At 75.4% G+C, this 56,705-nt stretch carries 57 protein-coding genes and 1 tRNA gene (1 of these 58 only partly in view); 28 read left to right on the top strand and 30 right to left on the bottom strand.

Annotation, left to right across the window (positions count from 1 at the left end; translation table 11 throughout):
* From G1H19_RS14740 to G1H19_RS14720, 5 genes are all read right to left on the bottom strand, one after another.
* Positions 1-1,056: the 5' portion of a peptidoglycan D,D-transpeptidase FtsI family protein gene (locus tag G1H19_RS14740; RefSeq protein WP_162393377.1), read on the bottom strand. It extends 393 nt beyond the left edge of the window; only the first 1,056 of its 1,449 coding nucleotides appear in the window; it begins with the start codon at positions 1,054-1,056; the stop codon falls past the left edge of the window.
* Positions 1,053-2,495 (bottom strand): FtsW/RodA/SpoVE family cell cycle protein, encoded by a 1,443-nt coding sequence (locus G1H19_RS14735; RefSeq protein ID WP_152731551.1) that lies wholly within the window; start codon positions 2,493-2,495, stop codon positions 1,053-1,055. Before G1H19_RS14735 ends, G1H19_RS14740 begins: the two co-directional genes overlap by 4 nt.
* Complete coding sequence (locus tag G1H19_RS14730) at positions 2,495-3,889, bottom strand: PP2C family protein-serine/threonine phosphatase (RefSeq protein WP_152731550.1); 1,395 nt, start codon at positions 3,887-3,889, stop codon at positions 2,495-2,497. Before G1H19_RS14730 ends, G1H19_RS14735 begins: the two co-directional genes overlap by 1 nt.
* A gap of 79 nt (positions 3,890-3,968) precedes the next feature.
* Complete coding sequence (locus tag G1H19_RS14725) at positions 3,969-4,433, bottom strand: FHA domain-containing protein FhaB/FipA (protein ID WP_162393376.1); 465 nt, start codon at positions 4,431-4,433, stop codon at positions 3,969-3,971.
* Positions 4,434-4,470: 37 nt separating this feature from the next.
* The gene (locus G1H19_RS14720; RefSeq protein WP_162393375.1) at positions 4,471-5,295 is read right to left on the bottom strand and encodes an FhaA domain-containing protein; all 825 of its coding nucleotides are present in this window, start codon (positions 5,293-5,295) and stop codon (positions 4,471-4,473) included.
* A gap of 188 nt (positions 5,296-5,483) precedes the next feature.
* Between G1H19_RS14720 and G1H19_RS14715 the strand changes: the two genes are divergently transcribed.
* Both G1H19_RS14715 and G1H19_RS14710 read left to right on the top strand, forming a co-directional pair.
* Positions 5,484-5,566: transfer RNA gene (locus G1H19_RS14715), tRNA-Leu, on the top strand.
* Positions 5,567-5,752: 186 nt separating this feature from the next.
* Positions 5,753-6,235 carry an ATP-binding protein gene (locus G1H19_RS14710; protein WP_235928261.1) on the top strand — a complete coding sequence of 161 codons (483 nt, stop codon included), beginning with the start codon at positions 5,753-5,755 and terminating at the stop codon, positions 6,233-6,235.
* 28 nt (positions 6,236-6,263) lie between these two features.
* On the opposite strand, the gene G1H19_RS14705 is transcribed toward G1H19_RS14710, so the two are convergent.
* Positions 6,264-7,025, bottom strand: a complete 762-nt coding sequence (locus tag G1H19_RS14705; protein ID WP_152731549.1) for a hypothetical protein — start codon at positions 7,023-7,025, stop codon at positions 6,264-6,266.
* Positions 7,026-7,116: 91 nt separating this feature from the next.
* Positions 7,117-7,551, bottom strand: coding sequence for a DUF1707 SHOCT-like domain-containing protein (locus G1H19_RS14700; RefSeq protein WP_152731548.1), 435 nt, complete (start codon positions 7,549-7,551; stop codon positions 7,117-7,119).
* 180 nt (positions 7,552-7,731) lie between these two features.
* Here G1H19_RS14700 and G1H19_RS14695 point away from each other — a divergent pair, with 180 nt between their 5' ends.
* From G1H19_RS14695 to G1H19_RS14670, 6 genes are all read left to right on the top strand, one after another.
* Positions 7,732-8,688 (top strand): aldose 1-epimerase family protein, encoded by a 957-nt coding sequence (locus G1H19_RS14695; RefSeq protein WP_162393374.1) that lies wholly within the window; start codon positions 7,732-7,734, stop codon positions 8,686-8,688.
* A gap of 63 nt (positions 8,689-8,751) precedes the next feature.
* On the top strand, positions 8,752-9,489 hold the full coding sequence (locus G1H19_RS14690; protein WP_162393373.1) for an MOSC domain-containing protein: 738 nt from the start codon (positions 8,752-8,754) through the stop codon (positions 9,487-9,489).
* Positions 9,490-9,512: 23 nt separating this feature from the next.
* Positions 9,513-9,728 (top strand): RNA-binding S4 domain-containing protein, encoded by a 216-nt coding sequence (locus G1H19_RS14685; RefSeq protein ID WP_162393372.1) that lies wholly within the window; start codon positions 9,513-9,515, stop codon positions 9,726-9,728.
* 105 nt (positions 9,729-9,833) lie between these two features.
* Positions 9,834-11,249 (top strand): RNB domain-containing ribonuclease, encoded by a 1,416-nt coding sequence (locus G1H19_RS14680; RefSeq protein ID WP_202925993.1) that lies wholly within the window; start codon positions 9,834-9,836, stop codon positions 11,247-11,249.
* A 124-nt stretch (positions 11,250-11,373) separates the two neighbouring features.
* Positions 11,374-12,561, top strand: coding sequence for a pyridoxal phosphate-dependent aminotransferase (locus tag G1H19_RS14675; RefSeq protein WP_162393371.1), 1,188 nt, complete (start codon positions 11,374-11,376; stop codon positions 12,559-12,561).
* Positions 12,562-12,698: 137 nt separating this feature from the next.
* Positions 12,699-13,484 carry a nitrilase-related carbon-nitrogen hydrolase gene (locus tag G1H19_RS14670; protein ID WP_152731544.1) on the top strand — a complete coding sequence of 262 codons (786 nt, stop codon included), beginning with the start codon at positions 12,699-12,701 and terminating at the stop codon, positions 13,482-13,484.
* A gap of 176 nt (positions 13,485-13,660) precedes the next feature.
* On the opposite strand, the gene G1H19_RS14665 is transcribed toward G1H19_RS14670, so the two are convergent.
* The 9 genes from G1H19_RS14665 to G1H19_RS14625 form a co-directional block, all read right to left on the bottom strand.
* A complete protein-coding gene (locus tag G1H19_RS14665; RefSeq protein ID WP_152731543.1) occupies positions 13,661-14,146 on the bottom strand; it encodes a hypothetical protein in 486 nt (161 codons plus the stop codon).
* Positions 14,143-14,505, bottom strand: coding sequence for a response regulator (locus tag G1H19_RS14660; protein ID WP_162393370.1), 363 nt, complete (start codon positions 14,503-14,505; stop codon positions 14,143-14,145). Before G1H19_RS14660 ends, G1H19_RS14665 begins: the two co-directional genes overlap by 4 nt.
* Positions 14,502-14,993, bottom strand: coding sequence for a chemotaxis protein CheX (locus G1H19_RS14655; protein ID WP_152731542.1), 492 nt, complete (start codon positions 14,991-14,993; stop codon positions 14,502-14,504). The genes G1H19_RS14660 and G1H19_RS14655 overlap by 4 nt, the downstream gene beginning before the upstream one ends.
* Positions 14,990-15,373, bottom strand: a complete 384-nt coding sequence (locus tag G1H19_RS14650; protein ID WP_162393369.1) for a response regulator — start codon at positions 15,371-15,373, stop codon at positions 14,990-14,992. The genes G1H19_RS14655 and G1H19_RS14650 overlap by 4 nt, the downstream gene beginning before the upstream one ends.
* A 2-nt stretch (positions 15,374-15,375) precedes the next feature.
* A complete protein-coding gene (locus G1H19_RS14645; RefSeq protein ID WP_152731541.1) occupies positions 15,376-16,200 on the bottom strand; it encodes a CheR family methyltransferase in 825 nt (274 codons plus the stop codon).
* On the bottom strand, positions 16,197-17,306 hold the full coding sequence (locus G1H19_RS14640; RefSeq protein ID WP_162393368.1) for a protein-glutamate methylesterase/protein-glutamine glutaminase: 1,110 nt from the start codon (positions 17,304-17,306) through the stop codon (positions 16,197-16,199). Before G1H19_RS14640 ends, G1H19_RS14645 begins: the two co-directional genes overlap by 4 nt.
* A gap of 238 nt (positions 17,307-17,544) precedes the next feature.
* Entirely contained in the window at positions 17,545-18,462 is a 918-nt protein-coding gene (locus G1H19_RS14635; protein WP_162393367.1) for a hypothetical protein, read from the bottom strand.
* 254 nt (positions 18,463-18,716) lie between these two features.
* A complete protein-coding gene (locus G1H19_RS14630; RefSeq protein WP_152731539.1) occupies positions 18,717-19,178 on the bottom strand; it encodes a chemotaxis protein CheW in 462 nt (153 codons plus the stop codon).
* 1 nt (position 19,179) lies between these two features.
* On the bottom strand, positions 19,180-21,546 hold the full coding sequence (locus G1H19_RS14625; RefSeq protein WP_162393366.1) for a chemotaxis protein CheA: 2,367 nt from the start codon (positions 21,544-21,546) through the stop codon (positions 19,180-19,182).
* 397 nt (positions 21,547-21,943) lie between these two features.
* On the opposite strand from G1H19_RS14625, the gene G1H19_RS24605 reads away from it, so the two are divergent.
* Positions 21,944-23,737, top strand: a complete 1,794-nt coding sequence (locus tag G1H19_RS24605) for a CYTH and CHAD domain-containing protein (protein WP_152731538.1) — start codon at positions 21,944-21,946, stop codon at positions 23,735-23,737.
* 233 nt (positions 23,738-23,970) lie between these two features.
* On the opposite strand, the gene soxR is transcribed toward G1H19_RS24605, so the two are convergent.
* Entirely contained in the window at positions 23,971-24,528 is a 558-nt protein-coding gene (soxR, locus tag G1H19_RS14615) for a redox-sensitive transcriptional activator SoxR (RefSeq protein ID WP_162393365.1), read from the bottom strand.
* Between the two features lie 52 nt (positions 24,529-24,580).
* Between soxR and G1H19_RS14610 the strand changes: the two genes are divergently transcribed.
* The 4 genes from G1H19_RS14610 (at position 24,581) to G1H19_RS14595 (ending at position 28,957) form a co-directional block, all read left to right on the top strand.
* A complete protein-coding gene (locus G1H19_RS14610) occupies positions 24,581-25,663 on the top strand; it encodes a questin oxidase family protein (RefSeq protein ID WP_202925992.1) in 1,083 nt (360 codons plus the stop codon).
* Between the two features lie 629 nt (positions 25,664-26,292).
* Positions 26,293-27,564, top strand: a complete 1,272-nt coding sequence (locus G1H19_RS14605; RefSeq protein ID WP_235928258.1) for a metallophosphoesterase — start codon at positions 26,293-26,295, stop codon at positions 27,562-27,564.
* Positions 27,565-27,712: 148 nt separating this feature from the next.
* Positions 27,713-28,156 carry a bleomycin resistance protein gene (locus G1H19_RS14600; RefSeq protein WP_202925991.1) on the top strand — a complete coding sequence of 148 codons (444 nt, stop codon included), beginning with the start codon at positions 27,713-27,715 and terminating at the stop codon, positions 28,154-28,156.
* A gap of 60 nt (positions 28,157-28,216) precedes the next feature.
* Entirely contained in the window at positions 28,217-28,957 is a 741-nt protein-coding gene (locus G1H19_RS14595; protein ID WP_235928257.1) for a GntR family transcriptional regulator, read from the top strand.
* 48 nt (positions 28,958-29,005) lie between these two features.
* Here G1H19_RS14595 and G1H19_RS14590 read toward each other — a convergent pair whose 3' ends face one another.
* Entirely contained in the window at positions 29,006-30,253 is a 1,248-nt protein-coding gene (locus G1H19_RS14590; RefSeq protein WP_152731536.1) for a phosphotransferase, read from the bottom strand.
* Between the two features lie 33 nt (positions 30,254-30,286).
* Here G1H19_RS14590 and G1H19_RS14585 point away from each other — a divergent pair, with 33 nt between their 5' ends.
* From G1H19_RS14585 to G1H19_RS14565, 5 genes are all read left to right on the top strand, one after another.
* Positions 30,287-30,778, top strand: coding sequence for a MarR family winged helix-turn-helix transcriptional regulator (locus G1H19_RS14585; RefSeq protein WP_202925990.1), 492 nt, complete (start codon positions 30,287-30,289; stop codon positions 30,776-30,778).
* A gap of 10 nt (positions 30,779-30,788) precedes the next feature.
* Positions 30,789-31,127 carry an EthD family reductase gene (locus G1H19_RS14580; protein ID WP_162393364.1) on the top strand — a complete coding sequence of 113 codons (339 nt, stop codon included), beginning with the start codon at positions 30,789-30,791 and terminating at the stop codon, positions 31,125-31,127.
* Between the two features lie 21 nt (positions 31,128-31,148).
* Positions 31,149-31,613: an SRPBCC family protein gene (locus tag G1H19_RS14575; protein WP_152731534.1), complete on the top strand. Its 465-nt coding sequence runs from the start codon at positions 31,149-31,151 to the stop codon at positions 31,611-31,613.
* A 183-nt stretch (positions 31,614-31,796) separates the two neighbouring features.
* Entirely contained in the window at positions 31,797-32,222 is a 426-nt protein-coding gene (locus tag G1H19_RS24050; RefSeq protein ID WP_235928255.1) for an ATP-binding protein, read from the top strand.
* Positions 32,223-32,264: 42 nt separating this feature from the next.
* A complete protein-coding gene (locus G1H19_RS14565) occupies positions 32,265-33,071 on the top strand; it encodes an SDR family NAD(P)-dependent oxidoreductase (RefSeq protein ID WP_152731532.1) in 807 nt (268 codons plus the stop codon).
* 79 nt (positions 33,072-33,150) lie between these two features.
* Here the strand turns inward: G1H19_RS14565 and G1H19_RS14560 are convergent, their stop codons facing one another.
* A complete protein-coding gene (locus G1H19_RS14560) occupies positions 33,151-33,789 on the bottom strand; it encodes an MBL fold metallo-hydrolase (protein WP_152731531.1) in 639 nt (212 codons plus the stop codon).
* A gap of 203 nt (positions 33,790-33,992) precedes the next feature.
* On the opposite strand from G1H19_RS14560, the gene G1H19_RS14555 reads away from it, so the two are divergent.
* On the top strand, positions 33,993-34,211 hold the full coding sequence (locus tag G1H19_RS14555) for a hypothetical protein (protein ID WP_162393363.1): 219 nt from the start codon (positions 33,993-33,995) through the stop codon (positions 34,209-34,211).
* A 54-nt stretch (positions 34,212-34,265) separates the two neighbouring features.
* On the opposite strand, the gene G1H19_RS14550 is transcribed toward G1H19_RS14555, so the two are convergent.
* From G1H19_RS14550 to G1H19_RS14535, 4 genes are all read right to left on the bottom strand, one after another.
* Positions 34,266-34,532: a hypothetical protein gene (locus G1H19_RS14550; protein ID WP_152731530.1), complete on the bottom strand. Its 267-nt coding sequence runs from the start codon at positions 34,530-34,532 to the stop codon at positions 34,266-34,268.
* Positions 34,533-34,667: 135 nt separating this feature from the next.
* The gene (locus G1H19_RS14545; protein WP_162393362.1) at positions 34,668-35,447 is read right to left on the bottom strand and encodes an enoyl-CoA hydratase/isomerase family protein; all 780 of its coding nucleotides are present in this window, start codon (positions 35,445-35,447) and stop codon (positions 34,668-34,670) included.
* Positions 35,448-35,464: 17 nt separating this feature from the next.
* Complete coding sequence (locus G1H19_RS14540; RefSeq protein WP_152731528.1) at positions 35,465-36,316, bottom strand: 3-hydroxyacyl-CoA dehydrogenase family protein; 852 nt, start codon at positions 36,314-36,316, stop codon at positions 35,465-35,467.
* Between the two features lie 181 nt (positions 36,317-36,497).
* Complete coding sequence (locus tag G1H19_RS14535; protein ID WP_162393361.1) at positions 36,498-37,451, bottom strand: cyclase family protein; 954 nt, start codon at positions 37,449-37,451, stop codon at positions 36,498-36,500.
* A gap of 320 nt (positions 37,452-37,771) precedes the next feature.
* On the opposite strand from G1H19_RS14535, the gene efeU reads away from it, so the two are divergent.
* From efeU to G1H19_RS14510, 5 genes are all read left to right on the top strand, one after another.
* Positions 37,772-38,671, top strand: a complete 900-nt coding sequence (gene efeU / locus G1H19_RS14530) for an iron uptake transporter permease EfeU (RefSeq protein ID WP_152731526.1) — start codon at positions 37,772-37,774, stop codon at positions 38,669-38,671.
* A complete protein-coding gene (gene efeO, locus G1H19_RS14525) occupies positions 38,652-39,800 on the top strand; it encodes an iron uptake system protein EfeO (protein WP_152731525.1) in 1,149 nt (382 codons plus the stop codon). The genes efeU and efeO overlap by 20 nt, the downstream gene beginning before the upstream one ends.
* Positions 39,797-41,104 (top strand): iron uptake transporter deferrochelatase/peroxidase subunit, encoded by a 1,308-nt coding sequence (gene efeB, locus G1H19_RS14520; protein ID WP_152731524.1) that lies wholly within the window; start codon positions 39,797-39,799, stop codon positions 41,102-41,104. Before efeO ends, efeB begins: the two co-directional genes overlap by 4 nt.
* A 122-nt stretch (positions 41,105-41,226) precedes the next feature.
* Entirely contained in the window at positions 41,227-43,113 is a 1,887-nt protein-coding gene (locus G1H19_RS23340) for a serine/threonine-protein kinase (RefSeq protein ID WP_193616543.1), read from the top strand.
* A gap of 44 nt (positions 43,114-43,157) precedes the next feature.
* Positions 43,158-45,113, top strand: a complete 1,956-nt coding sequence (locus G1H19_RS14510; RefSeq protein WP_152731523.1) for a SpoIIE family protein phosphatase — start codon at positions 43,158-43,160, stop codon at positions 45,111-45,113.
* On the opposite strand, the gene G1H19_RS14505 is transcribed toward G1H19_RS14510, so the two are convergent.
* Both G1H19_RS14505 and G1H19_RS14500 read right to left on the bottom strand, forming a co-directional pair.
* Positions 45,055-45,399: a hypothetical protein gene (locus G1H19_RS14505; protein WP_152731522.1), complete on the bottom strand. Its 345-nt coding sequence runs from the start codon at positions 45,397-45,399 to the stop codon at positions 45,055-45,057. The genes G1H19_RS14510 and G1H19_RS14505 overlap by 59 nt on opposite strands.
* On the bottom strand, positions 45,372-46,028 hold the full coding sequence (locus G1H19_RS14500; protein WP_152731521.1) for a hypothetical protein: 657 nt from the start codon (positions 46,026-46,028) through the stop codon (positions 45,372-45,374). Before G1H19_RS14500 ends, G1H19_RS14505 begins: the two co-directional genes overlap by 28 nt.
* 709 nt (positions 46,029-46,737) lie before the next feature.
* On the opposite strand from G1H19_RS14500, the gene G1H19_RS14495 reads away from it, so the two are divergent.
* On the top strand, positions 46,738-48,024 hold the full coding sequence (locus G1H19_RS14495; RefSeq protein ID WP_162393360.1) for a competence/damage-inducible protein A: 1,287 nt from the start codon (positions 46,738-46,740) through the stop codon (positions 48,022-48,024).
* A 9-nt stretch (positions 48,025-48,033) separates the two neighbouring features.
* Here the strand turns inward: G1H19_RS14495 and G1H19_RS14490 are convergent, their stop codons facing one another.
* A complete protein-coding gene (locus G1H19_RS14490) occupies positions 48,034-48,549 on the bottom strand; it encodes an ATP-binding protein (protein ID WP_235910168.1) in 516 nt (171 codons plus the stop codon).
* A gap of 158 nt (positions 48,550-48,707) precedes the next feature.
* Here G1H19_RS14490 and G1H19_RS14485 point away from each other — a divergent pair, with 158 nt between their 5' ends.
* The 3 genes from G1H19_RS14485 (at position 48,708) to G1H19_RS14475 (ending at position 51,916) form a co-directional block, all read left to right on the top strand.
* Positions 48,708-49,157 (top strand): SRPBCC family protein, encoded by a 450-nt coding sequence (locus tag G1H19_RS14485; protein ID WP_152731520.1) that lies wholly within the window; start codon positions 48,708-48,710, stop codon positions 49,155-49,157.
* 276 nt (positions 49,158-49,433) lie between these two features.
* Positions 49,434-51,164 carry a sensor domain-containing protein gene (locus G1H19_RS14480; RefSeq protein WP_152731519.1) on the top strand — a complete coding sequence of 577 codons (1,731 nt, stop codon included), beginning with the start codon at positions 49,434-49,436 and terminating at the stop codon, positions 51,162-51,164.
* Positions 51,165-51,232: 68 nt separating this feature from the next.
* Positions 51,233-51,916 (top strand): NYN domain-containing protein, encoded by a 684-nt coding sequence (locus G1H19_RS14475; protein WP_235928254.1) that lies wholly within the window; start codon positions 51,233-51,235, stop codon positions 51,914-51,916.
* Positions 51,917-52,086: 170 nt separating this feature from the next.
* On the opposite strand, the gene G1H19_RS14470 is transcribed toward G1H19_RS14475, so the two are convergent.
* From G1H19_RS14470 to G1H19_RS14455, 4 genes are all read right to left on the bottom strand, one after another.
* Complete coding sequence (locus G1H19_RS14470; RefSeq protein ID WP_152731518.1) at positions 52,087-52,689, bottom strand: hypothetical protein; 603 nt, start codon at positions 52,687-52,689, stop codon at positions 52,087-52,089.
* A 97-nt stretch (positions 52,690-52,786) separates the two neighbouring features.
* Entirely contained in the window at positions 52,787-53,509 is a 723-nt protein-coding gene (locus tag G1H19_RS14465) for a GAF and ANTAR domain-containing protein (protein WP_152731517.1), read from the bottom strand.
* A gap of 116 nt (positions 53,510-53,625) precedes the next feature.
* Positions 53,626-54,054 (bottom strand): STAS domain-containing protein, encoded by a 429-nt coding sequence (locus G1H19_RS14460; protein WP_152731516.1) that lies wholly within the window; start codon positions 54,052-54,054, stop codon positions 53,626-53,628.
* 57 nt (positions 54,055-54,111) lie between these two features.
* Complete coding sequence (locus G1H19_RS14455; protein WP_162393358.1) at positions 54,112-55,056, bottom strand: nucleoside hydrolase; 945 nt, start codon at positions 55,054-55,056, stop codon at positions 54,112-54,114.
* Between the last annotated feature and the right edge of the window lie 1,649 nt (positions 55,057-56,705).

Genomic DNA, 56,705 nt, shown 5'->3' with positions numbered 1-56,705 from the left:
GGCCACGGTGGCGGCGATGAGGGCGGCCTGCACCGGCGTCATCCGCACGTTGCGCTGCCCGATGGACGCCTGGCCGAGCGCGGCGTCGCTCTCGATCTCGCCCATCGTGCTGCCGGTGACCTCCAGGGGCAGCTCGGTCGTCTCGTCGGTCATCCCGAACGCCTCGGCCATGTCCCGCACCTTCTCCTCGCCCAGGTCGATGCCGAGCTGGGCGAAGGCCGTGTTGCAGGAGATGGTCAGCGCGTCGATCAGGCTCTGGTCGGCGCCGCCGTTGCAGCTGCTGTTGCCGAAGTTCCTCAGCGGGGTCTCGGTGCCCGGCAGGGTCAGCACGTCGGGGGCGGGCACGGTGGTCTGCGGGGTGTAGCCGTCCTCCAGCGCCGCGGCCGAGACGATGACCTTGAAGATCGAGCCGGGCGGGTAGATCTCGCTGGTCGCCTGGTTCAGCCGCGGGTCCGGGTCCTGGGCGCCGAGCTCGTCGGCGTAGGCCCGGATCGCGTCCGGGTCGTGGCTGGAGAGCAGGGTCGGGTCGTAGCTGGGCGTGCTGCCCAGTGCCAGCACCTTGCCGGTGGACGGCTCCAGGGCGACGACCGCGCCGGTCACGCCGTCCAGGCCCTCCATGCCGGCCTGCTGCGCGGCCGGGTCCAGCGTCAGGACGACGTTGCCGCCGGTGAGGTCGCGGCCGGTGAACAGGTCGGCCAGGCGCCGGCCGAACAGCCGCGGGTCGGAGCCGGTGAGCACGTCGTTCTCGGTGCGCTCCAGCCCGGAGGAGGAGTAGAGCAGCGAGTAGTACCCGGTGACGGCGGCGTACAGCTCGCCCTGCGGGTACTGGCGCAGGTAGGTGAGCGCGTCGTCGGTGCGGGTGGAGACGGCGATCTCGTTGCCGGCCACCACGATGGAGCCGCGCTGCCGGTCGTACTCCTCGGACAGCACGCGGGTGTTGCCCGGGTCGGCGCGCAGGTCGGCGGAGCGCCAGACCTGGATGTAGTTGACGTTGACGATCAGCAGCGTGAACAGCACCAGCACGCTGATGGCCACCCGGCGCAGCGGGGCGTTCACCGCTGCACGATCTCGGTGGGTGCGTCGCCCAGGCGCGGCGGCGCGGGCGCGGGCGGGGCGGCGGGGCGGCGGGCGGCGTCGCTGATCCGGACCAGCACCGCCACGAGGGCGAAGTTGGCCACCAGCGACGAGCCGCCGTAGGCGACGAACGGCGTGGTGAGCCCGGTCAGCGGGAGCAGCCCGGTCACCCCGCCCAGGACGACGAACAGCTGCCAGGCGACGCCGAAGGCGAGCCCCGCGGCCAGCAGCTTGCCGAACCCGTCGCGCACGATCAGCGAGGTGCGCAGCCCGCGCTCGACCAGCAGCAGGTACACCACGATGATCGCGACCAGCCCGAACAGGCCCAGCTCCTCACCGAGGGCGGCGGCGATGAAGTCGGTCTTGGCCACGGGCACCTGGTCCGGCCGCCCACCACCCAGGCCGGCGCCGAACAGCCCGCCGGTGCCCAGGCCGAACAGCGACTGGACCAGCTGGTAGCCGGCGCCGTTGCGGTAGGCGAACGGGTCCAGCCACACGTCGACCCGGGCCTGCACGTGGCCGAACAGGCGGTAGGCCGCGGTGGCGCCGACGGCGAACAGGCCCAGGCCGATCACCAGCCAGCTGACCCGCTCGGTGGCCACGTAGAGCATCACCACGAAGATGCCGAACAGCAGCAGCGAGCTGCCCAGGTCACGCTCGAACACCAGCACCAGGATCGACAGCGCCCAGGCGACCAGCACCGGACCCAGGTCGCGCCCGCGGGGCAGCTCCAGGCCGAGCACGCGCCGGCTGGCCAGCGCCAGCACGTCGCGCTTGTCGACCAGGTAGGCGGCGAAGAAGACGATCATGCAGATCTTGGCGAACTCACCGGGCTGGATGGAGAAGCCGGCCACCCGGATCCAGATCTTGGCGCCGTTGACCTCGGAGATGGAGTCCGGCAGCAGCGCGGGCAGCGCCAGCAGCGCGATGCCGACCAGGGCCAGGGTGTACGCGTAGCGGGACAGCACCCGGTGGTCGCGCACGACCAGCAGCACACCGATGAACAGGGCCAGCCCGACCGTGGCCCACAGCAGCTGGACGGGGGCGTCCTCCCGGCTGGCGGCGCTGCCGATCTGGTCACCGGCGATGTCCAGGCGGTGGATCATGGCCAGGCCGATCCCGGACAGCAGGGCCACGCACGGCAGGATCAGCGGATCGGCGTACGGCGCGATCCTCCGCACCACCAGGTGCGCGACCAGCCAGATCGCGGCGAACCAGGCGCTGAAGGTCGCCAGCTCCGGGCTGAGCGCGTCGGTGACGGTGATGTCGACGATGCACTGCCCGGCGATCGTGATGACGACGGCGAAGCCCAGCAGGGCCAGCTCGGTGTTGCGCCGCTTCGGCGGGGCGTCCACGCCGGGGGCAGCAGCGGCCCGGGGGTCGGTGCCGGGCCCGCGGGCCGGGGGCTGGGCCGGGGACATCAGTCCGCCTCCCGGCAGTCCACTCCGGGCTCCTGGGTACGGGTCGACGTCGTGGTGGTGGGCGCGGCGGCCGTGGTGGTCACCGCGCCGGGGTCGGTCGGCGTCGCGTCGGTACCGGGCGTCGGTGCCGACGTCGTGGTCGTGGGCGTCGTGGGCGCGGTGGTCGCGGTGCTCGGGTCGGCGGGGCAGACCCGCAGGCGCTGCCCGAGCAGGTTGGCCAGGATGCGCTCGGCGTCGTCCCGGTCGGTGGCGGTGATGCCGTTGGTGACCCGGGTGCGCGCCGCCTGGGTGAGGTCGGTGGTCGGCAGGCCGGTGGTGGACTCCAGCCGGAAGAAGTCGAACCCGAGGAACGAGGCCTCCAGACCCTGGAAGACCCCCACCTCCTCGCCCTCGGCCTGCTCGGTCACGCCGACGAACCAGTGGTCCATCACGAACAGGTAGGTGCCCACCGCGGCCGCGCCGAGGGCGATCACCGTGGCCAGCGCGACCAGGGCGGTGCGCAGCGGCCGGCGGCGGCGCGGCGCCGGGGCGTTGGTCATCACCGTCGGCGTGCTCGACGGGCGCGGGTCGGCCAGCGCCGCGCGCCCGGCCGCCGAGCGGGGGTCGACCTCGCGCTGGCCGCGGTTGTCCCCGGCGGCGCCGTCGACGACGGGGTCGACCGGTGAGCTGCCGCGCCCGCCGTCCTCGACGACGTCGGCGACGATGCAGGTGATGTTGTCCGGGCCGCCGCTGCGCAGCGCCAGCTCGATCAGCCGGTCGGCGGTGGCCTGCGGGTCGGGGTCGCGCAGCGCGTCGGCGAGGGTCTCGGTGCTGACCACGCCGGACAGCCCGTCGGAGCAGATCAGGTACCGGTCGCCCAGGCGCGCCTCGCGCATCGACAGGTCCGGCTCGACGTCCTGGCCGTTGAGGGCGCGCAGCAGCAGCGAGCGCTGCGGGTGGCTGTTGGCCTCCTCCTCGGTGATCCGGCCGTCGTCGATCAGCGTCTGCACGAACGTGTCGTCGTGGGTGATCTGGTTCAGCTCGCCGTCGCGCACCAGGTAGGCGCGGGAGTCGCCGACGTGGCACAGCGCCAGCCGGCCGCCGGCGAACAGCACCGCGGTGAGGGTGGTGCCCATGCCCTCCAGCTGCGGGGACTCCCGGATCACCTCGCGCAGGTGCTCGCTGCCGTCGAACACCGCCTCGCGCAGCGCCTGCAGCAGGTCACCGGAGGGGGAGTCGTCGTCCAGGTGCTCCAGGGCGGCGATGACCACCTTGCTGGCGACGTCGCCGGCGGCGTGGCCGCCCATGCCGTCGGCGACGGCGAGCAGCCGGGGGCCGGCGTAGACGGAGTCCTGGTTGCTGCCGCGGATCAGGCCGCGGTCGGAGCGGGCGGCGTACCGGAGGACGAGGCTCATGCGGGCGCCTCGCTGACGGGTGTCTGGGCGGCAGCGGTCCGGGGTGCGGGGACGGCTGCGCGCCGGGGGGTGGGGCCGCTCACGAGCGGAGTTCCAGGACGGTCTGGCCGATCCGGATGGGCTGGCCGGGTGCCACGAGCAGGGGACCCTGCACCCGCTGCTGGTCGAGGTACGTGCCGTTCGTCGATCCGAGGTCCTCCACGTACCACTGGCCTCCGCGGTTGGTCAGCCGGGCGTGCCGGGAACTGGCGAAGTCGTCGGTGAGCACGAGCGTGGAGTCGTCCGCCCGCCCGATCAGGATCGCCTGCTCGCCCAGGTTGATCCGGGTGCCGGTCAGCGGCCCGGCCGTGACGAGCAGGGTACGCAGCCCGCGCTGGCCCTTGCGCTTGGCCGCCGGGGCCGCGCGCGGCGGGACGGCCGCCACCCGGCCGGTGCGGCCGCCGAACAGGTCGGCCCGCACCACCCGGAAGGCGGCGAAGATGAACAGCCACAGCAGGAGCAGGAACCCGAAGCGGAAGACCTGCAGCACGATCTCGGCGGTCACGCGACGTCCGTGGCGAGCGGTGACCGGTGGCCCGGGGTCATGCCCCGTCCTGCCGGTAGACCAGCACCGAGTGGCCGATCCGGATGACGTCGCCGTCGGCCAGCGGCTGCCGGGCGACCCGGCGGCCGTTCACCAGGGTGCCGTTGGTGGAGCCCAGGTCGACCACCGTGGCGGTGCCGCCCTCCAGCTCGATGTCCACGTGCTTGCGGCTGACGCCGGTGTCCGGCAGCCGGATGTCGGCCTCGGTGCCGCGCCCGATCACGTTGCGGCCGGTGGTGAGCTCGTGCCGGGTGCCCGGGCCGTCGACGACCAGCACGTGGGTGACGCCGGGGTGCTGACCGGCGCGGCCGACCACCGGCGGGCGCAGCGCACCGCTCTCCGAGCGCCCGCGCAGCGGGGGCAGCGGCGGGAGTGCGGGTCGGCCGGCCCCCGGACCGCGGACCCCGGACACCGGGGCGGCGTCCGGCCGGGCCGGTGCGGGCGGCCGGGCCGGGTCGGCGACGTGCGAGGAGACCTCGAACACGCCGGTGGGCAGCTCCTCGGCCAGCTCGAGCTGCACCCGGACGTCGTCGAAGGTCTGGAAGCCCTCGGCCTCGATGTGCTCGGTGACCATGTCGGCGAGCTCGGCGGCCAGCTGGTCCGACCACTCGGACAGGTGGTCGTAGTCGACCGTGCCCAGCCGGACGACGTACACGTTGGGCGCCAGGACGCGGCCCTCACCCACCACCGAGCGCTGCTCGGTGGCCTCCCGCTGGAGGGCCTTGGCGATCTCGGCCGGGTGCACCTTGCCCTTGAAGACGCGGGCGAACGCCAGGCCGACCATGCCCTCGAGACGCCGCTCGAAGCGCTGCAGCACACCCACAGTCGCTCCTCCACGCTCGGTCGGCCTCGCAGTGCTCCACCGCCGATCGTAACCGGGAGGGCGCTCCGCGACCGGTCGGCGAGCATCCGACGCCCCGGGCGATCTCCGGTGGGCGCGACCCACCGGACCTCTGCGGCGGGCCCCCGCGCGGGGTGCCGACCGGTGGCTGCTATCGTTGCCGCTCGCCAGGGCAAGTGGCGGAATGGCAGACGCGCACGGTTCAGGTCCGTGTGTCCGAGAGGACGTGGGGGTTCAACTCCCCCCTTGCCCACCGTGAGGCCAGAGCGCCGGACCCCTCGGGGTCCGGCGCTCTGGTCGTCCCTGGGCATGCCCGTCTCCATCGACCAGCGGTCCCGGCACCGACGCGCCGGCCCGGAGACGCGCGTACCGGTACCCTCCACCCTCCACCACCGGCCGGTGCCTGGACCGGTGCACGTTCACCGACGAGGACAGGTCCGTGGGATCACCACTGCACGCACCGCAACCCGCTTGGCCGGCGCGCGCGATGCCGGACGTGCAGGGCCCGGTGTGGCGCTGGGACGTCACCTCGGTGCGGGAGCTCGCCGCCCTCCGGGCCGGGGTCCGGGACTGCCTGGACGTCGACCGGCGGGGCCCCGCGGCGCACTCGCCGTCGGGGGAGCGGCTGCTGCTGGCCGTAGAGGAGCTGACCTCCAACGCGCTGCGGCACGGCGAGCTGCCGGTGCGCACCGCGGTCACCGCGGGCGACGAGGGCTGGCTGCTGTCGGTCACCGATGCCGCCGGCGACCGGCCGCCGGCCGAGGCGGTGGACCGGGACCCGGCGCTGGGCGGGCTGGGGCTCAAGCTCACCGCGACGCTGGCCGGCACCTACGGCTGGGTGACCGACGGCGACCGCAAGCACGTGTGGGCCTACCTGCCGTTCACCCCCGGCGACCTGCCGCCGGACGCCGCGGACGACTGAGCGCCCGCGCGCGGCGGCCAGGCCCCGGTCAGCCGACGGGGGAGCCCTGCCGGTCGGCGGGGGAGTCCGCTGCCGCCTGGCCGGCCGGTGCGCCGTCGTCCAGCGGGCCGCCGTCGTCGGCGGGGACGCCGTCCTCCGGCCACGGGGCCGGCTTGGCCGCCAGGGCCTGCGCGTGCTGGGCCGCCGGGGCGGTGGGCAGGGCCGCCTGCAGCTGCTGCAGCTCGGCGAACAGCAGGGTGTGCACCCGGCGCAGCCGGCGCGCGGCGGCGCGGGCGGCGGCCCGGTTCTGCGTGTCGGCGTAGACCACGCCGGCCACGTACTCGTGCTGGGCCGCGACGGCGTCGTGGTAGGCGACCCCGGCGCTCATCCGCGCCAGCAGGTCGTGGTGCGCGCGGTACATGAAGCCGGCCGGCTCGCGCCCCCCGACCCACTCGCGGTGGGTCTGCAGCTCGTGCACCCGGAACTGGCGCTCGGCCCGCGCGGCGAACGTGGGGCTGCGCAGCTCCCAGGTCACCGGGGCGTCGTCGATGGTGAACGACAGCAGCGCCAGGCCCTGCCGCGCCACCTGCTGCATCCGGGCCAGCGGCAGGGAGACCACCTGCTGGTCGCCACCGCGCGGGGTGCCCACCACGTAGTACAGCGATCGGTCGGTGAGCACGGCGGTGCGCTGCACGTCCTCACCGGGCGGCTCGGAGCCCAGCGGTGCGCAGTCGGTGTGGGTCACCACCGACTCGCCGTCGGCCAGATGGGCGGACAGCTGCACTCGTACTCGGCGCGCGAACCAGGTCACCTCGACCACATCGGGACGCCGGGAGCCCGGCTTGACCACCCCGCCGGGACGCCGGGGCGGTGTCCCCCGATCGGGTGAACGGCGAGAGGCCTCAGCCGGCGGTGCGCGCGCGGTGCCGCAGCCGGCCGCCGTGCCCGCCGGTGAGGGTGCGGGCCAGCAGCGCCGCGCCCCACGGGCCGATCACCCAGCCGGGCCAGAACGGCTGCAGGTCCCGGGTGCCCAGCGACGACATCGCCCAGACGGCCAGCACGATCAGGGCCACGGTCAGCCAGCCGCGCCAGGCGTTCGTCAGCTGCCCGGCGCCACAGCCCGCGACCGCGGCGGGACCCGGCGCCGGGGCGGGCCGGTCGGCCGGTAGGTCGGCGGTGAGCCCGGCCAGCTCGCCCAGGGTGCGGGCGGCGTAGGCCCGGGTCAGCCGCTCGTCGTACTCGGCGACGGTGAGCCGGCCGGCGGCCTGGGAGCGGCCCAGCTCACCGGCCACCCGGGCGCGGTCGGTGTCGGCTGCGCGGAGGTCTGGCTGGGTCATCGGGACTCCCTCGGTCGGTGTGCGACCAGTCTGTCCAGCACCCCGGCCGGGCGGTACTGACGGACGTCACGAGGTGGCCGGTACACCCGTCCCCGCTGCGCGGGCGGACCCCTGCCCGCTGTGGTGAGCTGGTCCGGCCCCCGGCGCTGCCGGGTCGGGCGCACACCCAGGAGGCCTCCCGTGACGTCGTCCCCGTCCGCCAGCCCGTCGTCCCCGGCGTGGCCTGCCGCCGAGCCCACCGAGGTGCAGCTGCGCGCCGGGGACGCCCGGCTGGTGGTGTCCCTGCGCGGCGGGGGGCTGCGCGAGCTCGTCGTCGGCGACTGGGCGGTGCTGGACGGCTACCCGGCGGGGGCCGTGCCGAAGGGCCGGCGCGGCGGCCTGCTGCTGCCCTGGCCCAACCGGCTGCGCGACGGGCGGTGGTCCTGGCAGGGCACCGACCTGCAGCTGGACGTCGCCTCGCCCTCCTCGCCGAACGCGATGCACGGGCTGCTGTCCTGGCAGCCGTTCGCGGTGCTCGCCGCGACCGAGGACGCGGTGACCGTCGGCACCACGGTCGAGCCCCGGCCGGGCTACCCGTTCCGTCTCGCCGTCGCCGTCGACCATGCCCTGAGCGCCACCGGGCTGCGGGTGACGGTGCGGGTGCGCAACCTCGGCGACCAGGACGCGCCCGTCGGCGTGGGCATGCACCCCTACCTGCACGTCGGCGCCGGCCAGGCCACCGACGGCGCGGACGGCGACCTCGGCGAGGCCACGCTGCACGTGCCGGCCCGCACCGCGCTGGACCTCGACGGCGGGCTGCCCGCCGGCGGCCGCAGCCCCTTCGACGGGGACGTCGGGCGGCTCGGCGACCGGGTGCTGGACGACGCGCTCACCGACCTGACGCGGGACGACGACGGCTGGGCGCGGCTGCGGCTGGCCGGCCCCGGGGGCGAGCTGACCCTGGCGGTGGACCAGGCGTGGCCGTGGCTGCAGGTCTTCTCCGCCGACACCCTCCCGGAGGGCCAGCGGCGGCGCAGCCTCGCCGTCGAGCCGATGACCTGCCCGCCCAACGCGCTGGCCGACGGCACCGACCTGGTCGTGCTCGCACCCGGCGACGCGTGGTCGGGCAGCTGGGCGCTGGGGTGGCAGCCCGCCTGAGCCTGCTGTGACGGGTGGGTCACCCGGTTGGACTCACCCGGCCCGGTGGCGCACCGTGGGGCCGTGCGCATCGCGGAGATCTGGCGGTTCCCGGTCAAGTCGCTGCAGGGCGAGCAGGTCGAGGCCGGCGAGCTCGGCGCCCACGGCCTGCACGGTGACCGCGGCTGGGCGCTGTTCGACCTGGACACCGGCTACGGGCTCACCGCCCGCCGGGTGCCCGAGCTGCTGTTCGCCTCGGCCCGGCTCACCCCCGTCGGCGGCGTGGAGATCGAGCTGCCCGACGGCACCGTCACCCGCGACGACGCGGTGCTCTCGGACTGGACCGGCCGCCGGGTGGCGCTGCGCTCCACCGGCCAGCCGACCCGCCGCCGGTTCGAGAACCCGGACGACGCCGAGGACGAGGGTGGCCGCTGGCACGCCTGGGACGGCGCCGGTGGTGCGTTCCACGACAGCGACGACGTGCGGGTGTCGCTGATCAGCACGGCCAGCCTGGGCAGCTGGGACCGCCGTCGGTTCCGCGCCAACGTGGTGCTCGACGGCGCCGGCGAGGACGGGCTGGTCGGCTCCCGGGTCACCCTGGGCGGTGCCGTGCTGGACGTCGTCCGGCAGGTGTCGCGCTGCGTCATGACCACCCGCCCGCAGCCCGGCGGCATCACCCGGGACACCAGCGTGCTGCGCGCGGTGCACCGGGAGCACGGCGGCACGCTGGCCGTGGGCGCGCTGGTGGCCCGGCCCGGCCCGATCGCGGTGGGCGACGCGGTGCTCAGCCCGGCCGGCGCGGAGCTGCACGCCGGTGGCTGAGCGCCGCCGGGGAGACTGGGCGGGTGCGCACCGTCGAGATCCGCCCCGGTGAGGAGTCCATCCGGCTCGGGCAGCTGCTGAAGCTGGTCGACGCCGTCCCGTCCGGAGCGCAGGTGAAGGACGTGCTCACCAGCGGCGACGTGCGGGTCAACGGGGAGCCGGAGGAGCGCCGCGGGCGCCAGCTGCGCCGTGGCGACGTCGTGTCGGTGGCTGGGCTGCCGGACGTCCGCATCGCCTGAGGACGGGCCCTCCTGCCCCCACCCGCGGCCTCGCGACGGGCCCCCGCGGTTCCACGTGGAACCGGCCCGTCTGCGAGGGTGGGCGCCGGACAGGGGAGGTGGCAGGTGGCCGTACGCCGGGTGCTGCGCACGACCGCGGGGGTGGTCGGACCGGACTTCGACGCCGTCCGCGCCGAGTTCGACGTCCCGCTGCGGTTCGGTGACGACGTCGTCGCCGAGGCGGTGCGGGTGGCGGCCGACCCGCCGCTGCCCGAGCACGACCGGACCGACCTCGAGCTGGTCACCCTGGACCCGCTGGGCAGCCGCGACCTGGACCAGGCCGTGCACCTGCAGCGGCGGGCGGGCGGCTACCGGGTCTCCTACGCGATCGCCGACGTGGGCGGCTTCGTCGTCCTCGGCGGGGCGCTGGACGCCGAGGCCCGCCGGCGCGGGCAGACGCTGTACTGCCCCGACGGGCGCACCCCGCTGCACCCGGCGGAGCTGTCGGAGGGCGCGGCCAGCCTGCTGCCCGGCCAGCTCGCCCCGGCCGCGCTGTGGACGATCGACCTGGACGGCGACGGCGAGGTGACCGCGGTCGACCTGCGCCGGGCGCAGGTGCGCAGCCGGGCCCAGCTGGACTACGCCGCGGTGCAGGCCCAGGTCGACGCGGGCGCGCTGGACGGGCCGCTGGCGCTGCTGCCCGAGATCGGCGCCCTGCTGCACGCCCGGGCGCTGGCCCGCGGCGCGATCGAGCTGGGCACGCCGTCCCAGGAGGTGGAGGCCGGGCCGGACGGCTGGCGGGTGGTGTTCCGCGGGCAGGCCGACGTCGAGGACTGGAACGCCCAGGTCTCGCTGCTCACCGGTGGCTGCGCCGCGCGGCTGATGCTGGACGGCGGGGTGGGCGTGCTGCGCACCCTGCCGCCGCCGGCCCCCGCCGACGTGGCCGCCCTGCGCCGGCTCGCCCCCGCCCTGGACGTGGACTGGCCCGAGGGCGCGGCCCCCGGTGCGGTGATCGCCGGGCTGGACCCGGCCCTGCCCCGGCACGCCGCGTTCCTGGACGAGGCCGCGAGCCTGCTGCGCGGTGCGGCGTACACCGCCTTCGACGGCACGCCGCCGGCCGAGCCCGGCCACGGCGGCGTCGGCGGGCCCTACGCGCACGTGACCGCGCCGCTGCGCCGGCTGGTCGACCGGTTCGGCACCGAGGTGTGCCTGGCCCTGGCCGCGGGTGCCGAGCCCGAGCCGGAGCTGCGCGCCACGCTGCCGCTGCTGCCGGCGCTGATGGCCGCCTCCGACCGGCACACCAAGGAGGTCGAGCGCGCCGTGGTCGACGCCACCGAGGCAGCGCTGCTGGCCGGCCGGGTGGGCGAGACGTTCCCCGCGGTGGTGCTCGACGCCGGCGGGGACCGCGCCACGGTGGTGCTGGACGACCTCGCCGTCCGGGCGCGCTGCGACGGTGCCGGCCAGCGCCCCGGCGAGCGGGTCACCGTGCGCCTCACCCAGGCCGACCCGGCCACCCGCGCCGTCCGCTTCGTCCCCGCCTGAGCCCACCCGCCCGGGCGGGGGTCGGGCGTGATCATGGAGCTGGGTGAGCGACACGCCGGCGCGCCGCTCACGCAGCTCCGTGATCGCGGGGGCTGGTCGCCGGGGGCTGCGTAGGGTCGGGGGTGTGCGCACCCCGTACCTGTCGGCTCGGCTCCAGGGCTTCGGGACGACGGTCTTCGCCGAGATGAGCGCGCTCGCCCTCGCCACCGGTGCGGTGAACCTGGGCCAGGGGTTCCCCGACGAACCCGGCCCGGACGAGGTGCTCGACGTCGCGCGGGCCGCGATCGGCACCGGGCTGGACCAGTACCCGCCCGGACCGGGCCTGCCGGTGCTGCGCGAGGCGATCGCCGCGCACCAGTTGCGGTTCCGCGGGCTGACCTACGACCCCGACGCCGAGGTGCTGGTCACCGCGGGCGCCACCGAGGCACTGGCCGGGGCGCTGCTGGGCCTGCTCGACACCGGTGACGAGGTCGTCGTCTTCGAGCCGATGTACGACTCCTACGCCGCGGGCATCGCGATGGCCGGCGCGGTGGCCCGCCCGGTGCCGCTGCGCCCGCCCGCGCCGGGCGGCGGCGGGGTCTGGGAGTTCGACCCGGTGGAGCTGCGCGCCGCCGTCACCGGGCGCACCCGCGTGGTGCTGCTCAACACCCCGCACAACCCCACCGGCAAGGTGTTCTCCCGGGCGGAGCTGCAACTGGTCGCCGACCTGGCCGTCGAGCACGACCTGCTGGTGCTCACCGACGAGGTGTACGAGCACCTGGTGTTCAGCGGGTCCGAGCACGTCTCGATCGCCACGCTGCCGGGCATGCGCGAGCGCACGCTGGTGGTGTCCAGCGGCGGCAAGACGTTCCACACGACCGGCTGGAAGATCGGCTGGGTGTGCGGACCGGCCGCGCTGGTCGCCGCCGTCCGTACGGCGAAGCAGTTCCTCACCTACGTCAACGGCGGGCCGTTCCAGCCGGCGATCGCCGCCGGGCTCGGCCTGCCCGACGCGTACTTCCACCGCGGCGCCGCGGTGCTCGAGCGCCGCCGGGACCTGCTGCTGACCGGGCTCGCGGCGGCCGGGCTGCCGGCGATCGCGCCGCAGGGCACCTACTTCGCCACCGTGGACGTGCGCGGCGTGCAGCCCGACGGCGACGGCTGGGCCTTCTGCCGGGAGCTGCCCGGGCGGGTGGGCGTCGTCGCCGTCCCGACGGTGGTGTTCTACGACCCGTCGCACGCCCACCTGGGCCGGCACCTGGTGCGCTTCGCGTTCTGCAAGCGCGACGAGGTCGTCGCCGACGCCGCGCGCCGCCTGTCCCGCCTGGCCTGATCGCCCCCGCCGTCCTGGGTGCCGCCCCGCACCACGATCGACACGATCAGCCCGCCACAATGGCCATCGTGGCGGGGCGGCCCGCCAGGATCGACACGAACAGCCCGCCATGATGGCCATCTTGGCGGTGGGGGGGCATGGGCAGCGAGGGGGACGGCGTGAGGATCGCGGCGCTGCAGCACGACATCGTCTGGGAGGACCGCGCGGCGAACCTCGAGCGGCTGGCGCCCCGGGTGGCCGCGGCGGTGGGCGCGGGGGCGGGGCTGGTGCTGCTCACCGAGACGTTCTCCACCGGCTTCTCGATGAGCCCGGGGCTGGGGGAGCCGGAGGGCGGTGAGTCGGCCGGTTTCCTCGTCGAGCAGGCGGCCGAGCACGGCGTCTGGGTGGGCGGGACCTGCCCGGAGCTGGCCGGCGACGGCGACCCGCGGCCGTACAACTCCTTCGTGCTGGCCGGGCCGGACGGCACCGTGCACCGCTACCGGAAGCTGCACCCGTTCACCCACGCCGGCGAGCACGAGTACTTCCGGGCCGGCGACCGGCCGGTGACCGTGCAGGTCGGGGAGCTGCGCGTGTCACTGTTCGTCTGCTACGACCTGCGCTTCGCCGACGAGTTCTGGCGGCTGGCCCCGGACACCGACGTGTACCTGGTGCCGGCGAACTGGCCCGCACCCCGGCGGCTGCACTGGCAGGCGCTGCTGCAGGCGCGCGCGATCGAGAACCAGGCGTACGTGGTGGGCTGCAACCGGGTCGGTACGGCCGGCGACGGCACCGAGCACTGCGGCGACAGCCGGATCGTGTCCCCGACGGGCGAGCTGCTCGCGACGGCGGCGGGGGTCGAGACGATGGTGCTGGCCGACGTGTCGGCGGCGGAGGTGGCGGCCACCCGTGAGCGGTTCCGCTTCCTGGCCGACCGGCGCGGCTGACCCCGACACGACCACGACGCGAGGCGCGCGCCGACGGCGTGCGGAGTTGACACGCTGTTCACATGCGGACGGTGTCCGTCCGGGGGGTGGGGGTACCCGAGGGTCATCCCGGACGGCGGTGGCGCCGACCCGCCGTCCGGGGCACGAGGGCCCCGGACGGCGGCACGGCACGTCCGTCAGAACGGCAGGACGATGGAGATCTTGCCCTTCCCGTAGCCGGCGACCGTGGCGTCCAGGTCGATCCGGTTGCCGAGCGACGAGGCGATGCCCAGCACGTCCAGCGGGATGGTCTCGCCCGGCGCGTGCAGGGCGTGCAGCTTGGCGTGCGGTGCACCCGGGGTGTTGAAGATCGAGGACAGCACGTTCACGACCTCGTACAGCGCCTCGACGTGCATCGGGTACAGCTCGCCGTCGGCGACGGCGTCCTGCACGCCGCCGGGGGGCAGCAGCGCCAGGGCGGCGGCGGTCCAGCCCGAGAGGGGCAGGTCCATGACGCACACCGCGAGCACCTTCAGCTGCGGGTCGACGAAGATCGACACCGAGGACTTCTCCCGCGGCGTGGGCATGACCGGCTCGCCGGGGGCGACGGTGACCTCGCGGCCGACCAGGTCGGTCAGCAGGTCGCGGATGTCCTTGGGGGCGGGGAGCAGCGTGGTGCTCATGCCAGGATCCCGTCCAGGGCGTCGGCGAAGCTGTCGGCGTTGAACGGCTTGGCGATGAGGAACAGGGCGCCGGCGTCGGCGGCCTTCTCCCGCATCTCGGCCGAGCCCTCGGAGGTCACGAACCCGAAGGGGACCTGCGAGCCGCTGTTGCGCAGCGCCTGGAGGCACTCGATCCCGGTCATCTCGGGCATGTTCCAGTCCGACAGGACCAGGTCGGGCTTCTCCGAGCCGACCTTGTCGTAGGCGTCGCGACCGTTCTCCGCCTCGACGACGTCGTGGTCGTCGAAGCCGGCCTGCCGGAGCGTCCGGATGACGATCTTCCGCATCACGCTGCTGTCGTCAGCGACCAGGATCTTCACAGCGGCACCTCGTTCCGCTCGGGGTGCACGGGCGCCGCAGCGCCCTGCACGGTGATTGACAGGGGGTGACCGCGCCAGACGGCGTCGACGCGGCAGGTGTCGACCGGGGAGCCGGCCGACGGGGTGGTTCCGACCTCGGGGAGGCCGAGCTTGGACGGGCCGGGGAGCAGGGACTTGACGTTGCCGCCGAGCACGTTGGCGAGCTCGCCGAACGCGTCGGTGACGTCACCGTTCTCCAGCAGCTCCGGCGGGTGGGCCTGGAGCACGAAGCGGGTGAGCTCCTCGGCGGTCGCCGGCGCGCAGGTGAGCACGACGGCGCCGTTCCAGGGGCCGGAGACCGACACCCAGGCGCTCACGGTCTCGGTGGGCAGCTCCGCGGGCAGCGGGACGAGGAACTCGTCCTCGCCGAGCATCGCGACCCAGACCTCGTCGGCGATGCCCTGGACGGTCCCGGCGTCGATCAGTTCGGTGATGGGCGGGGCGGTCATGCGGTCACCTCGGTGGGGAGAAGGCCGAGCAGCGAGAGCTTGTCCCCGATGGCGTCGGCGGTGAACGGTTTGATCAGGTACTCGTGCGCCCCGGCCGCGAGGGCCCGGACGATCTGGCCGTGCTCGCTCTCCGTGGTGACCATCATCAGCGTCACCGAGCGCCAGGCCGGGTTGGAACGGACGGCGGAGACGTACTGCAGGCCGTCCATCACCGGCATGTTCCAGTCGATGCAGGCCAGGTCCGGGACGAAGCCGGCGTGCATGGCGTCGAGCGCCTGCTGGCCGTCACCTGCCTGCTCGACCTCGAACCCGAACCCGGCGAGGATCCCCCCGACGATGCGCCGCATGGCGCGTGAGTCGTCGATCACCAGAGCGCGCACGGTCAGACCCCTTTCAGAGGGCGGTAAGCGGAGCTGCGGCCGACGACGACCCGCTCCCAGGTGTTGTCGATGCCGAGCGTGGTCTCGGCGGCGCCGAGGAACAGCCAGCCATCGGGCCGCATGAGCTGCTTCACCCGGCCGAGGATCGCCTGCTTGGTGGCCAGGTCGAAGTAGATGAGCACGTTGCGCAGGTAGACGACGTCGAACGGGCCCATCCGCGGCAGGGGCGCGGCGAGGTTGCACTCCGAGGCGGTGACCATGCGGCGCAGCTCCGGGGAGATCTCCCACTCGCTGCCGGCGCGCGTGAAGTGCCGCACCAGCATCGGGGCGGGCAGGCCCCGGTTGACCTCGAGCTGGCTGAAGCGCCCGGCGCGGGTGCGCTCGACCATCTCGCGGGAGAGGTCGGTCGCGGTGATCCGCACCCGGGACGACGCGGTGGGCATGGCGTCGCGCAGCAGCATGGCGATCGTGTACGGCTCCTGGCCGCTGGAGGAGGCGGCCGACCAGATCTGGATGGTCTCGTTGGCGCCGCGGGCAGCGGTCAGCTGGGGCAGGACGGTGCTGGTCAGGGCGGTGAACGGATCGCCGTCCCGGAACCACGACGTCTCGTTGGTGGTCAGCGCCTCGACGATGCGGCGGGTGCTGGCCGGGTCCGGGCGCTTGCGCACCGTCTCCACCAGCTCGGACACGCCTGCCAGGCCCAGCTTCTGGGCGATGGGCATCAGGCGCGCCTCGACGAGGTACTCCTTGCCCGGCTGGAGGACGATGGCGCTCTCGCGGTGCACCAGCTGGCGCACGTAGTCGAAGCTGGTCGCTGTCAGCGTCATCGGGCTCCTCCGGTCAGGACGGCGGGACCCGTGGACCGGGACCCGGTGAAGTGGCGCATGATCGCCTCGGCGATGCGGTCGATCGGGAGGACCTGGTCGGCGAAGCCGGCCTGGGTCACCGCACCGGGCATGCCCCAGACCACCGAGGTGGCCTGGTCCTGCGCGATGACCGAGCCTCCGGCCTCCCGGATGAGGCCGGTGCCGATGCGACCGTCGGAGCCCATCCCGGTCAGGACGACGCCGAGCACGGCCCCGTCGAAGGCGGTGACGGCGGAGCGGAAGAGCACGTCCACCGCGGGGCGGCAGAAGTTCTCCGGCGGGCCCTGGTTGAGCTGGGTGGCCTTCTGCCGGCCGTTGGTGCGCACGGTCAGGTGGTGGTCGCCGGGGGCCAGGTGCACGGTGCCCGGCGCGAGCGGGGTGCCGTCGACGGCCTCGACCACGCGGAAGCCGCACAGCCGGTCAAGCCGCTGGGCGAACTGGCGGGTGAACACCGGTGGCATGTGCTGCACGAGCAACACCGGCACGGGCAGGTTCGCGGGCAGCGCCGGCAGCAGCTTGGTCAGCGCCTCGGGGCCTCCGGTGGAGGAGCCGATCACCAGGACGGAGGGGTCCTTGCGGGGACCGGTGCGCGGCTGGGGCTCCCGCGGCGGGCCGGCCATCGGCCGGGGGGGCGCCATGCCGGGGCCGGGGCCCGTCGGGCGGCCGGTGAGCGCCTTGATCTTGGGTACGAGCTGCTCGCGCACGCTCTCCATCGACAGGGCGACGCTGCCGACGTTGGCCGGCTTCGTCACGTAGTCGTTGGCACCGGAGGACAGCGCGTCCAGGGTGGCGGAGGCGCCCCGCTCGGTGAGCGTGCTGAACATGATGATCGGCACCCGGTTGCGGGTGGCGCGGATCGCGCGGACCGTCTCGATGCCGTTCATCTCCGGCATCTCGATGTCCATGGTGACCAGGTCGGGCTTGAGCCCGCCGATCTTCGCCATGGCCAGCCGGCCGTTCGCCGCCGTGCCCACGACCTCGATCATCGGGTCCTGCGACAGCACGTCGGTCACGATCTTGCGGACGACGACGGAGTCGTCGACCACCATCACGCGGATCGGGTTCACGCGGTCCCCCTGGTGCAGCTCTGTCCCGCCAGCGGGCCGTCACACCGAGTATCGGCACCGGCACACTGGGACTTGAGTGGAACGCAGGGGGCACCTGGGACGAATGTGACTCGATCTGCCTGCCAGGAGCATGGGTGCCCAGGCCGCGGAGATCACCGACGTCCGGCCTGGATCACCAACGCTGGTGAGCCCGGCCGTACGGTGATCAGCTCAGCTGATCACCGTCGGGGTGGCCGGGTCAGTTCAGCATGGTCCAGGGGGCCAGGAGCACCGCGAGGGACTGCTCGTCGAGCATGTCGGCCATGGCCAGGCCCTGGACGCAGCCGGACAGCGCGTTCCAGGCGCCCAGGGCGCCGTCGGAGGCGGTGAAGCCGCCGTCCACGAACGCCTGGACGGCGAGCAGCTGGCTCGCGGCCAGGGTGCGGGTGCGGCCCGAGACGTGCGCCGCCCAGGAGGCCTCGTGCATGGCCGTCGCCCAGGGCCGGCGCAGCTCGCGGACCTCGTCGACGGCGACCCGCCAGCGCCCGCGGCCCACGCCGTCCAGCCCGCGGACGGCGGCGAGCAGCTCGTGCACGACCGCCGACGACGGGCCGAGGTCGGCCTCCAGGTCGGGGGCGGTGAGCGGCGCGGCGGAGGTGGCGGCGCGGAAGGGGGCCACGAGGTCGCGGAACACCACGGGGGGAAGGGCGTCGACGGCCCAGAAGGCGAGCGCGGCGTCGGCCAGCACGTCGGCCGCCCGGTCGCGGACGTGCTCCTCGGAGACGGCCATCCCGATGTGGTCGGGGCCGAGCACGTCCTCGCGCAGCAGCCGCTCCAGGGTCGGTGCGTCACCGATCGTGCTGCGCTCGAGCAGGGCGACCAGGGCCTCCTGCCGGTCCACGCCGTCGGTCCCGGTGCCCGGCTCGGCGCCGAAGTCGCCGGTGCGCAGCTGCGGCACGGCGGTGGCGGCGAGCTCGCGGGCCTTGCGGCCGCGGACGGCGGCGGCGGAGCGCTCGGCGGAGGTGCGGGCCGGCCCGGGGTGGTGGGCGGCGAGCGAGTCCAGGGCGGCACCGTCGGCGGCGAGCCCGGTCAGCAGGACGTCGGCGACCTGGCGGCCGGAGGACAGCCGGACGAGGTCGAAGCCGAGCGTGGACGCGCTGACGAGGGAGTACGGCACAGATGCCTCCTGGGGTAGGGCACCCATGTTCCCGGTCCGCGGCGCGACCCGCCAGACGTACATCACTCTGTGGCGGGACACCGATCCGGTGCGTGTTGCGCGCCGCACCGCTCTGGGCGCCCGCTTCGTCACTCTGCGTAGATGTTGGGGAGCTCTGCGGGAGCCGCCCGGGTGGTACGGGTGTGCGGCGGTGCAGGCGTACTGGGCAGGTCCGCCGGCGGGGAAGTGCCGGCGGACCCGCCCGGATCAGGGGGTCAGACGCCGACCGCGCGGTTGACGTCCAGGGCGAGCAGCAGCTGCCCGTCCAGCTTGTAGGCACCGAGGATCAGCTCGCGGGCCTTGCCGTCCAGGGTGTCCGGCGGGGACTCGAAGTCGCGGGCGTTGACGTCGACGACGTCGGCGATCGCGTCGACGAGCAGGCTGACGGCCTCCCCGTGCAGCCGGACGACGATGACCACCGGGTCGGTGCCCTCGGCGCGCGGCGGGCGGCCCAGCAGCTCGCGCAGCTCGATGGCCGTGACCACCTGGCCCCGCAGGTTGATCAGGCCGGCCACCGCGGGCGGGGACAGCGGCACCTGGGTGATGCCCTGGCTGCGGAGCACCTCCTGCACGTGCTCCACCTCCACGCCGTAGAGGTCGTTGTCCAGCCAGAACGTGGCCAGCTGGGCGTTGCCCCCGGCGAGCGTGGGCGTGGTCGTGGTGGTCGCGGTGCTCATGTCAGACCTCCAGGAGTCCGGACGGGACGCCCAGGGAGGCGTCGTGGATGGCGGTGAAGAACATCGGGTCGGCGGCGAGGATGGCCGCGCGCACGTCCAGCAGCTCGGTCACCTTGTCGCCGAACACCGCCGCGCCGAGCAGGCCCATGTCGTCGATGTCGCTGTGCACGGCGGCCTCGCCGTCCACGATGTCGAGGATCTCCTCGACCACGATCGCCACGCTGCGCCCGTGGTCGGCGTAGACGACGACCTCGAGCACCTCGCGCTCGCTCTCGCCGTAGGCACCCAGGTGCCGGTCGAGCCGGACGATCGGGAGGATCGCGCCGCGGTACTGCACGACCTCGCGGGAGCCGATCCGCTCCACCGTCGCGGACTTGACCTGCTCGAGCCGGGTGACCGTGTCCAGCGGGATCGCCACCTGGCGGCCCCCGCCGATCGCGGCCAGCAGCATCCGCTGACGCTCGGCGACGCTGGCGTTGAGGCTGGCGGCTGCCGCGGCGGCGCGGGCTTCCTGCCGCTCGGCGGCCTCGGGCCGCATCGCCCGGCGGGACAGTGCCTGGACGTCGAGGATCAGGGCCACCGCGCCGTCGCCGAGGATCGTGGCGCCGGAGTACAGGCCGACCGCCTTGAGCTGGCCGCCGACGGCCTTGACCACGATCTCCTCGGTGTTGATGACCCGGTCGACCACGAGGCCGAAGCGGCGTCCCTCCGAGCGGAGCACGGCGATGACCAGGTGGCCGTCGTGCCGGTCGGAGGTGAGCCCGAAGACGTCGGCCAGCTGCACCAGCGGCAGCAGCTCGCCGCGCAGCCGGTAGACCGGCGCCCCGCCGACCTCCTCGACGGCCGCGGCGGCCTTCTCGGCGTCCAGGGCCACCAGCTCCTGCAGGCTGACCTGCGGGATGGCGTAGCGCTCGCCGGCGCACTCGATGGTCAGCGCCGGCATGATCGCCAGGGTCAGCGGGATGCGCAGCCGGGTGCTGGTGCCCTTGCCGACGACCGACTCGACCTCGATGGTGCCGCCGATGGCCTCGATGTTGGTCTTCACGACGTCCATGCCGACACCGCGGCCGGAGACGTTGGTGACCGCGGCGGCGGTGGAGAAGCCGGGCAGGAAGGTCAGCTGCAGGATGTCCTGGGTGGACATGCGGGCCATCTGCTCGGCGGTGATCAGGCCGCGCTCGACGGCCTTGGCGCCGATCCGGGCGGGGTCCATGCCGGCGCCGTCGTCGGAGATCTCCACGACGACCTGGCCGCTCTCGTGCCGGGCGCGCAGGCTCAGCACGCCGTCGGAGGGCTTGCCGGCGGCCAGGCGGACCTCGGCCTTCTCGATGCCGTGGTCGACGGAGTTGCGCACCAGGTGGGTCAGCGGGTCCTTGACGGCCTCGAGCAGGGTCTTGTCGAGCTCGGTCTCCTTGCCCTCCATCTCCAGCCGCACCGACTTGCCGACCTGCTGGCCCAGGTCCCGGACGACGCGGGGCAGCTTGGACCAGATGTGGTCGATGGGCTGCATGCGGGTGCGCATGACGCCCTCCTGCAGCTCGCTGGCGATCAGGTTCAGCCGCTGCGAGGCGCGCACCAGGTCGGTGCCGGTCTCCTGGGAGGCGTACTGGACGATCTGGTTGCGGGTCAGCACCAGCTCCCCGACCAGCTGCATGAGCGCGTCGAGCAGGTCGACGTCCACGCGGATGGTGCTGTCGGCGATGCCGCGGCCCTTCTGCGGCCCGGTGCCGGGCTCCGGCTCCAGCTTGGGCGCGGCAGCGGCAGCGGCCGGCTGGGCGGCGGGCTCGGTGGGGACGGCGGGCGGGGCGGCGGGTGCGGCGGCGACCGGGCCCGGCGCGTGCGCGGCGTCGTCCTCGTGGTCGTCGTGGTCCTCGTCGTGCTCGTCGTCGTTGTCCTCGTCGTGCAGTTCCTCGACGGCGGGGGCGGCGGGCGCGACCGGGGCGGCGGGCGCCAGCGTCGCGACGGAGGAGGCGGCCGGCGCACGGTCCTCCAGCGCGGCACTGATGGCGGCGACGACCTCGGACACGTCGACCGAGCCCTCGGTCCCGTCGGCCTCGATCGCGGCGAGCAGCGAGCGCACGCAGTCGACCATGCGCAGCAGCACGTCGGTGCGGAACGGGGTCAGCTCCAGCACGCCGTCGCGCATCTTGGAGAGCATGTTCTCCCCGACGTGGGTGACCTCCTCCAGCCGGTTGAAGGCGAGGAAGCCGCTGGTGCCCTTGATCGTGTGGATCGTGCGGAAGATGCTCGACATCCGCTCCCGGGAGTTGGGCTCCTGCTCCAGCGCGACCAGGTCACGGTCCAGCTGGTCGAGGTTCTCGTGGCTCTCCACCAGGAACTCGCCGACGATGTCGTCCAGACCGTCCACTTTTCGTCTGCTTCCCCTCGATGCGCCGCGGGCCGGTCCCGCTGCGACAGCACAGGGTCTATCGGCGGTCCCCCGCCCGGGTGAAGCCGGACAGGCAGGAATTCCTCAAGCATTCTCCGATGTTGCCGAATGCACGCGGCGCCATTGTCCGCCATTTGTCGACATTGCCTGGGAATGGCGCGCGCCGACCGTTCCGCACCTGTCGACATGGTGATGTCGCGGGTGCGCCGGCCGTTCCGCAGCAGCGTCGCGGCGGGCCTGTCGGGGGCCTGCGGTGAGATCCCGACCTGCACCGGGAGGCCGGTCGGGCAGCCACGGTCCACCGCGGCCGCCTACCGTGCACGCCACGTCGTCATCGGCAGTCCAGCACCGTGACCGGAACAGAGGAGCCCCACCCGTGGCCAGCGAGCACATCGAGATCGAGCGCAAGTTCGACGTCGAGGAGGGCTACGTCCTCCCCGACCTGTCCGGCGTCGACGGCGTCCACTCGGTCGGTGAGCCGGTGGTGCACCAGTTGCAGGCCAGCTACCACGACACCGCCGACCTGCGGTTGCTGCGGGCCAAGGTGACCCTGCGGCGCCGCACCGGCGGCCCCGACGCCGGCTGGCACGTGAAGCTGCCGGCCGAGGCCGGCGCCCGCCGCGAGCTCCAGTCGCCGCTCGGGCGCGCGGTCAAGACGGTTCCGAAGGCGGTGCTGGACCCGGTGCTGGGCATCGTCCGGCGGGCCCCGACCGCCGTCGTCGCGACCCTGTCGACCCGCCGGCTGGTCACCCCGCTGCTGGCCGCCGACGGTCGGGTGCTGGCCGAGGTGGCCGACGACCACGTGACCGGCACGGCCGTGTCCACCGGCCCGGGCGAGGCCGCGGTGGTCACCACCTGGCGGGAGCTGGAGGTCGAGCTGGTCGACGGCGACGAGGAGGTGCTGGCCGCGGTGGCCGCCGAGCTGGTCGTCTCCGGGGCCCGGGTCTCGCGTTCGCGGGCGAAGGTCGAGCGGGTGCTCGCCGACCGGTTGGCCGGCCTGGACCGGCCCGCGGTGCCCTCCGACGACGACGCCGACACGGCCCCGGTGGACATGGAGGCGGCCCCCGCCCCCACCGACGACGACGAGACGGCCCGCGAGGCGGACGGTGCGGGGTCGACGTCCGAGGCCGAGGGCGCGTCCCCCCGCGGCAAGGCGAAGGGCAAGGCGAAGACGAAGGACAAGGGACAGGGCAAGGCGAAGGACAAGGGGAAGGCGAAGGGCAAGGCGAAGGGCAAGGGGAAGGCCGGGTCGACGGGCGACGACGAGCCCGACCAGCCGCAGGACGCCGGCGCCGTCGTGGTCGCCGCGGTGCAGCAGCAGCTGGCCGCGCTCCAGCGAGCCGACCTCATGGTGCGCACCGGTCAGCCCGACGGCGTGCACCAGGTGCGGGTGGCCGCCCGCCGGCTGCGCAGCATCCTGGCCGCCTACCGCCCGGTGCTGCAGCGCGAGCACACCGACCCGGTGCGCGAGGAGCTGCGCTGGCTGGGTCAGGAGCTGTCCGGAGCCCGGGACTCCGAGGTGTCGCTGGCCCACCTGCTGCAGGTCGTGGCCGACCAGCCGGCCGAGCTCGTCGTCGGCCCGGTGGTCGAGCAGCTGCGGGCCGCCGAGCAGGCCGCCGAGGACACCTCGGCCGGCGGGGCGGGCGTCGCGGTGCTGCGGCAGACCCGGCACCTGGAGCTGCTGGACCGGCTGTTCGCGCTGGTCGCAGACCCGCCGCTGACCGAGGAGGCCGCCGGCCCCGCCGGGCCGGCGCTGGCCGCGGTGGTGGCGAAGACGGTGAAGCGGCTGCGCCGGTTCGTCCGCGCCGCCGAGGACGCCGCCGACGACGAGGCCCGCGACCTGGCGCTGCACGAGGTGCGCAAGGCGGCCAAGCGGGTGCGTTACACCGCCGAGGTGGCCGCCGGCACGCTCGGCTCCCCGGTGGGCGGCCTGGTGTCGGTGATGAAGCAGCTGCAGGAGGTGCTGGGCGACCGGCAGGACACCGTGGTGACCCGCGAGCAGTGCCTGCGACTGGGCGGGGAGGCGTCGGCGGCGGGGGAGAGCGCGTTCACCCACGGCCGGCTGCACGCCCTGGAGGAGGCCCGCTCCGCCGCGGCCGAGGCCGACTTCTGGGCGCTGTGGCCGACCCTGCGTCCCGCCCTGCGCGCGGCCACCCACCTGCGCCCCTGACGCACCTGCGCCCGTGCTCCCCGAGGGCTGGCCGGCCCCCGGGGAGCCGGCCGCCCCCTAGGGAGCCGGCTGGCCCCCCGGCGGGCATCGGCCCTCAGTCGGCCGTTCCTGGCTGGAGAACGGCCGCGGTCGGGTCATTGCCTGGACTGGCGGGCTGCCCGGATGCGGCCGGCGGGCCCCGGGGCCTGGGCCCTCAGTCGGCTGTTCCCGGGTGTGGGACGGCCGGGGTCAGGTCACTGCCCGAGTCGGTGGGCTGCCCGGGCGGGGCCAGCGGGCATCGGCCCTCGGTCGGCCGTTCCTGGCTGGGGAACGGCTGCGAGCGGGTCACTGCCCGAGTCGGCGGGCTGACCGGGGCGGTCCAGGGCGCGCCGCAGCCAGCGCGAGCCCGGGGCCTCGGCGCCGGCCTGGTCGCCGGGGTTGTACAACGCGCACACCGGCAGGCTGAGGCAGCCGCAGCCGATGCAGCCGTCGAGGTCCTCGCGCAGGCGCTGCAGCTCCGCGATGCGGGCGTCGACCAGGGCCCGCCAGCCGGTGGACAGCGCCGTCCAGTCGGCCCGGGTCGGTGTGCGCCCGGCGGGCAGCGTGTCCAGGGCGGCCCGCACCTGCGCCAGGGTGAGCCCGACCCGCTGGGCCGCGGCGACGAAGGCGAGCCGGCGCAGCACGCCGCGCTCGTAGCGGCGCTGGTTGCCCGGGGTGCGGCGGCTGCTGATCAGGCCCTGCTGCTCGTAGAAGCGCAGCGCGGCCACCGAGACGCCGGACCGGCGGGCGACCTCGCCGACGGTGAGCTCCACGCGTGCAGTGTGCCCTTGACCTGAAGTGCACTGCAGGTGGTCGGCTGGCGCCGTGGACGGAGCACTGGACGAGGTGTACGAGCGGTTGCGGTCGACCGGCCCGGAGTTCGACGGCTGGCTGTCCAACCACGGGCCGATGGCCGCCGACGCGCTGCTGCGGATCGACCCGTCGGCCGACGTGCACCGCTGGGTCGACGGGTACGTCGGCCGGCTGGAGCAGGCGCCCGGGGAGCGGTGGCCGGTGACCGGCGACGACTGGCACGAGGCGCTCGGCGACGCCGGCCGGCTGGGTGACTGGCTGGCGTTCTTCGACCGCGAGCTGGCCGGTGCGCCGTGGCCGGACGTGCTGGCGCGGTGGTGGCCCCGGCTGGTGCCCGGCTCGATCGCCTCGGCCACGCACTGCCTGATCCGCACCGGGCACGCGGTGCGGGCGCTGCGCGAGGTGGAGACCGCACCCCGCCGGGCCGAGCTCGCTGCCGCGCTGGGGTACTGGGCCGCCCGCTGGCAGCCGATGCCCGGCTCCGCGCCCCTGAGCGGCGCCGTGCCCCCGGTCGGCATCGTGCCCAGGAGCGCCATCGCGCCCCCGGTCGGCGCCGTGCCCCCGGTCGGCGGCCGCCCGCCGGGCGAGGCCCTGGACGGCGTCCCGGTGCTGGGTGCCGCCGGGGACCTCCGCGCCCGGCTGGACCGGCTCGGCCTGCACCCCGGCTGGCGGCCGGCGCTGCGGGCGGCCGCGGACGTCCCGGTGGCCGAGGTGCCCGCGGCGCTGACCCGCCTGGTGGACGCGGCGGTGGTCCGGTACGGCCGCTGGGCCCCCGGCTCCCCGGTGATGCTGGTGCACGCGGCCACCGCGCCGCGCGCCGCCGCCCTGGTGCTCCCGGCGCTGCCCCCTGAGCTGTGGCCGCTCACCCACCAGGCCGCCTGGACGGCCGCCGCGGCGATCGCGGCGCTCTACCGGCCCGCCGCCGCGCTGCCCGACCCCGCCCGAGGCGGCTCGGCGGAGGAGGTGGTGGCCGCAGCGGTGCGGTCGGGGGACGAGCACGCGCTGAAGTTCGCCGAGGTCGCGCTGGAGTCGGCGTCGCGCGGGGTGCCCACCGCGGCCGGTGCGGCGCTGCGGGCGGCCGCGCTGATCAACTGAGGACGTCGGCGACCGGGTCGGAGATCACCAGGTGGCCGCCAGCCCGCTCGGCACCCACCTGCGCGCGTGACCCACGCGGGGCCGGATCAGAGCATCGGCCCTCTGCTGGCCGGTCCTGGGTCGGGAACGGCCGGTGTCGGGCCAGTGCCTGCCGCCCTGCCGCCCGCCCGCCCGCCTGGCGGGCCGTCTGGTGGGCGACCTGGACGCGCCGGGCGGCGTGCGCGCGGCCCACGCGGGGGCCCGGACCGGAGCATTGGCCCGCTGTCGGCCGGTCCTGGGCCCCGAACGGCCCGTGTCGGGCCATTGCCTGCTGCCTGGCGGGCGACCTGGCCGCCGCGCGTGGCCCAAAGGGGTCGGACCGGAGCATTGGCCCGCTGTCGGCCGGTTCTGGGCCGGGAGCGGCCGGTGTCGGGCCACTGTCTGCCTTCGCGGGCGGCGTCCCGGGGGTGGCCTCCCGAGGGGCGTCGGACCTGGAGCGGACCGGCCCCGGCATGCGGCACAGTGGCGGGCGTGATCGACGGACACCGGCCTCCCTGACCGGCCGCTGACCCCGTCCCCCGCCGACCCTCCCCGAGGAGCACCCCCTGGCCGTCATCGGTCTGCTCGGCTTCGCACTGTTCGTCGTCCTGGTGGTCGTGCTGCTGCACGCCTACCTGTGGTCCCGGCTGGTGCGGGCCACCACCCGCCCCGGGCGGCTGCGCCGGCGGCTGACGTGGGGGCTGGTCGGGTTGGCGCTGCTCGCCACCGCCGCACTGGTGACCCGCGGCCGCATCCCGCTCTCGGTGGCCACCCCGCTGAGCTGGGTGGGCTTCGTGTGGCTCGGGCTGATGTTCTACCTGTTCCTGACCCTGCTCGTGCTGGAGCCGGTCCGGCTGGCGGTCCGGCTGGCCCAGCGCCGCCGTGGTCCCGACCCGGCGGCCACCACTGCGGCCACCACTGCGGCGTCCACTGCGGCCACCACGGCGGCGTCCCCGGCGTCCGACCCGGCCGCGGTGCCGGCCGGTCCGGCACCGGCAGCCCCGGCCGAGTCCGAGCCGGCCGACGTGTCCCGGCGGCTGTTCCTCGGCCGCAGCCTGGCGGTCGGCGCCGGGGTGGTGGCCGTGGGCACGGTGGGCGCCGGGGCGTACTGGGCCAACACGGCTCCGGTCGTGCGGCGGGTGCCGATCCGGCTGCAGGGCCTGGCCCCGGAGCTGAACGGCCTGCGGATCGTCACCTTCTCCGACGGTCACCTGTCGGCCACCTACGGCGGGCGGCGGTTCGAGCGGGTGGTGGAGACGGTCAACGCCCAGCGGCCGGACGTGGTGGCGATCGTCGGCGACCTGGTCGACGGCGAGCTGGCCGACCTGCGCGAGGACGTCGCCCCGCTGGCCGACCTGGTCAGCGAGCAGGGTGTCTACTTCGTCACCGGCAACCACGAGTACTTCGTGGACACCACCGCCTGGCTGCGGCACCTGCCCACGCTGGGGGTGGACGTGCTGCGCAACGAGCGGGTGCCGATCCGGCGGGGCAGCGCCAGCGTCGACCTGGCCGGCATCGACGATCGCACCGCCGCCTCCTCGGGGCTCCCCGGTCACGGCGCGGACCTCGACGCCGCCCTCGACGGCCGGGACGACGCCGTGCCGGTGGTGCTGCTGGCCCACCAGCCGGTGCAGGTCGAGCAGGCGCAGCGGGCCGGGGTCGGCCTGCAGCTGTCCGGGCACACGCACGGCGGCCAGATGTGGCCGTTCGACTACGCCGTCCGGCTCGACCAGCCGTCCGTGGAGGGGTACAGCACGCACGGGGACACGCAGCTCTACGTCACCTCGGGGGCCGGCTACTTCGGGCCACCGGTGCGCGTCGGGGCGCGCCCGGAGGTCACCGTGGTGGAGCTCTGGCAGCCCGGGGAGGGGCCGGCCCGCTGAGCGTCGTCCCCAGGGTGTCCACACCCCGCCCGGCGCGCTGAGCTGGGATGTCCCGCCGTCCACCGCGTTGTCCCCAGGCTGTGCAGATCGCTGTGCACAGTGGGTGCACAGTCTGGCCGCGGCCGGGTCCCGGTCCTACGCTGCTGCCGTGGCGGACGAGGGCGGGGCGGACCGACGGGTCGAGGCGGGCCTGTCCGAGACCGTCCCGGCGCTCCCGGTCCGCGACGTCGAGGCGGCCGTCCGCTTTTACGCCTCCCGGCTGGGCTTCCCCGCGGTTCACGAGGACGCCGGGTTCGCCGTCGTCCGGCGCGACGCCGCCGAGCTGCACCTGTGGGAGGCGGCGGACGAGCGCTGGACGCACCGGGACACCGCCGGCAGCCCGGTGCGCAGCGGTGCGGAGAGCTTCCTGGCCGGCACGGCCAGCTGTCGCATCCGCGTGGTCGACGTCGACGGGCTGCACGCCGAGCTGTCCGCGGCCGGCGTCCTGCACCCCACCGACACCGGCGCTCCAGTGGACCAGACGTTCGGCAGCCGGGAGTTCTCGGCGCTGGACCTGGACGGCAACCTGCTCACCTTCTTCCGCTGGGACTGACATCCTGGCGGGTATTCGTCATGACGTATGGACGTCTACTGGTGCAGTACCTTCGTCGGCGTGGCCAGTCCGGAGTCGGGCCCGAAGTACCTCGCGGTCCGCGAACACCTGCGGCGTCGCGTCTCCGCGCTGCCCGAGCACACCCTGCTGCCCCCCGAGCCGGTGCTGTGCGACGAGTACGGCGTCAGCCGGATCACCCTGCGCCGGGCCGTCGACGGCCTGGTCGCCGACGGCCACCTGGTGCGCGAGCAGGGCCGGGGCACGTTCGTCACCCGCCCGGGCATCCGGCACGAGTACCGCGAGAGCTTCGTGCACCGGATCGCCGGCTTCCACTCGGTCATGACCGAGCAGGGCGCCCAGGTCGGCACCTCGGTGCTCGCCCAGCACATCGTCCCGGCGGCGCCGGCCATCGCCACCGAGCTGGGGCTGGACGTGGCCGACGAGGTGGTCGAGGTCGTCCGGCTGCGCAGCATCGACGGCGCGCCGAACCACGTCTCCCGCAGCTTCCTGCCCGCCGACCGCTTCCCCAAGGCGGCCCACGAGGACTTCAGCCACGGGTCGCTGTACGAGTTCCTGCGCCGGGAGTACGAGGCCGACCTCGCCCACGCGCGGATCTTCGTCGACGTCGGCACCGCGGCCATCGACGAGGCCGACCTGCTGGCCGTCGTCACCGGCTCGCCGTTGCTGGTGGTGCGCACCACGGTGCGCGACCGGGAGGGCCAGCCGCTGGTGCACAGCTTCTCCCGGCTGCGGCCCGACGTCAGCCAGGTCGAGTTCGAGGTCTCCGTCGGCGGTCGCTGACGCGCTGGTGGAGTCCTCCGGCGCTGAGCCTGCGCCCGTGGGATTCCACTAGCGGGGCAGGTCGCGTTCCAGGTCGAGCACCATCCGGACGAACGCCGCGCGCTGCACGGTGCGGGCGACCGCCTCGTCGGTGACCGGGGCGCCGCCCAGGAACGCCTCCAGCGGCAGGCTGCTCGACGGGTAGCGCAGCAGGGCCGCGAGGACGACGGCTGTCCGGACGGTCTCCAGCGGCACCTCCATCCCCTCGGCCGCCAGGCCCTCGTGGTAGGCCGGGACGGCGAGCTCGAGCAGCCGGGGGGACTCGTCGGCGTCGCCCGTGCCCGCCTCGGCCCGCCCGAACACCAGCGGGACGACGTCGAAGCCGACCGGCGCCGGGGTCGCCGTGCCCCAGTCGACGGCGACGAAGTCGGCCGGCCGCGCGCGCGGGCGCAGCAGGTTCATCGGTGTCGCGTCGCCGTGGCACAGCACCTCGGGCAGGCCGTCGAGCCGGGCGAACAGCGCGTCGACCCGTCCGGCGAGCGCGGTGAGGTCGGGGCGCAGGGCGGCCACGGAGGGCAGCGTGAACAGCGGGTGCCGCCAGATCTCGTCGCCGCACAGCAGTGGGCCCGACCAGCCGAGCAGGTTGTCGCGCAGGTACGTGGTGAGGAACTCGCCTCCCCTCGGGAGCAGCCGGTCGTCGCCGGCGCGGCGGGCGGCGAGCCGGCCCAGCAACCCGGCGGCCCGGACGTGGTCGTCGTCCGTCCAGGGCGTGTCCACCGGGTCGACGTCCTCCAGCCACAGCGTCATCCGGTCCCCGGGCTGCTCGTGCACCGCGACGAGGTCGGGCATCCGCAGCCCGTCGGGCATCCGGTCGGCCGCAGGGGAGGCGTAGGCCTCGGCCTCCAGCCGCCAGGGGATGACGGTGTCCAGGTGGGCCCGCGCCTCGTCGGGCATCTGTGGCGGCAGGCCGTACCGGGCGGCCTGCAGCTCCTTGGTCACCAGGGAGAGCGTCACCGGGCCGTCCGCGTCGGAGGCGGCGACGGTCACACGGGTGAGCGCCCGGGTGGTCGGCGCGGAGATGCGGTGCCGGATCGGCGCACAGCGCACGTCGTCCACAGCCAGGCCGGGCCGGTGCGTCCACCGCTGGAGGGCATCGGCCAGCTCGTCGACCGGCAGGCCGCCGGGGAGGCCGGTCACCGGACCGGGCGGGGAGGCGCAGGACGGACCGGCCGCCGGGGCGAGCTGCGGGGCAGCAGGAGCGACCAGCGGTCCATGGCCGGGAGAGTCGTCATCGCGCACCTCGTGTGGGATGGTCAAGCTGCTTGTCTGATGAGGAGATGGTGAAGCAGCTTGTCCAGTTCTGTCAACGACGACGGCGCGCCGCTCGTGGTGGTCCTGCTGGAGCACGCGATGCACCGGCTCCGGGCCGAGTTGTACGAGCTCAGCGACACGTCCTTCCCGGGGCTGCGCACGCGGCACTACCGGACGCTGTCCTTCCTGCCCCCGGGCGGCGCCCGGCTCAGCCAGCTCACGGCCGCGAGCGGGCTCACCAAGCAGGCGATGGCGCAGGCGCTGGTTCCCCTGGAGCGCGGCGGGTACGTGGACGTCGTCCCCGACCCGACCGACGGGCGGGCGCGCCTGGTCCGGCTCACCGAGCGCGGACGGACGGTGAACGCGGCCGTCCGCGACCGGCTGGCCGAGGTCGAGCGCGGGTGGGCGGCCCAGGTGGGCGCCGAGCGCTACGCCGTCGCCCGGGCGGTCCTGGCGGAGGTGGCACCGGCCGAACCGGATGCGCGAGGAGATGGCGGACAACCGGATGTGCAGGCGCGCTCCGCGGGGTAGGGGCAACGGCATGACCGTCAGCTACTTCGCCCTGTACCAGACGCCCGCCGACCCGACCGACTTCGAGCAGCACTACGCCGGCACCCACGTCCCGCTGGTGGAGAAGGTCCCCGGTCTGGTGGAGAACCGGGTGCACCGGGTCATCCGCCAGTTCGTCGGCAAGCCCGCCTACCACCTGATCGCCGAGCTGGTGTTCGAGTCCGCCGAGGCCATGGAGCAGGCCCTGACGTCCCCCGAGTGGACCGCCGCCGGGGACGACTTGCGAGAGTGGGGCGGCATCGAGCTGGCCACGATGTTCTCCGCCGAGCCGCACCGCCCGGGCTCGGCCGGGGCCGACGCCACCGGGTGACCCCCGCCTGACAGGAGCTGCATGACGACCACCGCCGCCGCCAGCCGAGAGGTCGCCCACCCGCGGGACCGGGTGTGGCGGGCGCTGGCCGTCCTGCAGCCCTACTGCGCGGTGTGCGACGTCTCCTACGTCGTCACCGGCGCGGTTCGCCGCGGCGCCACCTTCGTGTGCCAGCCCGGCCGGCTCGAACCCGGCCGGGCGCCCGCCGCCACGGCGCCGCGCGGGGAGATCGTGCAGTGGCGTCCGCAGTCCGTGGTGGAGACGCGGCTGTCGCTCACCCCGGAGGTGTGGACGACGCGGATCGAGCTCGCCGACGGCGCCACGACGGGCAGCACCCGGGTGACGATCACGGTGACCCACGAGCCGACCGGCACCGGGCGCGTCGTCCGGCTCGTCCAGCGCACGTCGATGGCCCGGATGGTGCGGCGGCTGGTCGCCGCCGAGCTCGCCAAGGTCGACGACCACGTGGCCGCGCTCACCGACTGAGCCGTGCGCACCCGGCCCGCCGTCCCCGCGACCGGCGGCGGCAGGGCCGGTCCGCCGCCCGCACGGCACGCCGCGCCGACGGTGACCTGGGGTCGGAGTCCCAGGTCAGCGCGGGACTGTGCGATGGTGGGAGCTCATGGCCCGGTGTTCCCGAGTCGCCCGGCGCGAGCGGAGGGAGGTCACGTGAGCGAGCCCTCCGGGACCCCGTGGCCCTCCCGGGTCGCCCCGGACAGCGTCGGCGGCTGGCACTGGGACCTGGACGAGCTCGGTGACCTGCCTCAGGCCCGGTCCGAGCTCCGGGCCCGCATCCAGGGCCGGGACGCCGTCGAGGTGTCCGAACAGGTGGTGCTCTCCTTCGACGAGATGGCCTCCAACGCCCTGCGGCACGGCCGGGCACCCGTGAAGGCGTGCGTCCGGGAGGCCCCCGGGCACTGGCTGGTGGAGGTCCAGGACCACGCGGCCACCCGGGCGCCGGCGCCCGCCGTCGGCCGCGACCCCGCCCTCGGCGGCCTGGGGCTGTACATCATCGCCGACATGGCCACCGAGCACGGCTGGTGGCCCGACGGCGAGACTAAGTCGGTCTGGGCGACGATCCCGCGGCGGCGCTGAACCACCTGCGTGACCCCGCGCCGGGTGGGTAGCCACGCCGGCATGACCGAACCCACCGCCAACACGGCCGACAACCGCCCCCTCGCCCTCGTCACCGGTGCCTCCAGCGGCATCGGGCTGGAGATCGCCAAGCAGTTCGCGCAGCGCGGCTACGACCTCGTCGTCACCGCCGAGGACGACGAGCTGACCACCGCCGCCCACGACATCCCGGACGTCGGGGCCGAGATCCACCCCGTGCAGGTGGACCTGCGCACGCACGAGGGCGTCGAGCAGCTCTGGGCCGCCGTCGTCACGCTCGGCCGGCCGGTCGGCGCTGCCGCGCTGAACGCCGGGATCGGCGTCGGCGGGCCCTTCGTGGAGACCGAGCTCGCCGACGAGTTCTCGGTCATCGACCTGAACGTCACCGCCAACGTGCACCTGGCGAAGCTGCTGCTGCGCGACATGGTCGCCCGGGACGAGGGCCACCTGCTGATCACCTCGTCGATCGCCGCCACCATGCCCGGCGGCAACCAGTCGGTCTACAACGCCTCGAAGTCGTTCCTGCAGTCCTTCGCCGAGGCCCTGCAGGCGGAGCTGGAGGACTCGGCGGTGCAGGTGACCACCCTGATGCCCGGCCCGGTGGACACCGAGTTCTTCGAGCGGGCCGGGATGACCGACACCGCGATGGGCACGGGCCCCAAGGACACGCCCCAGGCCGTCGCCGAGCAGGGCGTCGAGGCACTGTTCGCCCACCGGGACAAGGTGCTGGCCGCCTCCCTGGCGGTCAAGGCGCAGGGCATGGCCAACCGGCTGCTGCCCGACCGGCTCAAGGCCGCCGCCAACCGGGAGGGCGCCGCGCACCGCAGCTGACGGGTGCACCCGGCCCGTGGGGTGAGCCGAGCCGCACGGACCGCTCCGGGCCCGGCAGCGTCCGCGGACCGGGGGAAGGTCAGACCGTGACGGTCTCGCCCGTCGCCAGCGTCGTGAACGGCGTCGAGGTGCCCGGGCCCCGCTCGCCGAGCAGCCCGGCGACCAGGCCGATGCCGATCTCGCTGAGCAGCGCGTCGTGCACGCCGTAGGCCTGGTCGGCGTCCACGGCGCGGACGTAGTCGATCAGCTCGCCGGTCGACGACCACGGGGCCGACGCCGGGACCAGCAGCGTGGTGACCGGCTCGTCCGGCACCGTCAGCGCGTCGCCCGGGTGGAACACCTCGCCCCCCACCAGGAAGCCGATGTTCGTGATCCGCGGGATCTCCGGGTGCACGACCGCGTGCAGCTCCCCGTGCACGGTGACCTCGAAGCCGGCCACGGTGACCGCGTCACCGGCGCCCACCACGTGCACCCGGGTGCCGGCGCCCTCCAGCAGGGCCGCCACCGCGGCGTTCGTCCAGACCTCCAGCGCCGGGTCGGCGTCCAGGGCCGCGCGCAGCCGATCGGGCACCACGTGGTCGGCGTGCTCGTGGGTGACCAGCACCGCACCGGCACCCTCCAGCGCCGCCGGGTCGGTGAACGCGCCGGGGTCGATGACGAGCCGCTGCTCGCCCTCGCTGAGGACGACGCACGCGTGGCCGTACTTGGTCAGCTCCATGGGGGCATCGTGCACCCAGCCGGTGCACAGCGGGCGTACCGGACACGTCGTGTCCGTGCTGTGCGGCCGGTCACGTGGGGGCGCCACGACGCGCCGTGACCGGACCTTGAGTGGCAAACACTGACGAGTGTCGGTCTGACTCTCTCGGGTGGGACGGGCCGTTCCGGGTCGAGGACCACCGGCGCCGCGCCGACACCTCTGCTGTGACGACCACCCTGACCACCACGTTCATCGCCGCGCGCAGCCGGGCCCACGGGCCGACCAGCGCGCTGTGGCACGCCGTCGAGGTGCACCGCGCGCCGTCGGAGATCGACGGTGCCTGCGAGCTGACCGTCTGCGGCACCCTCGCCCGCGTCGTCCCGGACCAGCCGTGGCCGGTCTCGACCCGCGACGTCTGCCCCACCTGCACCGTCCTCGCCTGAGCCCCCCGGCCGGGCGCGGCGCGGCCCGGCCTGGCGTGACCTGACGGCGTCGGGTCAGCGTCGGCGGAGCAGAGCCCCGGTCACGAGCTGGCACTCCGGGCAGCTGGGGGCGGCGGTGCACGCACCGGTGGGCGCCTCGGCGTCCACGAGCACGATGGCGCCGCAGACGGCGAGCTCGGGCTCGGCCAGCAGCTCGGCCGGGTCACGGTGGACGGCGACGGCGTGCACCACCGCGTCGGCGCCGGTGCCGGACCGACGGCTGTGGCCGGAGACGTAGCCGGGTGAGCAGGCGGTACGGACCAGCAGGATCGGTGCGCTCATGGGCTCAGCATGGGCGCGGCGCCGGCCCCCGGACCGGTTCGTGACGCGTCCTTGACACCCGGGGCGCCGATCCTGACGCGGTCCCCGCGCGTCGGCACCCGGTGTGCGCGGGCCCGCGTGACCGCACCGCGCGGTTCAGGACCCGGTGAAGGTGGGTGCCCGCTTGGCCAGGAACGCCTCGACCGCCTCGCGGTGGTCCCGGGTGCTGCCCAGCTGCTGCTGCAGGCGCGCCTCCAGGGCGAGGGTGTCCTCCAGCGAGTCCGTCGCCGCCGTCGCCAGCACCGTCTTGATCGCCGCGTAGGCCGCGGTCGGGCCCTGCGCCAGCCGGCCGGCGAGCACCTGCGCCTCGACCAGCACCTGGTCGGCGGGCACCACCCGGTGCACCAGGCCCCACTGCGCCGCCGTCTCGGCGGTGAACGTGTCCGGGAACAGCAGCAGCTCGGTGGCCCGCGAGCCGCCCACGCAGTGCACCAGCCGCGACGCCAGCGCCGAGTCGCTGGACAGCCCGATGCCAGCGAACGCCGTGCCGAGCTTCGCGCCGGCCGCGGCCACCCGCAGGTCACCGGCCAGGGCCAGCCCCAGCCCGGCGCCCACGCACGCGCCGTTGATGCCCACCACCAGCGGCACCCGCAGGCTCGCCACGAGCAGCAGCAGCGGGTTGTAGGAGTCCGACACCACGTTCAGCGAGGTGCTGGCGTCACCCTGCAGGGCCTGCACGTGCTCGCCGAGGTCCTGCCCGACGCAGAACGCCCGGCCGGCGCCGGTGAGCACCACCGCCCGCACCGTCGGGTCGGCGGAGACGGCGGTGAACGCCGCGGTCAGCTCGGCCCGCGACCGGTGCGACAGGCCCGGCGCCAGCAGGGTGATGGTGGCGACGCCGTCTGCGTCGGTGCGGGTGACGGTCGGCTCGGTCACCGGCGTCCTCTCTGTGCTCAGGAGTAGGTGTGGAAGCCGCGGCCGCTCTTGCGGCCCAGCTCGCCCGCGGCCACCTTGTCACGCAGCAGCTGCGGCGGGGCGAACCGCTCACCCAGGGTGCCGGTGAGGTACTCGGCGATGGCCAGCCGCACGTCCAGGCCGACCAGGTCGGTGGAGCGCAGCGGCCCCATCGGGTGCCGGTAGCCCAGCTCCATCGCGGTGTCGATGGCCTCGGCGTCGGCGACGCCCTCCTCCAGCATGCGGATGGCCTCCAGCCCGAGCAGCACGCCCAGCCGGGACGACGCGAACCCGGGGGAGTCCCGCACGACCACGTCGGTCTTGCCCAGCCGGCGGGTCCACGCCCGCGCCGTCTCCACGACGTCCGGGGCGGTCTCCGGGGCCACGACCACCTCGACGAGCTTCGAGGCGGGCACCGGGTTGAAGAAGTGCATGCCCACGAAGCGGGCCGGCCGGTCCAGCGCGGCGGCCAGCTCGGTCAGCGACAGCGAGCTGGTGTTGGTGGCCAGCACGGCGTCCGGGCCCAGTGCCTCCTCCGCGGCGCGCAGGACCTGCAGCTTCACCGACACCTGCTCCGGCACGGCCTCCACGACCAACCCCGTGTCCGCCGGCAGCAGGGCCGGTGAGTCGACCATGTGCAGCCGGGCCAGCGCATCGTCCACCCCGCCGTCCAGCTTGCCCCGGCGGGCGGCCTCCTCCAGGCCGTCGGCGACCCGTGCCCGGGCGGCCGCAGCGGCCGCGTCGCCGGCCTCCACGAGGTGCACGGTGGTACCCACCCCGAGCAGGACCTGGGCGATCCCCGCCCCCATCCGCCCGCCGCCGATGACGCCGACCCGCTCCGGTGCGCTCATGCCCGCCACCCTCTCACCGCTCCCCGGCCCGCCCGCCGTCCGGCCCCGCCCGCGAGGACGCCCCCCAACGCCCCGGCCGTTTCCGCGGAAGTGGCTGCTGGAGCCGGCCGTTTCCGCGGAAGTGGCCGCCGGTGGTGCCGGCCGTTTCCGCGGAAGTGGCCGCTGGTGGGCGGGGGTGGACCTACTTGATCGCCAGCGGGTTGACCGGGGAGCCGGTCGCCCGGTGCACCTTGAGCGGGGCGGCGGCGTAGAGGAACGTGTACCGGCCGTCGGCGGCGCAGCTGTCGGCCAGCGTCTCCAGGTCGCAGATCTCGGTGAGGGTGACGCCGAGGTTGCGCATCAGGGCGTTGTGCAGCACCAGCGCGACGCCGTTGTTGGGGTCGGTGGTGACCTCGTTGGCGATCGTGTCGGTGGCCAGGTTGGGGATCTCCATGTCCTGGAACCAGCGCACCAGCTCCGGGCTGTACACCAGGCCCGGCTCGTTGAAGCCCTCGTAGAAGGCCGGTCCCTGCTCGAAGAACTGCTGCAGGAAGTTGGTGCGCACCACCAGCACGTCGCGCTTGTCGATGGTGTGCCCCTGGGCCTCGGCGCAGGCCAGCAGGTCCTCGTGGGTGAACGTCTCGCCCTTGTCCAGCGAGGCCTTGCCGCGGAAGCGGGCCATGTCCAGCAGCACGCCCCGCCCGACCACGCCGCGCTGGGCGATCGGCTCGACGCTGGCCTTGTCCAGCCCGCCGACCGTCGTCCGGGCGTCGTAGCCGTTCCAGATCTTCCCGCCGTACCAGAGGTGGCCCAGCGCGTCGTACTGCGTGGAGCCCTGCAGGAAGGCGTTGATCTTGTCGTCGGCGTAGTGCAGGCCGCCGGGGTACTGCGGGGCGTCGTCGGAGTCCCAGGTCGACTCGTCCAGCAGCATCGTGCGCTCGGCGGGCGTGCGGCCGGGCCACACCGGGTCGCCCTTCGGGTCGCCGATCAGCCGCTGCAGGGTGAACACCTCGCCGGTCAGCACGTGCGCGACACCGCGCAGCACCTCCTCGGCGGTGAGGTAGTTGAGCGCCCCGACCTCGTCGTCGTCGCCCCACTTGCCCCAGTTGGTGGGCGCGCCGGCCAGCAGCTCGGTCAGGTCGGGCACATCGGCCACAGGGCACCTCTCGCAGGGTCTCGACAGTGGGACGGGAGGGCCGGGAACCGGCCCGGACCTCCGTGAGCACCGTCACAGCGGGGCGCCGCGGGTGTCAAGCCGGGTGCAACGTCCGCCCGGCGGCGACTGTCCGCGGTGCGCCGTGGCAGCGCGTCACACCGCGACTGCTGCCAGCTGCAGGGGCCGTCGCGCCTGTGGGGGAGGACGTCGCGGCGTTCCCTCCCGCGACGGGGGACACGGGCGTACGGTCGTCCGCGAACTGAGGTCAGCCTGCCCTACGCCGGGCGACGGGGACCCACGGAGGGACGGGAGGTGCGGCCATGGGCGACGTCTTCCTCGCCAGCTACCTGATCGGTCTGCGCGAGGGCCTGGAGATGGTCCTCATCATCAGCGTGCTCGTCGCCTACCTGGTCAAGACCGGGCGCCGGCGCCAGCTGCCGCCGATGTGGGCCGGGGTGGCCGCGGCCGCCGCGCTGTCCATCGGCTTCGGCTGGCTGCTCAGCTACGTCTCCTCCACCGTCCTGGGCGGCCCGGAGCAGGAGCTGTTCGACGCGATCACCTCCACCGTCGCCGTCGCGCTGGTCACCTGGATGGTGTTCTGGATGCGCCGCACCGCGCGCCGGCTGTCCGGCGAGCTGCGCGGCAAGCTGGACGACGCCGTCGGGCTGGGCATCGGCGCGGTGGTCGGCATCGCCTTCCTCGCCGTCGTCCGGGAGGGGCTGGAGACGACGCTGCTGTTCTTCGCCTCCGCGCAGGGCGCGACCACCAGCAGCCCGCTGCTCGGCCTGCTCGCCGGCCTGGCCACCGCGGTGGTGCTCGGCGTGGCGCTGTACGCCGGTGCCGTGCGGATCAACCTGTCGGCGTTCTTCACCGTCAGCGGGGCCCTGCTGGTCCTCGTCGCGGCCGGCATCTTCAAGTACGCCGTGCACGACTTCCAGGAGGCCGGCGTGCTGCCCGGCCTGACCACCACGGCCTTCGACATCTCCGGCACGCTCGACCCGAGCTCCTGGTACGGCGCGGTGATCGCCGGCGTCCTCAACATCACCCCGGCGCCGACCGTGCTCGAGATGGTGGCCTACGTGGCCTACCTCGTGCCGGTGCTCGCCCTGTTCCTGCTGCCCGGGCGCACCGCCCGCCGCACCGCAACCCCGGCCACCGCAACCCCGGCCACCCCCACCACCACGACGGAGTCCTCCCCGCATGTCGACGCACCTGCGTAGCTCGCGCGCAGTCCTGGCCGCCCTCTCCCTGACCGGCGTCACGCTGCTCGCGGCCTGCGGCTCCGACGGGTCCGGGGACACCTCCTCGGCGGCCGCCGACGACATCGCGGTGGCCGCCAGCGACGACAGCTGCGATGTCGCCACCACCGACCTGCAGGCCGGGACGCACCAGTTCACCGTGACCAACTCCGGCAGCAAGGTCACCGAGTTCTACGTCTACGCCGAGGGCGACCGGGTCATGGCCGAGGTCGAGAACATCGCCCCCGGTGTGGCTCGCGACCTGCTCGTCGAGCTGCCCGCCGGCTCCTACGAGACGGCCTGCAAGCCCGGCATGGTGGGCGACGGCATCCGCTCGGTGCTGACCGTCTCCGGTGAGTCGCAGACGCTGTCGGAGGACGAGACCCTCTCCCAGGCCAGTGCCGACTACCAGCGCTACGTGCAGAGCCAGACCGGCGCGCTGCTGGAGCAGACCACCGCCTTCGCCGACGCGGTCAAGGCCGGTGACATCGAGGGCGCCAAGACGCTGTACCCGGTGGCCCGCACCTACTGGGAGCGGATCGAGCCGGTAGCGGAGATCTTCGGCGACCTGGACCCGATCATCGACGGCCGCGAGGGCGACCAGGCCCCCGGCGAGGACTTCACCGGCTACCACCGGATCGAGAAGGCGCTGTGGGAGGCCGGCGACGTGTCCGACATGGGCCCCTACGCCGACCGGCTGGTGAGCGACGTGCAGCAGATCGTCGACCTGGCCAACGAGGAGACCCTCGACCCGCTGCAGCTGGCCAACGGCGCCAAGGCCCTGCTGGACGAGATCGCCACCGGCAAGATCACCGGCGAGGAGGACCGGTACTCGCACACCGACCTCTGGGACTTCAAGGCCAACCTCGACGGGTCCCAGGCCGCCGTCCAGGCGCTGCGCCCGTACCTGGAGGAGGCCGACCCCGAGCTGGTCGGCAAGATCGACGAGCGCTTCGCCGCCACCCAGGCCGAGCTCGCGCAGTACCAGGTCGGCGACGGCTGGACGCTGTACGACCAGCTGAGCGAGGAGCAGCTGCGTGGCCTGTCGGACAGCATCACGGCGCTGACCGAGTCGGTCAGCCAGGTCGCCGCGGTGGTCGCCCAGCGATGAGGGGCTGGGGACCGGGACGCGACGCGACCGGGGACGACGCTGCCGCCGGGCTGTCCCGGCGGCGGTTCTTCGGCCTGGCCGGGGCCGGTACGGCGGGGGTCCTGGTGGCCGGCACGGCCGGTGGGGTCATCGGCCGGGCCACCGCCGACGAGGGCGCACCGGGGCCCGCAGCGGCCACCGGCGCGGTCGAGTTCACCGGTGCGCACCAGGCCGGGATCGTCACCCCGGCCCAGGACCGGTTGCACTTCGTCTCCTTCGACGTGATCACCGAGGACCGCGACGAGCTCGTCGCGATGCTCCAGGCCTGGACGACGGCCGCCCGGCGGATGACCGCAGGGCTGGACGCCGGCAGCGTCGGGGCCGTCGGGGGCGGCCAGTACGACGTGCCCGACGACACCGGCGAGGCTCTCGGCCTGCCGCCGGCCGGGCTCACGCTCACCGTCGGCTTCGGCCCCACCCTGTTCACCACCGCGGACGGCGTCGACCGCTTCGGGCTGGCCGACCGGCGTCCGGCGCCGCTGGTCGAGCTGCCGTCCTTCCGTGGCGACGCGATCGACCCGGCGCGCAGCGGCGGCGACATCTGCCTGCAGGCCTGCTCCAACGACCCGCAGGTGGCGGTGCACGCGATCCGCAACCTGGCCCGCCTGGGCGCCGGGGTGATCAGCGTGCGCTGGTCGCAGCTGGGCTTCGGCCGCACGTCGTCGACGTCCACCGGGCAGGACACCGCGCGCAACCTGTTCGGCTTCAAGGACGGCACCGACAACCTCAAGGCGGAGAACACCAGCACGCTGGACCAGTTCGTCTGGGTCGGCGACGACGACCAGGACTGGCTGGCCGGCGGCTCCTACCTGGTCGCCCGCCGCATCCGCATGCGGATCGAGCAGTGGGACACCGCGACCCTGAACGACCAGGAGCAGACCATCGGCCGCGCCAAGGGCACCGGTGCCCCGCTGGGCCAGCAGGCCGAGTTCGACCCGGTCGACTTCACCAAGCAGGTCGACGGCGAGTTCGCGGTGCCGCAGACCTCGCACGTGTTCCTCGCGCACCCGACCAACTCCGGGACGGCGATCCTGCGCCGCGGGTACAGCTTCGTCGACGGGTCCGACGGCCTCGGCCGGCTGGACGCCGGGCTGTTCTTCATCTGCTACCAGCGCGACCCCGCGACCGGGTTCGTGCAGGTGCAGCAGAACCTGCGCGACGACGCGATGAACGAGTACGTGCAGCACACCTCCTCGGCGGTCTTCGCCTGCCCGCCCGGCGTCACCGGGCCGGACGACTGGTGGGGGCGCGCGCTGTTCGCCTGAGCCCTGGTCGTGGGCGGACCCGCGCACACCGGCGGGGACACACCGCGGGGTGGGGCGGCCGGCGGGCGCCCGACGTGGCAACCTGTGCACCGGTGCGGGGCTGGGACGGACGAGGAGCGGGCATGGGTGAGCCGGTGCGCCGCGTCCCGGTCCGGGTGCTGGGCGACCGGTACGAGCTCGAGAGCCTGATCGCCACCGGCGGCATGGGCCAGGTGTGGCGGGGGCGGGACGCCCTGCTGGGCCGCCCGGTGGCGGTGAAGGTGCTGCGTTCGGAGTACACCGGTGACCCGGTGTTCCTGAGCCGGTTCCGCAGCGAGGCCCACCACACCGCCGCGGTGGGGCACCGCAACATCGCTGCGCTCTTCGACTACGGCGAGCAGCAGCCGGCCGGCGACTCCGGTGAGCACGTGGCGTACCTGGTGATGGAGCTGGTCGACGGCGTGCCGCTGTCGGACGTGCTGCACGGGTCCGGCGGGCTGCCTGCCGAGCGGACGCTGCACCTGCTGCGCCAGACCGGGCTCGCGCTGACCGCGGCCCATGCCGCCGGCGTGGTGCACCGCGACGTGACGCCGCGCAACGTGCTGGTGTGCCCGGACGACACCGTCAAGGTGACCGACTTCGGCATCGCCTGGTCGGCCGGCAGCGTGCCGCTGACCCGCACCGGCCAGGTGGTCGGCACCGCCCAGTACCTCTCGCCCGAGCAGGCCCAGGGGCTGCCCGCGACGGCGGCCAGCGACGTCTACTCCCTCGGGATGATCGCCTACGAGTGCCTCGCCGGCCGGCGGGCCTTCGACGGCGAGAACTCGGTGGCCATCGCGCTGATGCAGCTGCGCAGCCGGCCGGACCCGCTGCCGCTGCACGTGCCGGCGGGCGTGCGGGAGCTCGTCGACGCGTGCCTGGTCAAGGACCCGGCTGCCCGCATCCCGGACGGCGCGGCCTTCGTCGCCGCCGTCGACGCGGTGCGCGCGGGCCGGCCCCTCCCGGCCCTGTCGCTGCCGGCCCTGCCTCTGCCGGCCCTGTCCCGCCCGGCTCCGTCCCGCTCGGCTCCGTCCCGCCCGGCTCCGCTGCCCACGGCCGACGGAGCCGGGGCACCGCTGCCCGGCGGAGCGGGTGGCGCGCAGGTGTCGCCGGCCGCCGCGGACGCGCCCGTGCCGAGCCCGCCCCCCGGGAGGGCGGCCAGCCCGACGGAGACCACCCCGACGGCGGCCGCCCTGACCGCGGCGGCCCTGCCCACGGGGGGCCTGCCCGCGGCGGCCCTGCCCGCCGGCGCGCCCGGCATCCCACTGACCGGCGGCGGACCGGGGCCGACGGACACCTTCCCGCTGTTCTCCGAGCTGGCCACGACGACCGGGGAGACCCCGCAGCCCCGGGACAGCCAGGCCGACGCCGCGGCGTCCCGGGTGCGCCGGCGCACGGTCGCCGTCCTGGCTGCCGTGCTGGCCGTGCTGGTCGGTGGCGCGGCGACCGTCCTGCTGCTGGCCGGGTCGGGCACCCCCGCCCGCACGCCGGCCGCCACCGGGGCGGCGCCCTCCTCGTCCGCCGCGGCCGTACTGGCCGCGGCCGACCACGTCGGCCGGCCACTGGCCGAGGTGACCGCCGACCTGGAGGCACGAGGCCTGCAGGTCCAGCCGGTGCCCGACCCCCGCTCGGACCGGGCGCCGGACCTGGTCACCTCGCTGGACCCGGTGGGCCGGCCGTTGAGCGCCGGGGACACCGTCGTGGTGCGCTACGCGGTGCCCGTCGACGACGCCGCGGGCGCCACCACCGACCCCGGTGCCCCGGTCGGTGCGACCACCGGCACCTCGCTCGGGGCCACCCCGGTCCCGGCCCCCGAGCCCGCCCCTGTCCCGGCTCCCGCACCGGCCCCGGCGCCCCCGACCGCCACCGGGGACGACGGCGGCGGTGACGGCGGCGACGACGGCGACGAGGACGAGGACGACAGCCCGGGCAACGGCAACGGCAACGGCAACGGGAACGGCAGGGGCAACGGGAACGGGAACGGCCGCTGAACGCCGACCGCGGGGCTGCGCGCCGACCGCGGCTGCTCCGGGCGGTGCGGGCATCCGCCGCGCGGGTGCGCACGGCGGCTGCCGGGCGCCGGCGGCCGGCGCCGCCCTCGCCACCGGCCGCCGGGCGCCGTCCGGTGGCGGCGCTGTCGCCGGCCGACCGGGCGGCCGTGTTCCTCGCGATGCCCACGCCGTACCTGGTGCTGGATCCCGACCTGGTGGTCCTGGACGCCAACCCGGCCTACCTGCGCACCGTTCGGCGCACCCTGGCCGAGCTGGTCGGCCACGAGCTGGTCGACGTGTTCCCGGGCAGCCCGGTCACCGCCCCGGACGGCGGGTCGCCGGTGCGCGTGTCGCTGGAGCGGGCCCGGGACACCGGCCGGCCGGACACGATGCCGGTGCAGGAGTACGCCGTCCCGGACGGGGCGGGTGGCACGACGCCGCGCTTCTGGAGCCTGACCAGCATCCCGGTGCCCGACGAGCTCGGCCGCTGCCGGCACCTGCTGCAGCGCGTCGAGGACATCACCGAGTACGTCACCGACATGGCGCGCGGGGTCGACGAGGCGGCGCGGGGGGAGGCGTGGCGGCGGCGTGTCGTGGAGGCGGAGAGCAGCCTGTACGCCCGCGGGGTGGAGCTCCAGCACGCCCGGGACGCCGAGGCGGCCGCCGCGCGCCGGCTGGCCGCGCTGGCGGCCGTGGCGCTGGAGGTCGCCGGCGCCGAGTCCGTCGCCGAGCTGTCCCACGTCGTGATGACCCGGGGGCTGTCGGCGCTCGGCGCGCACGGCGGCGCGGTGGCCGTGCGGCGGGGGCCGGTCCTGGAGATGGTGATCACCGACGGCCTGGGCCGCGAGGCGCAGGAGCTGTACGCCCACCTGCCGCTGGACGGTCCGCTGCCGGCCAGCGTGGCGGCCCGCACCGGCCGCCCGGTCCTGCTGCGCGACGCGGCGGAGAGCCTCGCGTACTGCGCGGCGATGGCCGAGGTGGCCCGGACCACGGGGTGCCAGGCGTGGGCGTCGTTGCCGCTGCGGGTGGGTGACCGGGTGCTCGGGGCACTGACCCTCGGCTGGGCCGCGCCGCAGGAGTTCCCGGCCGCCGACCGCGAGCTGATGGTGGCCTTCGCCGTGCAGTGCGCCCAGACCCTGGACCGGCTGCGGGTCCGGGAGGCCGAGCGGGAGACGCTCGTCGTCGTCCGGGGGCTGGCGGAGGCGCTGCAGCGCACGCTGCTGACCGAGCCCCCGGAACCGGAGCACCTGCAGATCGCCGTCCGGTACCTGCCCGCGGCGCGCGAGGCGCAGGTCGGCGGCGACTGGTACGACTCGTTCGTGCTGGCCGACGGCCGCACCACCCTGGTCATCGGGGACGTCTCGGGCCACGACCAGGAGGCGGCGGCCGCGATGGCCCAGGTGCGCAACGTGCTGCGCGGCATCGCCTCGGCCCTGCCCGGCACCCCGGCGGAGGTGCTCTCGGCGCTGGACCGGGCGATGCGCGACCTCGCCGTCGGCACCTACGCCACCGGGCTGCTGGCCACCATCGAGGCCGAGCCGGACGGTCCCGTCACGGGCGGTGGGCCCCGCCGGCTCCGGTGGTCCAACGCCGGCCACCCGCCGCCGCTGCTGGTGGACCCCGCGGGTGCGGTCCGCCTGCTGGACACCCGGCCGGAGCTGCTGCTGGGCCTGGACCCCGACGCCGCCCGCTCGGACCACGAGCTGCTGCTGTCGCCCGGGTCGACGGTGCTGCTCTACACCGACGGGCTCGTCGAGCGGCGCGGGCCGGACCTGGACGAGGGCGCGGCCTGGCTCGTCGACCGGGTCACCGAGCTGCGCGACCTGCCGCTGGAGCGGTTCTGCGACGAGCTGCTGTCCGAGCTGTCCGGCGGCACCGACGACGACGTCGCCCTGCTGGCCCTGCGCGTGCACCGCGACGACCCGGCGCTGGCCCCCGCGGTCAGCCGCGGCGCAGCAGAGCCGGACGGGCGCCGCGCAGGCCCAGGGCCAGGGAGCTGACCGCCGCAGCCAGGACCAGCCGGCCGGGCGTCACCTGCAGCCCGCCGAGCAGCACCCCGGACACCCCGACGGCGAGGGCCGCGGTGAGCGCCGCGGGGGCACGGGTGCGCAGGCCCACCACGGCCAGCACCCCGGCACCCACCACCAGGGCCCGGGCAGGGGCGGCGGCACCGACCGTGCCGGCGGCGGTCCACGGCAGCCCGAGGGAGACGACGGCCAGCACGGCGGCCAGGGCCAGCCAGCGCCGGGCCGCCGGCGTCACCGCGTCCGGCCGGGCGACAGCCACAGTGCACCCGCCGCCAGCGCCAGCGCCGCGGTGAGGGTGAACCCGCGGTCGCTGGCCACGAACGGCAGCACGACGAGGACCCAGAAGGCCGCCAGGCAGGCCACCCCACCCGCGGCCACCTGCCACGCCGTGCCCGCTCCCACGCCACCGGCCCGACCCGACCGCGCCGCCACCGGGACGGCGAGCAGCAGCACCGCCACCGTGGCGAACGCCGACCACGTGGGCAGCACCTCCCACAGCCGCGGGCCGTCGTCGAAGCGCAGCGACAGCCCGACCTGCAGCACCACCAGCGCCAGCGCGGCCAGGGCCAGACCGGTCAGGGCCGCACGGTCCCGGGCGCGCGGGGACCCCTCGCCGGCGTCGGCCGGCCCGGATACGCGGCCCGGGCGCAGCGCCGGGGGCACCGGCACCTGGTCGACCGGCCCGGTGGACCGCACGTGCTCACGCCCGGGCGCGCCCCAGCCCGGCGGGGACGGCGGCACGACGTCGGTCGGCTGCTGCCAGGGGCCCACCGCCGGCTGGACGGCGGTGGGCGGGTCCTGCCCCCGCTGAGGGGCGCCGTCAGGGGCGCCGAACGGCGGGCCGGCGGCCGGGTCGGGCCACGCCGTCCCCGCGGGGTGGTCCGGCACGGGGCCACTGGGCTGGTGACCCGACGGCACCTCGGACCGGTACCCGGCCGGCACCCCGGGCACGGTCCCGGCGGACGGGTGCACGACGGGGACCGGCCCGCTGGACCGAGGACCGGGCCCCCCGTACCGGGGACCCGTGCCCTCGTACTGCCCGGTGCCGCCGGACTGCGGTCCCGGACCGCCGGGCTGGTGCGTCGGGCCGCCGGGCTGGTACGCCGAGGCGCCCTGCGGACCACCCTCCTGCGGCCACCCGCCCTGCTGCCAGCCGCCCGGCGACCAGCCGCCGGACGCCGGGTCACCCGCCGCGGGGCCGGCGTCGGACCGGTACGCGCCCGGCGCAGGGCCGTCCGGCGGGGGACCCGGCTGCGCGGGAGCGGCCTTCTGGACGGCGATCGACTGCGTGTGCGGCTCGTCGTCCGCGGGCCGGTCGCGCGGGGGCTGGGTCACTCGGGTCCTCTCCACCTCACCGCCCCGGACCGGCGGCGGGCGTGCCCGCCCCCGTCCGGGTCGGGTCGTCGGACCACCGTATCGACGTCGGCTGGCAACGGCCCCCGCACCCGCCACCCCGCCGCCTCCCGTCCGCCCGCCCGGTCGGTCGGCGCAGGAACCGACACGAACTCCCCGCCAAGATGGCCATCTTGGCGGGAGGGCGCGAGGGGTGGTGCCTGCTCGGCGGGGGGCGGGGGGAGGGGAGCCTAGGGTCGCAGGGGTGACAGCGCGGGCGAGCATCGTGGTGACCGGCACCGAGGTGCTGACCGGGCGGGTGGCCGACCGCAACGGCCCCTGGCTGGCCGAGCAGCTGCGGGTGCTCGGTGTCGACGTCGGCCACGTGGTGGTGGTCGGCGACCGGCCGGGCGAGGTGCGGGCGGCGCTGGACTTCCTGGCCGGCACCGGGGTCGACCTGGTGGTCACCAGCGGGGGGCTCGGCCCGACGGCGGACGACCTCACCGCCGAGGTCGTCGGCACGTGGCAGCACCGCCCGTCGGAGGTCGACCCCGAGCTGGAGCACCGGATCGCGGCCGTCGTCGAGCGGTTGAGCGCACGGCGGAACTGGCGGGTGGACCCGGCCGCTGCGGCGGCCGGCGTCCGCAAGCAGGCCCGGGTGCCCGCGGGTTCCACGGTGCTGGAGCCGGTCGGCACCGCCCCGGGGCTGGTCGTGCCGCCGGCCGCCGGGCGCAGCGGGCCGCTCGTGCTGGTGCTGCCCGGCCCGCCCTCGGAGCTGCAGGGCATGTGGCCGGACGCGGTCGCCGACCCGACGGTGCAGGCGGCGCTGGGCGCGCGTGTCGAGCTGCGGCAGCAGACGATCCGGCTGTGGGGCACCCAGGAGAGCACGCTCGCGGTCACCCTGCGCCGGCTGGAGAGCGCGCTGGACGGACTGGAGGTGACCACCTGCCTGCGCGACGGCGAGCTCGAGATCGTCACCCGGTACGCCCCGGACGCCCAGCCGCGGTACGACGCGCTGCTCGCCGCGGTCCGGGACGAGTACGCCGGCACGCTGGTGTCCACCGACGGGTCCACGGTGGACGACCTGGTGGCCCGGGCGCTGGCCGACGGCGGGCTGACCGTCGCCACGGCCGAGTCGTGCACCGGCGGGCTGCTGTCCGCCCGGCTCACCGCCCGGGCGGGCTCCTCCGGCTGGGTGCTCGGGGGCGTCACGGCCTACGCGGACCCGGCCAAGCAGCAGCTCCTCGGCGTGCCCGCCGAGCTGCTGGCCCGGGTCGGCGCGGTGAGCACGGAGGTCGCGGCCGCGCTGGCCTCCGGGGCGCGCGAGACGTTCGGCGCCGACGTCGGGGTGGGCGTCACCGGCATCGCCGGGCCGGGGGGCGGCTCCGAGGCCAAGCCGGTGGGCACCGTGCACCTGTGCGCCGTCGGCCCGGACGGGACGCGCGAGCGGTCCCTGGTGGTGCCGGGTTCGCGCCAGGCCGTGCGGGAGCGCACGGTCACGGTCGCGATGCAGCTGCTGCGGTCGCTGCTGGCCGGTGGCCCGCCGGCCTGAGCGGCCCGCTCAGTCCTCGTCGTGCCGGGGTTGCCGGGGGGTGGGCGGGTCGAGGCGCGCCTCGCGGGGGGGCGGGCCGTCCTGCGACTCCGGCACCCCGGCCGACAGCCGGGCCCACACGTCCTTGCGCCGGCCGTCCACGCACCAGCCGTGCGCCCACGCGAGCTCGGCCACCAGGTAGAGGCCCATGCCGCCGAGCGAGGGGTCCCGGTCGACGGCCGGCACCGGCGGGCGGTCAGGGGCCTCGTCGCTGAGGCTCAGCAGCCAGCCGTCCTGCTCCACGACGACCAGGGCGGTGACCTCGCCGCCGCCGTGCCGCAGCGCGTTGGAGGCGAGCTCCTCGAACACGAGGAACAGGCCGTCGCGGGCGTCCTCGGAGCTGTTCAGGATCACCGAGGGGTGGGTCACCCGGGCCCGGAGATCGCCGCGCACCCGGGTCAGGTGGCTGATGGCGGGCAGGCTCCACCGCCACACGTCACCGGAGACGGCGGGGACCGGCGCCGGCGACCACCTCGACTGGGCCATCTGCTGAGCCTCCCGGGAACGGTGTGCGGCCACGGTCGGCCGGCGCGGTGCCGACCGGGCCCCCATCTTGACGGTCGGGGTCACGAACCGCAGGAGGGAGGACGGGGGACGCCGACCGCGCAGGTTGCCGGGGCGACGTCCGTGGGCAGTATGCCGTCATGGCATCGACCCTCACGCTGCACGCCACCGGCCCGGTCGCGCCCGCGGAGGCGTGGGAGCGCTACGCCCTGCCGCGCCGCTGGTCGGAGTGGTCGCCGCACATCCTCGGCGCCGACGCGAGCGCGCCGCGGATCGCCCCGGGGGTGACCGGGCGCGTGCACGGTCCGCTCGCCGTCCGGGTGCCGTTCACGGTGCTCCAGGTCGACGGGGCCGCCCGCTCGTGGACCTGGGAGGTGCAGGCCGGGCCGGTCCGGCTGACACTCGAGCACTGGGTGGCCGGGGCACCCGGGGGCGGGTCGACGACCGGGCTGCGGATGCGCGGTCCGCTGCCCGTGCTGGCCGGCTACACACCGCTGGCCCAGCTCGCCCTGCACCGGCTGGTGACCATGGACCCGGGTCGCCCGGGTACCCCGGCGGAGCCACCCCCGGGGCCGCAAGCGTACGGGTGAACCGGGACCGCACCCCACGACGAACTACATGGATGTGACTCCTGGGGCGTGACTCGTCGCACAGGTCGGCCATGCCACTCACGCTCTGTATGCAACACGCTGCGACAGCGCGTTGCCGCTCCCTTACTCCCTGAGATCGCGCGAAGGTTGCCAGGAAGGCCCGGCCTCGGATCCCCACAGATCCGACGCCACACGGGGTGGGGGAACGGCCGGGGAGGCAGACATCCGAGGAACTCCGATGCCGCATGCCCGCGTCATGCGACGGCGGACGTCGTCGTGCTGACCGTCGAGGTGGCGAGCCCGGACATGCATGAGCCGAACCTGGGCAGCGCGGCACTGGACGCGCTGCCCTCGCCGACAGTGGTGATGGAACCCGGCGGGCTCATCGGCTGGGCCAACCGCGCGTGGTGGGAGGCCGGCGAGGCGCTGCTGCCGAAGGGCGTCGAGCGCCGCGGGGAGGGTGCGGACTACCACGCGGCCATGGCCCGGGTGCTGCCCACCTCAGACTGCTCGGCCATCCGAGCCGGCCTCTCCGCGGTGATGGACGGCTCGACCGCCTGCTTCCAGTACGAGTACTCCTGCTCCATCCGCTCGGGCCGTGCCTGGTTCCACCTGGAGGCCTCCCGGATCGACGACGCGGGCAACATCGTGATCACCCACACCGACGTGACCCGTCGGGTGTCGGACGAGAAGACGCGCGCCTGGCAGGCGGGGCTGGACCCGCTGACCGCCCTGCCCAGCCGCGCCCGGCTGTACGGGCTCGTCGCCGATGCCCTCTCCGGGCCGCAGCCCTGCACCGTGCTCTACCTCGACGTCGACGGTTTCAAGACCGTCAACGACTCCCTCGGCCACCAGGTCGGCGACCTGCTCATCCGGGTGCTGGCCGACCGCCTGGGCCGCCGGGCCCGGGTCAGCGACGTGATGGGCCGCCTCGGCGGCGACGAGTTCCTGGTGCTGGCCTACGACTGCGACGGGGAACGCGGCCTGGCCCTCGCCGAGGACCTGCGCGGCGCCTTCGCCGAGCCGTTCGCGCTGGCCGGCATGCGCCTGTCGCTGACCGCGAGCATCGGCGTGGCCAGCTCCGCCGGCCGCACGGGCAGCGTGGACGCCGACACCCTGATCGGGGACGCCGACGCCGCGCTGTACGCGGCGAAGGGCGCCGGCCGCGACCGCGTCCACCTGTTCACCCGCGAGCTGCGGGACGCCGCGCGCTGGCGGCTGGAGGTCGCCACGAAGCTGGCCGACCCGGCCACCTACGACCAGCTCGAGGTGCACTACCAGCCGATCATGCACCTGCCCAGCGGCAAGGCCAGCGCGCTGGAGGCGCTCATCCGGTGGCGGCACCCGGAGCGCGGGCTCATGATGCCCGACTCGTTCATCCCGGTCGCCGAGGAGACCGGCGCGGTGGTGCCGATGACCCGCTGGTTGCTCGACGAGGTCATCCGGCAGACCACCGAGTGGGCGGTCGAGGGCGTCGACGTGAGCGTGGGCATCAACATCAGCGCCTGCCACCTGAGCTCCGGGACCCTGGTCGCCGACGTCCGCCGGGCGCTGTCGGCGCACGACCTGCCGGCCGACCACCTGGTGCTCGAGCTCACCGAGACCAGCATCGCCGAGGACCCGGTGCGCGGTGGTGAGCAGATGCGCGAGCTGGTGGCCATGGGCGTCCGGCTGGCGATCGACGACTTCGGCACCGGCTGGTCCACCCTGGCCCGGCTGCTCGCCATGCCGATGGACACCCTGAAGCTGGACCGGTCGCTGCTGCAGGGTGTTTGCGCCTCCGACGGGGTCGACGTCATGTCGGCGATCGTCGCGCTGGCCGACAGCCTGCGGCTGCGCTCGACGGCGGAGGGCGTGGAGACCCTGGACCAGCTGCGGATGGTCAGCGAGGCCGGCTGCGACTACGCACAGGGGTGGCTGTTCGCCCGGGCGATGCCGGCCGCCGACCTGGGCCGCTGGATGAAGGCGCGGGTGGCCGACCCGTCCCCGTGGCTGGACACCGCCTGACCCCAGTGCGGGCGCGTCGGCGCCGGCGGTCGTCCGCACCGGGCGGTCCGGTCGGGCAGACTGCGGTGGTGACTGACGTCGACGACGGTGCAGGGCAGCGGGACGACCCGACCGGGGGTGGGCGCGCCGCGCTCGACCTCCTGGTCTGGGACGCCCCGAACATCGACATGACGCTGGCCAACGTGATCGGCGCCCGGCCGACCCCGGCGTCCCGGCCGCGCTTCGACGCGATCGCGTCCTGGTTCGTCGAGGGGGCCGGCGACCCGGACGCACCCGGGGCGCCCGAGGTCGAGGCCTGCGTGTTCGCCAACGTGCCGCCGCAGCACGTCACGTCCCTGCAGCGCTGGGTGGAGGCGCTGCGCAGCTTCGGGTACGCCGTCTTCGCCCGGCCCAAGAGCCAGCCGGACGACGACATCGACCAGTCCATGCTCGACCACATCGACGTGCGGGCGCACAGCCACGAGCTGCGCCGGCTGGTGGTCTTCTCCGGGGACGGGCGCAACTTCGCCGAGCCACTGGAGCAGCTGGCCCGCGGTGGCACCGAGGTCGTCGTGGTCGCGTTCAGCGAGGTGGCGGGCTACGCCATCAGCTCGGAGCTGCTGCACTTCATCGACATCGAGGACGTGCCGGGCGCCTTCGCGGCCCCGCTGGACCGGGTGCGGCTGGACGCGCTGCCGGTCGACGGTGCCTGGCTGCGGCCGACCAGGAGCCTGCGCGAGGCGGCGATGTCGTTCCTCAACCGGCGCGGCTGAGACGCCGGGCCCAGCCGCCGGGCTGCACCCGCTCCCGCTCACCCGCGGGGGTGACGAGGGTGCCGCGGCCCTGCTCTCGGGCCGCGGTGCACCGCATCCTGGGCAGGAGCGGACCGTCCCCTGCTTCCCCCGCAGTGGGGACGGTCCGCTCTCCCCTGGTCCGCCGGAGGTCAGCTGACCGTGGTCGGGGTGGTGGCCGCCCCGGCGGCGACCGTGCTGTCGGTGGCGGTGTTGTTCTTCAGCACCGTCCCCCGCATGACCTCCTCGGGGCGCTGCTGCTCCCCGGCGTAGGAGCTGATCGCGACCAGCGCACCGGTCAGCGCCGGGATGACCCACTGCAGCTTGTCCAGCTGGGCCTGGGCTGCGGCGGCGTCGGAGCGGGTGCGCTTGGTGGGCTTGGTGCCCGACTTGGACGGGACGGCGCCGGCGGCGGACACGCGCTGGCCGAGCACCCGGCTGTAGCCGGTGACGGCGAGGGCGGCGACGGTCAGCGCGGTCTTCGCGGTGGACATGCCGGCCACGCCCTGCTGCTGGGCGATGCGGGTCTTGTTGGCGCCGAGCTGGCCGACGCTGCCGACGAGGTGGGCACCGATCGCCAGGGCGTTGACCGGGGTCCAGCGGTCCCAGCCGGCGTTGGCGACGGCGCCGGTGCGGGAGTCGCTGCCGGCCTCGGCCGCCGCGGCGTTCAGGGCGACGGCGTTGGCGAGCGTGCCGCCGAACCAGGCCGCGAGACCGACGTCGTGCAGCTGGCGGGAGAGGGTGTTGCGGGCCATGGGATGAACTCCTGGTGACGAGACTGTGGGGCACCAGCGCACTACCCGCTGTGGCGAGCCCACACCCGTCGTGTGCCACCGAGTTGGCGGGACGTGGTCAGGCCCCGGTGCGCAGCCGGTCCTCGTAGTCGGCGAGGTAGCGCGCCGCGAGGTCCCGGATCTTGGTGTTGGTCTGCTGGGACGTCGACTTGAGCACGTCGAAGGCGGCGTCGGCCGAGATGCCCTGCCGGCCCATGATCAGGCCCACGGCACGCGAGATCGTCGAGCGGCTCTCCATGCCCTCGGCCATCTGCCGCGAGGTGTCCTGGTGCCGGGCCAGCCGGGCCGCCACCACCAGCGCGCCGGTCGCCTGGTCGGCCCACTGCCGGGCCCGCGCCTCGTCCTCGGCGCCGAAGGCGTGCGGTCGGCGGGCGTAGAGGTTGAGCGCGCCGCGGCCCTCCTGGCCGATCACCAGCGGCAGCGACAGCGAGGCGGCGACGCCGACGGCGCTGGCCCGCTGCGGGAACGGCGACCAGCGCCGCTCGGCCGCCATGTCGTCCACGGTGACCACGGCACCGCTGCGCATCGCGTCCAGGCAGGGGCCGGTGTCACCGTCGTACTGCAGGGCGTCGGCGTGCGAGGCCAGCTCGTCGCTGCTGGCCACGGTGACCCCGTGCCGGTTGCGCTCCAGCGTGAGGCCGCACGAGGCGGCGTCGGGGGTGTGCTCGACCACGTCCTGGATCACCTGCTGCAGGAAGGCGGTGAGGTCGTCGGTGTCCGCGAGCAGCCGCAGGAAGTCGACCCGGCCGCCGTCGTGGTGCGGCCCGGATGCCTCGGTCACGGGTGGTTCGCCTCTCGTCCTGCCGGTGTCGGGCCGTGGGCTGGCCCGGACCGACGGGTGGCGCCCAATCTAAGTGCGCTCCACCGGACCCGCAACGTCTCGGTTGCCCGGCGAGTTCACGTCGTACTCGGACCGGCGGGCGGCATGCCCTGGACGTCGAGTCTGGCCAGCAGCCCGGTGAGCTCCAGCGGTCCGGTCACCACCCGGCTGGTGGCGATCACCCGGACGTGCTTGCCGTGCGCCTCGGGGTGCTGGCTCAGCCAGACCAGTGCGGTGACCCCGGCGGAGCCGAAGAAGGTCACGCCCTCCAGGTCGACGGTGAGCACCTCGCGCGCCTCCCGCAGGGCGCGCAGCAGCGCCTGCTGCAGGGCCGGGTTGGTGGCGGCGTCGAGCTCCCCGGCCACCGCGGCGACGACGTCCCCGTCGTCCGGGTGCCGGAGCTCGACCGAGAACGGCAGGTCGTGCGGGTCCGTGCTGGTCGTCGCTATGACGGGCCTCCTGGAGGCTGCGGCCGCGTCCGGCGTGCCGCCGGACCGTGCCCCCATCGTGCGTCGCGGCCCTGCCGCCTGCCACCCGGGCTGCCCGCTGCCGGGGCGCGGCGGTCAGCCGGTCAGCCCGGCGATCCGGGTCACCAGGAACTCCACGGCGGCGGCGCTGTCCACGCGCTCGGCGACCTCGACCGCGCTGGGCCGGTCGGACACCCGGCGCCGGTCGACCAGGGTCTGCCCCCGGGCGGCCCCCTGCGTGGTGTCCACGACGACGTCGCGGCGCACCGTGGTGAGGGTGCCCGGGACGATCGCCTCGGTCACCGCCAGTGCGTCGTGCACCACCACGCCGTCCACGCCGTAGGCGGTCCGCGCGAAGTCCGCGTAGTGCCCCAGGATCGCCGCCGCCCGGGCGCCGATCGGTCCACCGGCGGCCATCCGGGCCGTGCCGGCGTCGTCGAGCACCGTCGGCAGCGTGACGTCCAGCCCCACCATGACGGTGGGCAGCGTGGAGGTCAGCACCGCATGGGCGGCCTCCGGGTCGGCCCAGATGTTGAACTCGGCGGCGGCGGTGGTGTTCCCACCGCGGGTCGCCGAGCCGCCCATGAACACCAGCCGGCCGATCCGGGCCGCCGCCTCCGGGTACACGGCCAGCAGCAGGGCGATGTTGGTCAGCGGGCCCACCGGTGCCACGGTGACCGGCTCGTCGGAGCTCATCAGCAGCTCGGCCAGGGCGACGACGGCCGGCCGCGGGTCCACCGTCGCCGGGGACGGCGGCAGCTCGACGCCGCCCAGGCCGGTGACGCCGTGCACGTGCCCGGCGCGCTCGGGCACCGGGTGCACCAGCGGCCCGGCGGCGCCGGCGGCGACCGGCACGTCGCTGCGCCCGGCCAGGTGCAGCACCCGCAGCGCGTTCTCGGTGGTCTGCGCCAGGCCGACGTTGCCGTGCACGGTGGTGACGAGCCGGAGGTCGACCTCCGGGCTGGCCAGGGCCAGCAGGATGGCGAGGGCGTCGTCCACGCCCGGGTCGGTGTCGATCACGAGCGGGATGCGGGAGGTCACGCGGCCATCCCACCAGAGCGCCGCCACGGCCGGGCCGCGCGCACGGGTCCGGCCGCCCCCACCCGCGACCTGCCGCGCCGGGCCCGGGTCGGCCGGGGCCGGCCCGCGCGGCGCCCCGGACGAGACCCGACACGCCGGGACCCGGTACGTGCCGCCGGGGTGACCGACCGTCGCTGACCGATGAAACCGCAGGTCGGGGGCGAGCAAGTCGACTTGTGGGTGCCGGGGGAGGCGCTCACCGGCCCGCCGGCGGGGCGGGCACAACGGTTGGGTCACGCGCCTTCCAGAGCGTGTCCCAGGAGGCGAGCGCGGGGTGTCCGGATCCCTATCTTTCTCCTCGACCGCAGTCCCTTCCCCGGCTGCGGCCACTTCTTCCCCGGAGAGAACGCCATGGCGATCCGCCGCACCACCGACAGCCCCACGGGCGACCTGTCCACGGCCACACCCCGGCCGCGGACCTCGTCCGGCACGCCTCTCTCCGGTACCGGCACCCCGGACGGCGGCCGCACCCCCGGCCACGCCCAGCGCACCGGCGCGACCCGCCGGGACGGCTCGGCCAGGGCGGGGTCCGGGGGCCGAGCAGGAGCGACCGACGGCGCCGCCGTGCTCGCCCGACCCTCCGAGGCCCGCCGCCCCCGCCCGGCGGCGCCCCGTACCGGCACCACCGGTGCGCCGGTGACCAGCAGCCCGGACCGGCGCCGCGCCGCGCCCGCCCCGTGGGTCCCGGCGCGCACCGTGGCGGCCCGCCCGGCCGAGGCCCGCCCGGCCCGGCCGGCCCTGGCCCAGCGCCAGCGGGGCCCGCTGCAGCCCGAGCAGCTGCCCGCGGTGTTCGTCCCCGCCTGGTCGCCCTCCGGGTCCACCGTGCTCTCCCGCGGCACCGACGCCGGGACGCGCACCCCGGCCCGGCACGCCGTGCCGACGGTGCACGCCACCCCGCGCCGCGGGCTGGCGGCGCGGCTGCGCGGCGGCTGGCGCGCCCTGGGCTCCTGGGGCTCCGGGCCGGACGGCGCCTGGCTGGCCTGGAACCGGCCCCCCCAGCCGGTCGTGCACCGGCTCGTGCTGGACGGACCCGACCCGGTCACCGCCCGGCACCGGCACCCCGACGACGACGACCCCGCCCCCGTCCGTGAGCGGCCGAGCGCCCCGCTGACGCCCCCGCCCGCGAAGGCGGCCGTCCCCGCCGGCTCGTCCGGCTGGCCGGCCGGGCTGTCCCGGCGCGAGGTGTGGGTGACCCGCCGGGACCGCCGCCCCGGCCCGTTCCGGTCGCCGGGCACGGGTGGGGTCCGGGGGCAGGGCGGGGTGACCAGCCCGTTCCAGCTGCGCCCCGGCTCGCCGACGCCGCTGGCCCCGGCCCCCGCCCGGCACGACGCCGCGGTGTCCGGGACCCGGCTGGTGCCGGCCGCGCCGCCGGCCCCGGCCCCCGCCCGCGTCGTGCCCCGCCCGGCCCCGGCCGCGCTGCGGCACACCACCGTCGCGCCGCGACCCTCGGCGCCCGCCCTGCGCGCCCCGGCGTCGCCGGCCGGCACCGCACGCCTGCTCGCCGGCCGTGCCGCGGCGCACCCGCCGGTGCAGTGGACCGGGCGGATGGCCGCCCGCGACGTGTGGCAGCCCTCCGGCCACGCCTCGCACCAGCCGTACCGCCCGCCCGC

This window comes from Goekera deserti (assembly GCF_010685995.1).
Lineage (GTDB): Bacteria > Actinomycetota > Actinomycetes > Mycobacteriales > Geodermatophilaceae > Goekera > Goekera deserti.
This window is presented reverse-complemented; position numbering and strand designations above follow the sequence as displayed.

What these genes read in the sequence shown, in the direction of transcription:
- G1H19_RS14735 (WP_152731551.1), bottom strand. Translation starts at nt 2,495, where the DNA reads ATGTCCCCGGCCCAGCCCCCGGCCCGCGGGCCCGGCACCGACCCCCGG.
- G1H19_RS14730 (WP_152731550.1), bottom strand. Translation starts at nt 3,889, where the DNA reads ATGAGCCTCGTCCTCCGGTACGCCGCCCGCTCCGACCGCGGCCTGATC.
- G1H19_RS14700 (WP_152731548.1), bottom strand. Translation starts at nt 7,551, where the DNA reads ATGACCCAGCCAGACCTCCGCGCAGCCGACACCGACCGCGCCCGGGTG.
- G1H19_RS14670 (WP_152731544.1), top strand. Translation starts at nt 12,699, where the DNA reads ATGGGCAGCGAGGGGGACGGCGTGAGGATCGCGGCGCTGCAGCACGAC.
- G1H19_RS14665 (WP_152731543.1), bottom strand. Translation starts at nt 14,146, where the DNA reads ATGAGCACCACGCTGCTCCCCGCCCCCAAGGACATCCGCGACCTGCTG.
- G1H19_RS14655 (WP_152731542.1), bottom strand. Translation starts at nt 14,993, where the DNA reads ATGACCGCCCCGCCCATCACCGAACTGATCGACGCCGGGACCGTCCAG.
- G1H19_RS14645 (WP_152731541.1), bottom strand. Translation starts at nt 16,200, where the DNA reads ATGACGCTGACAGCGACCAGCTTCGACTACGTGCGCCAGCTGGTGCAC.
- G1H19_RS14630 (WP_152731539.1), bottom strand. Translation starts at nt 19,178, where the DNA reads ATGAGCACCGCGACCACCACGACCACGCCCACGCTCGCCGGGGGCAAC.
- G1H19_RS14580 (WP_162393364.1), top strand. Translation starts at nt 30,789, where the DNA reads ATGACCGTCAGCTACTTCGCCCTGTACCAGACGCCCGCCGACCCGACC.
- G1H19_RS14575 (WP_152731534.1), top strand. Translation starts at nt 31,149, where the DNA reads ATGACGACCACCGCCGCCGCCAGCCGAGAGGTCGCCCACCCGCGGGAC.
- G1H19_RS14565 (WP_152731532.1), top strand. Translation starts at nt 32,265, where the DNA reads ATGACCGAACCCACCGCCAACACGGCCGACAACCGCCCCCTCGCCCTC.
- G1H19_RS14560 (WP_152731531.1), bottom strand. Translation starts at nt 33,789, where the DNA reads ATGGAGCTGACCAAGTACGGCCACGCGTGCGTCGTCCTCAGCGAGGGC.
- G1H19_RS14550 (WP_152731530.1), bottom strand. Translation starts at nt 34,532, where the DNA reads ATGAGCGCACCGATCCTGCTGGTCCGTACCGCCTGCTCACCCGGCTAC.
- G1H19_RS14540 (WP_152731528.1), bottom strand. Translation starts at nt 36,316, where the DNA reads ATGAGCGCACCGGAGCGGGTCGGCGTCATCGGCGGCGGGCGGATGGGG.
- efeU (WP_152731526.1), top strand. Translation starts at nt 37,772, where the DNA reads ATGGGCGACGTCTTCCTCGCCAGCTACCTGATCGGTCTGCGCGAGGGC.
- efeO (WP_152731525.1), top strand. Translation starts at nt 38,652, where the DNA reads ATGTCGACGCACCTGCGTAGCTCGCGCGCAGTCCTGGCCGCCCTCTCC.
- efeB (WP_152731524.1), top strand. Translation starts at nt 39,797, where the DNA reads ATGAGGGGCTGGGGACCGGGACGCGACGCGACCGGGGACGACGCTGCC.
- G1H19_RS23340 (WP_193616543.1), top strand. Translation starts at nt 41,227, where the DNA reads ATGGGTGAGCCGGTGCGCCGCGTCCCGGTCCGGGTGCTGGGCGACCGG.
- G1H19_RS14490 (WP_235910168.1), bottom strand. Translation starts at nt 48,549, where the DNA reads ATGGCCCAGTCGAGGTGGTCGCCGGCGCCGGTCCCCGCCGTCTCCGGT.
- G1H19_RS14485 (WP_152731520.1), top strand. Translation starts at nt 48,708, where the DNA reads ATGGCATCGACCCTCACGCTGCACGCCACCGGCCCGGTCGCGCCCGCG.
- G1H19_RS14470 (WP_152731518.1), bottom strand. Translation starts at nt 52,689, where the DNA reads ATGGCCCGCAACACCCTCTCCCGCCAGCTGCACGACGTCGGTCTCGCG.
- G1H19_RS14460 (WP_152731516.1), bottom strand. Translation starts at nt 54,054, where the DNA reads ATGGGGGCACGGTCCGGCGGCACGCCGGACGCGGCCGCAGCCTCCAGG.